At 65.6% G+C, this 48,809-nt stretch carries 57 protein-coding genes and 1 pseudogene; 40 read left to right on the forward strand and 18 right to left on the reverse strand.

Going from position 1 to position 48,809, the window contains the following annotated elements:
* The 7 genes and pseudogenes from rpsN to rplO all read left to right on the forward strand — a co-directional run.
* Nucleotides 1–107, forward strand: a pseudogene (gene rpsN, locus ACLQI9_RS22825) (type Z 30S ribosomal protein S14); the annotation flags it as partial.
* Between the two features lie 90 nt (nt 108–197).
* A complete protein-coding gene (gene rpsH, locus ACLQI9_RS22830) occupies nt 198–596 on the forward strand; it encodes a 30S ribosomal protein S8 (RefSeq protein WP_324446952.1) in 399 nt (132 codons plus the stop codon).
* Between the two features lie 10 nt (nt 597–606).
* Nucleotides 607–1,146 (forward strand): 50S ribosomal protein L6, encoded by a 540-nt coding sequence (rplF, locus tag ACLQI9_RS22835; RefSeq protein ID WP_442392242.1) that lies wholly within the window; start codon nt 607–609, stop codon nt 1,144–1,146.
* Nucleotides 1,147–1,187: 41 nt separating this feature from the next.
* Nucleotides 1,188–1,556 carry a 50S ribosomal protein L18 gene (gene rplR, locus ACLQI9_RS22840; protein ID WP_442392250.1) on the forward strand — a complete coding sequence of 123 codons (369 nt, stop codon included), beginning with the start codon at nt 1,188–1,190 and terminating at the stop codon, nt 1,554–1,556.
* A 61-nt stretch (nt 1,557–1,617) separates the two neighbouring features.
* Nucleotides 1,618–2,340, forward strand: a complete 723-nt coding sequence (rpsE, locus tag ACLQI9_RS22845) for a 30S ribosomal protein S5 (protein ID WP_442392243.1) — start codon at nt 1,618–1,620, stop codon at nt 2,338–2,340.
* A 2-nt stretch (nt 2,341–2,342) separates the two neighbouring features.
* Nucleotides 2,343–2,585 (forward strand): 50S ribosomal protein L30, encoded by a 243-nt coding sequence (gene rpmD, locus ACLQI9_RS22850; RefSeq protein WP_442378380.1) that lies wholly within the window; start codon nt 2,343–2,345, stop codon nt 2,583–2,585.
* The gene (gene rplO / locus ACLQI9_RS22855) at nt 2,582–3,022 is read left to right on the forward strand and encodes a 50S ribosomal protein L15 (RefSeq protein WP_442378381.1); all 441 of its coding nucleotides are present in this window, start codon (nt 2,582–2,584) and stop codon (nt 3,020–3,022) included. The genes rpmD and rplO overlap by 4 nt, the downstream gene beginning before the upstream one ends.
* On the opposite strand, the gene ACLQI9_RS22860 is transcribed toward rplO, so the two are convergent.
* Together ACLQI9_RS22860 and ACLQI9_RS22865 are read right to left on the reverse strand one after the other, a co-directional pair.
* Nucleotides 3,019–4,251 (reverse strand): serine hydrolase domain-containing protein, encoded by a 1,233-nt coding sequence (locus tag ACLQI9_RS22860; RefSeq protein ID WP_442378382.1) that lies wholly within the window; start codon nt 4,249–4,251, stop codon nt 3,019–3,021. The genes rplO and ACLQI9_RS22860 overlap by 4 nt on opposite strands.
* A 253-nt stretch (nt 4,252–4,504) precedes the next feature.
* Nucleotides 4,505–5,440, reverse strand: a complete 936-nt coding sequence (locus ACLQI9_RS22865; protein ID WP_442378383.1) for an LLM class flavin-dependent oxidoreductase — start codon at nt 5,438–5,440, stop codon at nt 4,505–4,507.
* Between the two features lie 65 nt (nt 5,441–5,505).
* On the opposite strand from ACLQI9_RS22865, the gene sppA reads away from it, so the two are divergent.
* A complete protein-coding gene (gene sppA, locus ACLQI9_RS22870) occupies nt 5,506–7,299 on the forward strand; it encodes a signal peptide peptidase SppA (protein ID WP_442378384.1) in 1,794 nt (597 codons plus the stop codon).
* Here sppA and ACLQI9_RS22875 read toward each other — a convergent pair.
* From ACLQI9_RS22875 to ACLQI9_RS22885, 3 genes are read right to left on the reverse strand one after another with little or no spacing between them, the layout of a single operon-like run.
* Nucleotides 7,296–8,210: a class I SAM-dependent methyltransferase gene (locus ACLQI9_RS22875; protein ID WP_442378385.1), complete on the reverse strand. Its 915-nt coding sequence runs from the start codon at nt 8,208–8,210 to the stop codon at nt 7,296–7,298. The two genes, sppA and ACLQI9_RS22875, sit on opposite strands and share 4 nt — an antisense overlap.
* A 7-nt stretch (nt 8,211–8,217) precedes the next feature.
* A complete protein-coding gene (locus tag ACLQI9_RS22880) occupies nt 8,218–9,135 on the reverse strand; it encodes a class I SAM-dependent methyltransferase (RefSeq protein ID WP_442378386.1) in 918 nt (305 codons plus the stop codon).
* A gap of 11 nt (nt 9,136–9,146) precedes the next feature.
* Nucleotides 9,147–10,085, reverse strand: a complete 939-nt coding sequence (locus ACLQI9_RS22885; protein WP_442378387.1) for a class I SAM-dependent methyltransferase — start codon at nt 10,083–10,085, stop codon at nt 9,147–9,149.
* Nucleotides 10,086–10,218: 133 nt separating this feature from the next.
* Here ACLQI9_RS22885 and ACLQI9_RS22890 point away from each other — a divergent pair, with 133 nt between their 5' ends.
* Together ACLQI9_RS22890 and ACLQI9_RS22895 are read left to right on the forward strand one after the other, a co-directional pair.
* Nucleotides 10,219–11,004 carry an SDR family NAD(P)-dependent oxidoreductase gene (locus tag ACLQI9_RS22890; RefSeq protein ID WP_442378388.1) on the forward strand — a complete coding sequence of 262 codons (786 nt, stop codon included), beginning with the start codon at nt 10,219–10,221 and terminating at the stop codon, nt 11,002–11,004.
* Entirely contained in the window at nt 11,001–12,215 is a 1,215-nt protein-coding gene (locus ACLQI9_RS22895; RefSeq protein WP_442378389.1) for a zinc-dependent alcohol dehydrogenase, read from the forward strand. Before ACLQI9_RS22890 ends, ACLQI9_RS22895 begins: the two co-directional genes overlap by 4 nt.
* Here the strand turns inward: ACLQI9_RS22895 and ACLQI9_RS22900 are convergent.
* On the reverse strand, nt 12,212–12,853 hold the full coding sequence (locus ACLQI9_RS22900; protein WP_442392244.1) for a TetR/AcrR family transcriptional regulator: 642 nt from the start codon (nt 12,851–12,853) through the stop codon (nt 12,212–12,214). The two genes, ACLQI9_RS22895 and ACLQI9_RS22900, sit on opposite strands and share 4 nt — an antisense overlap.
* Here ACLQI9_RS22900 and ACLQI9_RS22905 point away from each other — a divergent pair.
* Complete coding sequence (locus ACLQI9_RS22905) at nt 12,843–13,790, forward strand: SDR family NAD(P)-dependent oxidoreductase (RefSeq protein WP_442392245.1); 948 nt, start codon at nt 12,843–12,845, stop codon at nt 13,788–13,790. The genes ACLQI9_RS22900 and ACLQI9_RS22905 overlap by 11 nt on opposite strands.
* A gap of 71 nt (nt 13,791–13,861) precedes the next feature.
* Here ACLQI9_RS22905 and ACLQI9_RS22910 read toward each other — a convergent pair whose 3' ends face one another.
* Entirely contained in the window at nt 13,862–14,527 is a 666-nt protein-coding gene (locus ACLQI9_RS22910; protein ID WP_442378392.1) for an L-fuculose-phosphate aldolase, read from the reverse strand.
* Nucleotides 14,524–15,504 carry an NAD(P)-dependent oxidoreductase gene (locus tag ACLQI9_RS22915; protein WP_442378393.1) on the reverse strand — a complete coding sequence of 327 codons (981 nt, stop codon included), beginning with the start codon at nt 15,502–15,504 and terminating at the stop codon, nt 14,524–14,526. Before ACLQI9_RS22915 ends, ACLQI9_RS22910 begins: the two co-directional genes overlap by 4 nt.
* Before the next feature lie 21 nt (nt 15,505–15,525).
* On the opposite strand from ACLQI9_RS22915, the gene ACLQI9_RS22920 reads away from it, so the two are divergent.
* Nucleotides 15,526–16,881, forward strand: a complete 1,356-nt coding sequence (locus ACLQI9_RS22920) for a xylulokinase (protein ID WP_442378432.1) — start codon at nt 15,526–15,528, stop codon at nt 16,879–16,881.
* Between the two features lie 11 nt (nt 16,882–16,892).
* On the opposite strand, the gene ACLQI9_RS22925 is transcribed toward ACLQI9_RS22920, so the two are convergent.
* Together ACLQI9_RS22925 and ACLQI9_RS22930 are read right to left on the reverse strand one after the other, a co-directional pair.
* Nucleotides 16,893–17,813 (reverse strand): class I SAM-dependent methyltransferase, encoded by a 921-nt coding sequence (locus ACLQI9_RS22925; protein WP_442378394.1) that lies wholly within the window; start codon nt 17,811–17,813, stop codon nt 16,893–16,895.
* 2 nt (nt 17,814–17,815) lie between these two features.
* Nucleotides 17,816–18,748, reverse strand: a complete 933-nt coding sequence (locus ACLQI9_RS22930; protein ID WP_442378395.1) for a class I SAM-dependent methyltransferase — start codon at nt 18,746–18,748, stop codon at nt 17,816–17,818.
* Nucleotides 18,749–19,125: 377 nt separating this feature from the next.
* On the opposite strand from ACLQI9_RS22930, the gene secY reads away from it, so the two are divergent.
* From secY to ACLQI9_RS22965, 7 genes are all read left to right on the forward strand, one after another.
* Nucleotides 19,126–20,451, forward strand: a complete 1,326-nt coding sequence (secY, locus tag ACLQI9_RS22935) for a preprotein translocase subunit SecY (protein ID WP_442378396.1) — start codon at nt 19,126–19,128, stop codon at nt 20,449–20,451.
* On the forward strand, nt 20,448–20,993 hold the full coding sequence (locus tag ACLQI9_RS22940; protein WP_442378397.1) for an adenylate kinase: 546 nt from the start codon (nt 20,448–20,450) through the stop codon (nt 20,991–20,993). The genes secY and ACLQI9_RS22940 overlap by 4 nt, the downstream gene beginning before the upstream one ends.
* Before the next feature lie 2 nt (nt 20,994–20,995).
* Nucleotides 20,996–21,796 carry a type I methionyl aminopeptidase gene (map, locus tag ACLQI9_RS22945; protein ID WP_442378398.1) on the forward strand — a complete coding sequence of 267 codons (801 nt, stop codon included), beginning with the start codon at nt 20,996–20,998 and terminating at the stop codon, nt 21,794–21,796.
* 89 nt (nt 21,797–21,885) lie between these two features.
* Nucleotides 21,886–22,410 carry a sigma-70 family RNA polymerase sigma factor gene (locus ACLQI9_RS22950; protein WP_442378399.1) on the forward strand — a complete coding sequence of 175 codons (525 nt, stop codon included), beginning with the start codon at nt 21,886–21,888 and terminating at the stop codon, nt 22,408–22,410.
* Nucleotides 22,407–24,107 carry a carotenoid oxygenase family protein gene (locus ACLQI9_RS22955; protein ID WP_442378400.1) on the forward strand — a complete coding sequence of 567 codons (1,701 nt, stop codon included), beginning with the start codon at nt 22,407–22,409 and terminating at the stop codon, nt 24,105–24,107. The genes ACLQI9_RS22950 and ACLQI9_RS22955 overlap by 4 nt, the downstream gene beginning before the upstream one ends.
* Before the next feature lie 75 nt (nt 24,108–24,182).
* On the forward strand, nt 24,183–24,716 hold the full coding sequence (locus tag ACLQI9_RS22960; RefSeq protein WP_442378401.1) for a sigma-70 family RNA polymerase sigma factor: 534 nt from the start codon (nt 24,183–24,185) through the stop codon (nt 24,714–24,716).
* Nucleotides 24,717–24,828: 112 nt separating this feature from the next.
* Nucleotides 24,829–25,569, forward strand: coding sequence for an anti-sigma factor family protein (locus tag ACLQI9_RS22965; protein ID WP_442378402.1), 741 nt, complete (start codon nt 24,829–24,831; stop codon nt 25,567–25,569).
* 50 nt (nt 25,570–25,619) lie between these two features.
* Here ACLQI9_RS22965 and ACLQI9_RS22970 read toward each other — a convergent pair whose 3' ends face one another.
* Together ACLQI9_RS22970 and ACLQI9_RS22975 are read right to left on the reverse strand one after the other, a co-directional pair.
* Complete coding sequence (locus tag ACLQI9_RS22970) at nt 25,620–26,960, reverse strand: FAD-binding oxidoreductase (protein ID WP_442392246.1); 1,341 nt, start codon at nt 26,958–26,960, stop codon at nt 25,620–25,622.
* 32 nt (nt 26,961–26,992) lie between these two features.
* Nucleotides 26,993–28,177 carry a flavin-containing monooxygenase gene (locus ACLQI9_RS22975; protein WP_442392247.1) on the reverse strand — a complete coding sequence of 395 codons (1,185 nt, stop codon included), beginning with the start codon at nt 28,175–28,177 and terminating at the stop codon, nt 26,993–26,995.
* A gap of 111 nt (nt 28,178–28,288) precedes the next feature.
* Between ACLQI9_RS22975 and ACLQI9_RS22980 the strand changes: the two genes are divergently transcribed.
* From ACLQI9_RS22980 to ACLQI9_RS22995, 4 genes are read left to right on the forward strand one after another with little or no spacing between them, the layout of a single operon-like run.
* Nucleotides 28,289–30,043, forward strand: coding sequence for a thiamine pyrophosphate-binding protein (locus tag ACLQI9_RS22980; protein ID WP_442378405.1), 1,755 nt, complete (start codon nt 28,289–28,291; stop codon nt 30,041–30,043).
* On the forward strand, nt 30,024–30,689 hold the full coding sequence (locus ACLQI9_RS22985; RefSeq protein ID WP_442378406.1) for an SRPBCC family protein: 666 nt from the start codon (nt 30,024–30,026) through the stop codon (nt 30,687–30,689). The genes ACLQI9_RS22980 and ACLQI9_RS22985 overlap by 20 nt, the downstream gene beginning before the upstream one ends.
* Nucleotides 30,690–30,696: 7 nt before the next feature.
* Nucleotides 30,697–31,716, forward strand: coding sequence for a 3-oxoacyl-ACP synthase III family protein (locus ACLQI9_RS22990; RefSeq protein WP_442378407.1), 1,020 nt, complete (start codon nt 30,697–30,699; stop codon nt 31,714–31,716).
* Between the two features lie 26 nt (nt 31,717–31,742).
* Nucleotides 31,743–32,762, forward strand: coding sequence for an aminotransferase class I/II-fold pyridoxal phosphate-dependent enzyme (locus tag ACLQI9_RS22995; protein WP_442378408.1), 1,020 nt, complete (start codon nt 31,743–31,745; stop codon nt 32,760–32,762).
* Between the two features lie 19 nt (nt 32,763–32,781).
* Here the strand turns inward: ACLQI9_RS22995 and ACLQI9_RS23000 are convergent, their stop codons facing one another.
* Nucleotides 32,782–32,895 (reverse strand): hypothetical protein, encoded by a 114-nt coding sequence (locus ACLQI9_RS23000; protein WP_442378409.1) that lies wholly within the window; start codon nt 32,893–32,895, stop codon nt 32,782–32,784.
* Between ACLQI9_RS23000 and ACLQI9_RS23005 the strand changes: the two genes are divergently transcribed.
* Both ACLQI9_RS23005 and ACLQI9_RS23010 read left to right on the forward strand, forming a co-directional pair.
* Nucleotides 32,884–33,147 (forward strand): lipoprotein LpqH, encoded by a 264-nt coding sequence (locus tag ACLQI9_RS23005; protein WP_442378410.1) that lies wholly within the window; start codon nt 32,884–32,886, stop codon nt 33,145–33,147. The genes ACLQI9_RS23000 and ACLQI9_RS23005 overlap by 12 nt on opposite strands.
* 57 nt (nt 33,148–33,204) lie before the next feature.
* Nucleotides 33,205–33,711, forward strand: coding sequence for a MarR family transcriptional regulator (locus tag ACLQI9_RS23010; protein WP_442378411.1), 507 nt, complete (start codon nt 33,205–33,207; stop codon nt 33,709–33,711).
* Between the two features lie 119 nt (nt 33,712–33,830).
* Here ACLQI9_RS23010 and ACLQI9_RS23015 read toward each other — a convergent pair whose 3' ends face one another.
* Together ACLQI9_RS23015 and ACLQI9_RS23020 are read right to left on the reverse strand one after the other, a co-directional pair.
* Nucleotides 33,831–35,075: a GAF domain-containing sensor histidine kinase gene (locus ACLQI9_RS23015; protein WP_442392248.1), complete on the reverse strand. Its 1,245-nt coding sequence runs from the start codon at nt 35,073–35,075 to the stop codon at nt 33,831–33,833.
* Complete coding sequence (locus tag ACLQI9_RS23020; protein ID WP_442378413.1) at nt 35,072–35,722, reverse strand: response regulator; 651 nt, start codon at nt 35,720–35,722, stop codon at nt 35,072–35,074. The genes ACLQI9_RS23015 and ACLQI9_RS23020 overlap by 4 nt, the downstream gene beginning before the upstream one ends.
* A gap of 125 nt (nt 35,723–35,847) precedes the next feature.
* Here ACLQI9_RS23020 and ACLQI9_RS23025 point away from each other — a divergent pair, with 125 nt between their 5' ends.
* On the forward strand, nt 35,848–36,426 hold the full coding sequence (locus tag ACLQI9_RS23025) for an HAD family hydrolase (protein ID WP_442378414.1): 579 nt from the start codon (nt 35,848–35,850) through the stop codon (nt 36,424–36,426).
* Here ACLQI9_RS23025 and ACLQI9_RS23030 read toward each other — a convergent pair.
* Nucleotides 36,423–36,977, reverse strand: coding sequence for an NAD-binding protein (locus ACLQI9_RS23030; RefSeq protein ID WP_442378415.1), 555 nt, complete (start codon nt 36,975–36,977; stop codon nt 36,423–36,425). The two genes, ACLQI9_RS23025 and ACLQI9_RS23030, sit on opposite strands and share 4 nt — an antisense overlap.
* 97 nt (nt 36,978–37,074) lie before the next feature.
* Here ACLQI9_RS23030 and ACLQI9_RS23035 point away from each other — a divergent pair, with 97 nt between their 5' ends.
* The 11 genes from ACLQI9_RS23035 (at nt 37,075) to ACLQI9_RS23085 (ending at nt 43,898) form a co-directional block, all read left to right on the forward strand.
* Entirely contained in the window at nt 37,075–37,434 is a 360-nt protein-coding gene (locus ACLQI9_RS23035) for a hypothetical protein (protein WP_442378416.1), read from the forward strand.
* A 70-nt stretch (nt 37,435–37,504) separates the two neighbouring features.
* Nucleotides 37,505–37,693, forward strand: a complete 189-nt coding sequence (locus ACLQI9_RS23040) for a hypothetical protein (RefSeq protein WP_442378417.1) — start codon at nt 37,505–37,507, stop codon at nt 37,691–37,693.
* A 57-nt stretch (nt 37,694–37,750) separates the two neighbouring features.
* The gene (locus ACLQI9_RS23045) at nt 37,751–38,551 is read left to right on the forward strand and encodes a DUF732 domain-containing protein (RefSeq protein ID WP_442378418.1); all 801 of its coding nucleotides are present in this window, start codon (nt 37,751–37,753) and stop codon (nt 38,549–38,551) included.
* A gap of 83 nt (nt 38,552–38,634) precedes the next feature.
* Complete coding sequence (locus ACLQI9_RS23050) at nt 38,635–39,486, forward strand: helix-turn-helix domain-containing protein (protein WP_442378433.1); 852 nt, start codon at nt 38,635–38,637, stop codon at nt 39,484–39,486.
* 7 nt (nt 39,487–39,493) lie between these two features.
* Nucleotides 39,494–40,318 (forward strand): SAM-dependent methyltransferase, encoded by an 825-nt coding sequence (locus tag ACLQI9_RS23055; RefSeq protein WP_442378419.1) that lies wholly within the window; start codon nt 39,494–39,496, stop codon nt 40,316–40,318.
* An 86-nt stretch (nt 40,319–40,404) separates the two neighbouring features.
* On the forward strand, nt 40,405–40,944 hold the full coding sequence (locus tag ACLQI9_RS23060; RefSeq protein WP_442378420.1) for an RNA polymerase sigma factor: 540 nt from the start codon (nt 40,405–40,407) through the stop codon (nt 40,942–40,944).
* Nucleotides 40,941–41,645: a Rieske (2Fe-2S) protein gene (locus ACLQI9_RS23065; RefSeq protein WP_442392249.1), complete on the forward strand. Its 705-nt coding sequence runs from the start codon at nt 40,941–40,943 to the stop codon at nt 41,643–41,645. The genes ACLQI9_RS23060 and ACLQI9_RS23065 overlap by 4 nt, the downstream gene beginning before the upstream one ends.
* 67 nt (nt 41,646–41,712) lie before the next feature.
* Complete coding sequence (locus tag ACLQI9_RS23070; protein WP_442378422.1) at nt 41,713–42,171, forward strand: cupredoxin domain-containing protein; 459 nt, start codon at nt 41,713–41,715, stop codon at nt 42,169–42,171.
* Nucleotides 42,168–43,097: a metallophosphoesterase family protein gene (locus ACLQI9_RS23075; RefSeq protein ID WP_442378423.1), complete on the forward strand. Its 930-nt coding sequence runs from the start codon at nt 42,168–42,170 to the stop codon at nt 43,095–43,097. The genes ACLQI9_RS23070 and ACLQI9_RS23075 overlap by 4 nt, the downstream gene beginning before the upstream one ends.
* Nucleotides 43,094–43,474 (forward strand): hypothetical protein, encoded by a 381-nt coding sequence (locus ACLQI9_RS23080; RefSeq protein WP_442378424.1) that lies wholly within the window; start codon nt 43,094–43,096, stop codon nt 43,472–43,474. Before ACLQI9_RS23075 ends, ACLQI9_RS23080 begins: the two co-directional genes overlap by 4 nt.
* A gap of 88 nt (nt 43,475–43,562) precedes the next feature.
* Entirely contained in the window at nt 43,563–43,898 is a 336-nt protein-coding gene (locus ACLQI9_RS23085; protein ID WP_442378425.1) for a hypothetical protein, read from the forward strand.
* Here ACLQI9_RS23085 and ACLQI9_RS23090 read toward each other — a convergent pair.
* Together ACLQI9_RS23090 and ACLQI9_RS23095 are read right to left on the reverse strand one after the other, a co-directional pair.
* On the reverse strand, nt 43,895–45,196 hold the full coding sequence (locus ACLQI9_RS23090; protein WP_442378434.1) for an adenylate/guanylate cyclase domain-containing protein: 1,302 nt from the start codon (nt 45,194–45,196) through the stop codon (nt 43,895–43,897). The genes ACLQI9_RS23085 and ACLQI9_RS23090 overlap by 4 nt on opposite strands.
* Nucleotides 45,186–45,803 (reverse strand): TetR/AcrR family transcriptional regulator, encoded by a 618-nt coding sequence (locus tag ACLQI9_RS23095; protein WP_442378426.1) that lies wholly within the window; start codon nt 45,801–45,803, stop codon nt 45,186–45,188. Before ACLQI9_RS23095 ends, ACLQI9_RS23090 begins: the two co-directional genes overlap by 11 nt.
* Before the next feature lie 36 nt (nt 45,804–45,839).
* Between ACLQI9_RS23095 and ACLQI9_RS23100 the strand changes: the two genes are divergently transcribed.
* From ACLQI9_RS23100 to ACLQI9_RS23110, 3 genes are all read left to right on the forward strand, one after another.
* Nucleotides 45,840–46,409: a peroxiredoxin-like family protein gene (locus ACLQI9_RS23100; RefSeq protein ID WP_442378427.1), complete on the forward strand. Its 570-nt coding sequence runs from the start codon at nt 45,840–45,842 to the stop codon at nt 46,407–46,409.
* Between the two features lie 5 nt (nt 46,410–46,414).
* A complete protein-coding gene (locus ACLQI9_RS23105) occupies nt 46,415–47,284 on the forward strand; it encodes an alpha/beta fold hydrolase (RefSeq protein WP_442378428.1) in 870 nt (289 codons plus the stop codon).
* Between the two features lie 118 nt (nt 47,285–47,402).
* Nucleotides 47,403–48,806, forward strand: coding sequence for an HNH endonuclease signature motif containing protein (locus ACLQI9_RS23110; RefSeq protein ID WP_442378429.1), 1,404 nt, complete (start codon nt 47,403–47,405; stop codon nt 48,804–48,806).
* The last annotated feature ends 3 nt before the right edge of the window (nt 48,807–48,809 follow it).

Below are 48,809 nucleotides of genomic sequence, written 5' to 3' on the forward strand. Positions count from 1 at the left end.
GCGGCCGCCCGCGCGCGGTGCTCCGCAAGTTCGGGCTGTGCAGGATTTGCCTGCGAGAGATGGCGCACGCCGGCGAGCTGCCCGGCGTGCAGAAGAGCAGCTGGTAACACCGGCTACGACCCGACGAGACCAAACCGAAAACAGGTGCGCAGCAGGCCCGGATCGGGAACCACTGCGAGGAAGGCAACACCGCTGTCATGACGATGACGGATCCGATCGCAGACTTTTTGACACGTCTGCGCAACGCCAATTCGGCGTTTCACGACGAGGTGACGCTGCCGCATTCGAAGATCAAGGCGAACATCGCCGAGATCCTCAAGCGGGAGGGTTACATCACCGACTACCGCACCGAAGACGCACGCGTCGGCAAGGCGTTGGTCGTTCAGCTCAAGTACGGGCCCAGCCGGGAGCGCAGCATCGCCGGTCTGCGGCGGGTGTCCAAGCCGGGGTTGCGGGTGTACGCCAAGTCCACCAACCTGCCGCGGGTGCTCGGCGGCCTTGGGGTAGCGATCATCTCGACCTCTTCGGGCCTGCTCACCGACCGTCAGGCAGCCAGACAGGGCGTGGGCGGCGAAGTCCTCGCGTACGTGTGGTGAGGGGGTAACCATGTCGCGCATTGGTAAGCAGCCGATTCCGATCCCCACCGGGGTCGATGTGGCGATCGACGGCCAGAACGTCTCGGTGAAGGGGCCCAAGGGCACCTTGGACCTGAAGGTCGCCGAACCGATCACCGTGGCACGCAATGAGGACGGCGCCATCGTGGTCACCCGTCCCGATGACGAGCGGCACAACCGCTCGTTGCACGGGTTGTCGCGCACCCTGGTCTCCAACCTGGTGACCGGGGTGACACAGGGTTACACCATCAAGATGGAGATCTTCGGCGTCGGCTATCGCGTGCAGCTGAGGGGTTCCACCCTCGAGTTCGCGCTGGGTTACAGCCATCCCGTGCTCATTGAAGCGCCGGAAGGCGTCACCTTCGCGGTCGAGTCACCGACAAAGTTCTCGATCTCCGGGATTGATAAGCAGAAGGTCGGCCAGATCGCGGCGAACATCCGTCGCCTGCGCCGCTCAGACCCGTACAAGGGCAAGGGCGTGCGCTACGAGGGCGAACAGATCCGCCGCAAGGTCGGAAAGACAGGTAAGTAGTCATGGCGCAATCAAAAACTGATACCGCCGCGCCAGGGCCGGTGGGCCAGAGCGTATCCGCCGCGCGGCGGAAGGGCCGGCTGCGACGGCACGCGCGGCTGCGCAAGAAGATCTCGGGCACGCCGGAGCGTCCGCGGCTGGTCGTGCACCGGTCGTCGCGGCACATCCACGTACAGCTGGTCAACGATCTCAATGGCACCACGCTGGCGGCCGCCTCGTCGATCGAGGCCGACGTGCGAGGCGTGGACGGTGACAAGAAGGCACACAGTGTGCGGGTCGGCCAGCTGATCGCTGAGCGGGCCAAGGCCGCCGGTATCGAAACGGTGGTGTTCGACCGAGGGGGCTACACCTACGGTGGGCGGATCGCGGCACTGGCCGACGCCGCGCGCGAGAGTGGGTTGAAGTTCTGATGGCAAGCATTGATTTCGACTTCTCAAACGACTTCTCAAACGAGATTGGAAGGACCGCATAATGGCGGAGCAACCGGCTCGAACAGCCGGCCAGGCGACCGGGACCGCTGCGCGCAGCGGTGATACTCGGGGCGAGGGCCGTGACACACGCGGCGAAGGCCGTGACACACGCGAGAGCCGAGGCCGTCGGGATGGTGGCGGCCGCGGTGGTCGCGACCGCGACGGCGACAAGAGCAACTACCTGGAACGGGTCGTCACCATCAACCGTGTTTCGAAGGTGGTCAAGGGTGGTCGGCGATTCAGCTTCACCGCTTTGGTCATCGTCGGTGATGGCAACGGGATGGTCGGCGTCGGCTACGGCAAGGCCAAGGAAGTCCCGGCCGCGATCGCCAAAGGTGTCGAGGAGGCGCGTAAGAGCTTCTTTCGGGTGCCGCTGCTCGGCGGCACCATCACCCATCCGGTGCAGGGTGAGGCCGCCGCGGGCGTTGTCCTGTTGCGTCCGGCCAGCCCCGGTACCGGCGTGATTGCCGGCGGTGCTGTCCGAGCGGTGCTGGAGTGCGCTGGCGTGCGCGACATTCTGGCCAAGTCGTTGGGCAGCGACAACGCTATCAATGTGGTGCACGCCACGGTGGCTGCGCTCAAGCTTCTGCAGCGGCCCGAGGAGGTGGCCGCCCGCCGTGGACTGCCGATCGAGGATGTCGCCCCGGCCGGCATGCTGCGTGCCCGGCGGGAAAGCGAACGGCTGGCCGCCAGCGCCAACACCGCACGTGAAGGAACGGCATAACCATGGCCTTAGAAAAAGGCGGAGCAAAAGCAGCATCACAGACTCAGCTGAAGATCACCCAGGTGCGCAGCACGATCGGCGCCCGCTGGAAGCAGCGAGAGAGTTTGCGCACCTTGGGACTTCGACGGATTCGCCATTCGGTCATCCGCGAGGACAACGCGCAGACCCGCGGGCTGATTGCGGCCGTGCGCCACCTCGTTGAGGTGGAGCCGGCCGACTCGGCGACTGGAGGTAACACCAAATGACGATCAAACTGCACGACCTGGCGCCTGCGCCCGGTTCGAAAACCAAGCGCACCCGCGTCGGTCGCGGTGAGGGCTCCAAGGGTAAGACCGCCGGCCGCGGCACCAAGGGCACCAAGGCACGCAAGAACGTGCCAGTGACCTTCGAGGGTGGGCAGATGCCGATTCACATGCGGCTGCCCAAGCTCAAGGGCTTCCGCAACCGGTTCCGCACCGAATACGAGATCGTCAACGTCGGGGACATCAATCGGTTGTTCCCCAAGGGCGGCTCTGTCGGTGTCGACGAGCTGGTGGCCAAGGGCGCGGTGCGCAAGAACTCGCTCGTCAAGGTCCTCGGCGACGGCAAGCTGACCGCCAAGGTGGACGTCACCGCTCACAATTTCAGCGGCAGCGCACGCGAGAAGATCACCGCCGCAGGCGGCTCGGCTACCGAGCTCTAGGCTTGCGGGCGCGCACCCAGCACATCGCGGAACAGTGCTTGGCGCACCGCGAGTTCTCGGGGATCGCTGCACAGGTGAAAACCCAGCCGGTTCATCACGTAGGCGAACCCGGTTCCGGTGTCGGGGTCGGCGAAGCCAAACGAGCCGCCGAAACCTGGTGTGCCGAAAGCTTTGTCGGACGACCCGAACAGACACAGTGGCACCGGCTTTGACAATCCCAGCGAATAGACGACGTCGACGTGCAGCACCCGGTCCCGCAGCCCGCGGCTCGGCGAGGTGGGCACGGCCATGAGCTCGTCGAGCACGGTTGGCGTCAGGCCCAACGCAGCATCTCCGATCGCGGCGGCACCGTAGAGCTGCGCGACGGCGCCGGCTGTCCCGATCCCGTTGGCCGACGGGATCTCGATGGCGCGCACCTCGTCGCGGTTGTAGTCGCCGGCCCAGGGGTTCACGTCGCTCGGAAGGCGACCAGCACGGGCGAGCAGTCCGACCGGGTTGAGCGACGTGGCGACGAGGGTGGCCGGTAGGGCGTTGAGGTGCAGTAGGGATTCTGCGCGTGACCAGTGGTGCAGGTGCGCTAGCCGGTCGCGCCGCACCGAATCCGGCAGTCCGATATGCAGGTCGAGCCCCATCGGCCCGGCAATCTCGTCGGTGAAGAAGCGGCCCAGTGTACGGCCGGCCGGGTCGGTCCGGCGGATGAGCTCGGATTCGTACCAACCGAGCGTGACCGCTTGGTACCCGTGCCGGGTGCCCGGTGTCCACGCCGGCTTCTGAGCCGCGAGCATCGCCGAAAGACTCGCCGGGTCGGCGACATCCCGCACGGTCGGCGCTGGTTTCAGCACGCACAGTCCGGCCTGATGGCCCAGCAGTTGCCGGATGGTCACATCGGCCTTGCCAGCCTGTGCGAACTCTGGCCAGTGGTCGACTACCTTGTCGTCGTAGCCGAACAATCCGCGCGACACAGCCGACGCAACCGCAAGGGCGGCAATACCTTTGGTCGTTGAGAACATGTTGACCATGGTGTCGCGCTGCCACGGCGCCTTGGTGATGCCGTTGCGGTAGCCGCCCCACAGGTCGACCACTTTGACGCCGTTGCGATAGACAGCGATCGCGGCGCCGACCTCGTGGCCGGACGCGAAGTTGGCGCGAAATGCATCGGCGACCTTGCCATAACCCTCGTCGACGTCTCCGCCGAGCAGGTCCGGCGACACGGTGACTTTGAGAACCATTGATTGGTTATATCGCGACCGCCGCTACGCGGCGTGCGATTGCCGACGTTAAGCGTGCGGCGGCGCCGGGCACGCTGGGCAGTCACATCTGCCACATAAGTCTCCGCGCGGCAGGCACGATGATTTGCCCGCCTTCGAGCGAATTCGCCGACTGCCGTGCCTGACGCCCTGGTCGAATCCCATTAGGCGGGCAAATATTGCATCCGCCCTGTGCGGATACTCCTGTGGTGCATGTGGTGGCTCAGCTCGGCGTTTACCGGAGCTGCGGAATCACTTCTGCGGCAAGGCGTTCCATCTGCTCGCGATCCTCTGCGAGGTCGCGGCCGACCGGGTTGAGCAGGATCATTTCGGCGCCGGCGTCGATGACTTCGCGCAATCCGGCTGCGACGTCGTCGGACGTGCCGGACACTGGCACCGCCTCGATGCCGGGCATCGCGCCGTAGATGCGGTGTAACCCGGTCAGAACGCGTTCGTGCGCCCTGGCCGGGTCGTCATCGATCATCAGATAAACGCGCTTGCCGATCCGGTAGTGCGCGAGATCTCTGCCCTGTTCGACCAGCTCCTGACGCACCGTTTTCACGGCCTCGCCGAACTTGGCGGTGCTCGACGAACCCGCACCCAGGAACGCGTCGCCGTGGCGCACCGCGCGGGCGAGCGCCTTGGGGGCCTGACCGCCGAACCAGATCGGCGGATGCGGCCGCTGCACGGGTTTCGGCTGGATCGGCAGGTCGTCAACCTGTCGGAATCGGCCCTGAAACGTCACCCGCGGCTCGTCAGACCACGCCGCCTTCATCAACTCCAGACCCTCGGTGAAGCTGCTGATGTAGGTAGCTTTGTCCACCCCGAACGCGGCGAACTGGCGGAAGCCGCCGCCAGGTGCCACACCGACGTCCAGCCTGCCGTGGCTGAGCCGATCCACCGCGGTCACCGAGGAGGCCAGCTGGAGCGGGTCATGCAGCGACGAGACCAGCACGGCCACGCCCAGCCGCAGCCGCTCGGTGCAGGCCGCTGCGTACGCCAGCAGCTCCAGCGGCGCCAACAGCGGCGCTTCCCCGACGGTCTGTTCGAGCGCCCAACCGCCCTCGAAACCGAGCTCCTCGGCCCGAGTCAGGTAGTCGCGCAGGCCGGCCGCGGCTAGCCCTCCAGCACCGGCCGGGTCAAGTTGGTGGATGGAGATGGAGAATCGCACCCCACCACCGTACGGTCCGCACGCCGTCGCCGCGGGGCGCCGCCGCTCATCGGTAGGCTCAACATATGTTTGCCTTCCTGCCCGACCCGCCGGGTGTCGACGAGGTACGCGCCTTGGCTCGCCGCGTCGACACCGCCCGCCACCACGGCGTGCCCAAGGGCTGCGTGCTCGAACTCGACCTGCGCGCCACGCCGCCGGAAGCCGGCGGCTTGGACCCGCTGGCGATCGTCAGCGGCGGCGGCCGGCCATTGCTGCTGCGCGAAGCCGTGTCCGCGCTGCACCGGGCCGCCGACGATCCGCGGGTTGCCGGCCTGATCGCGCGTGTGCAGCTTCCCGCGGCCGCGGCGGGGCCGGTCCAGGAGCTACGGGAAGCCGTCGCCGCATTCACCGCGCTCAAGCCGTCGCTGGCGTGGGCCGAAACGTATCCGGGAACGCTGTCCTACTACCTGGCGTCGGCGTTCGGCGAAGTGTGGATGCAGCCGTCGGGAACCGTCGGGTTGATCGGTTTCGCCACCAATGCCCTGTTCTTGCGCGACGCGCTGGAGAAGGCCGGCATCGAAGCGCAGTTCATCGCGCGCGGTGAATACAAGTCGGCGGCAAACCTTTTCACCGAAGACCGTTACACCGACGCCCACCGAGAAGCCGACACCCGCCGGCTGGAGAGCTTGCGCGCCCAGGTATGGCAGGCGGTCGCTGACTCGCGCAAGATCGGCCACGACTCCCTCGATGCGCTGGCCGACCGCGCGCCGCTGCTGCGCGAAGACGCCGTGACCGCGGGGCTCATCGATCACATCGGCTTCCGCGACGAGGCATATGCGCGGATCGCAGAACTTGTTGGCGCCGAGAAGATTTCGCCTGAAACCGGCGACGCCGACGGCGACAACGCGCCGCCGCGGCTATACCTGAGCCGCTATGCCCGCGCGACCGGGCCGAGCGGATCAGTGCTGCCATCGGTGCCGGGCCGCAAACCCAGGTCAACAATCGCCGTCGTCACCGTTGCCGGTCCCATCGTCAGCGGCCGTGGCGGGCGAGGAGTATTGCCGTTCGGCAACTCCAGTGCCGGCGGCGATACCATCGCGGCGGGGCTGCGGGAGGCAGCCGCCGACGACTCGGTCTCCGCGATCGTGCTGCGCGTCGACTCCCCGGGCGGTTCGGTCACCGCGTCGGAAACCATCTGGCGGGAGGTGAAGAAGGCACGCGACCGCGGTAAGCCGGTGGTGGCTTCGATGGGCGCGGTCGCCGCCTCCGGCGGCTACTACGTTTCGATGGGCGCCGACGCGATAGTGGCCAACCCCGGCACGATTACCGGTTCGATCGGCGTGGTGACCGGGAAGCTGGTCGCCCGGGACCTGAAGGGCCGACTGGGCGTCGGGTCGGATGCGGTGCGCACCAACGCCAACGCCGACGCCTGGTCGATCAACGCACCGTTCACCCCCGAGCAGCACGCCCAGGTCGAGGCCGAAGCGGACCTGTTCTACACCGACTTCGTGCAGCGGGTCGCCGAGGGCCGCAACCTGAGTACTGAGGCGGTAGAGGCGGTTGCCCGGGGACGCGTCTGGACCGGTGCCGACGCCTTCGAGCACGGCTTGGTCGACGAACTCGGCGGCGTGCGAACTGCGGTGCGTCGTGCGAAGGTGTTGGCGGGCTTGGACGAAGACGCCAAAGTCCGCATTGTCGGCTATCCGGGCTCGTCGCTGTGGGACTTCCTGCGGCCACGCCCGTCTTCACAGCCGACGGCCGCATCGTTCCCGGATGCATTGGGCGCGTTGATCGGCCAGTCGGTGGCCGGAATCATCGAACAGGCCGAGCGGACGTTGAGCGGTGCCAGCGTACTGTGGCTGGGAGAGTCCCGTTTCTAACCGGCGAGTGTGCCGCTGACGTAGATGATCTCGCCGAGCGGTTCGTCATCCTCGGGGGCGGGAAGTTCAAATCCGTTGCGGTTGAACAACTCGGCACGAGGGGTGTCAACGATGTCCCATGCCTTGGCGCGCAGGTAGTCGATGACATGACTGCGCTCGCCAGCGTAAACCAGTGACGGCATATCGATGTCGACACCTTGCTCGCGAAACAGCGCGGATATCTCGCGAACACGGTTGGCGTCCAAATCCTTGAGGCCTGGCACGTATTCGGTGGCGATCGTGCTGCCCGGCACGCTGATAGCGGTGATGTTGTCGAACAACCGGTCCTGGGCTTCGGACGGCAGGTAGATCAGCAGACCTTCGGCCAGCCACGCCGTCGGTGCTGCCGCGTCCAGGCCGGCGGCCTGCAGTGCCGCCGGCCAGTCCGAGCGCAGGTCGATGGGGATGGTGCGTCGCGTGGCGGTTGGCTGGGCGCCCAGATCTGCCAGCGTGGTCGTCTTGAACTCGATCACCTGCGGTTGATCGATCTCGTAGACCACAGTTTCGGTCGGCCAGTTCAACCGGTAGGCCCTGGAGTCCAGGCCGGAGGCCAGGATGACCACTTGACGCACACCCGCGTCCATAGCCGCCAGCATGCAATCGTCAAAGTACTTGGTGCGCACCGCGACTCCGTTGATGATTGCTTCCCTGCGTGCCGACGATGCATTTTCGGTCGTCGAGAAGTCGACCGAACCGTCGATCATCTTCACGAAAAAGTCCAACCCGACAGCGCGGACCAGCGGATCGGCGAACGGATCGTTGATCAGTGGATGCTCGGTCTTGCTCGCCATCGCGCGGCCGGCGGCGATCATCGTCGCGGTCGCGCCCACACTGGAGGCCAAATCCCAGCTGTCGTCATCCGTGCGCGTCACGGCAACCCTATCCTAGGGTGGCAGCGACGTAGCTCATGTTCCGGAACCACGCCATCGACTCGTCTTCCGGGAAGGTAAATCCGTTGCGCTGGTAGAGCTCCGGGGCCGGATGGGCGACCACCTGCCAGCCGTGGCCGGTGAGGTAGTCGATCACGACACTGCGCTCGCCTTGATAGAACAGGTCGGCCGCGTTGAGGTCGAAACCGGCGCGCTGCCATCGCTCGCTGATGCGCTGCACGCTTTCCGCGGAGAAGGCGTCTGGGTTGGAGATGTGCTCGGTGGCGAGTTGACTTCCCGGCGCGCTGAGCGCAGTGATGTTATCGAACAATCGGTCCTGGGCCTCCGGGGGCAAGTAGGGCAATAACCCTTCGGCGCTCCACGCAGCCGGCTGGTTCACGTCGAAACCCTGTTGCCGCAATGCCGTTGGCCAATCTTCACGGAGATCGATGCTGACCGTGCGGCGCTCGGCGGTCGGGTTGGCGCCGAGATCTGCCAAGGTGTTGGTCTTGAAGTCGATTACCAGCGGTTGGTCGATCTCGTAGACCACCGTCGCCGCCGGCCACGGTAGGCGGTAGGCCCTGGTGTCCAGGCCAGAAGCCAGGATCACCGCCTGCCGAATGCCGGACTCGGTGGCGGTGATGAAGAAGTTATCGAAAAACCTTGTCCGCACAGCCATTTGCTCAATCCGCGTTCTGCGGTTCAGAGCCGGGTCGTCATCCAGGCTGACCTCTCCGTCGATAAGGCGAACGAACGGAGGCAAGCCCACCGCACGGACCAGCGGATCGGCCAGCGGATCTTCGAGCAGCGGGTCGGGCCCCTGCGAGGCAATTGCGCGCGAGGCGGCAACCATTGTCGCCGTCGCTCCCACGCTGGATGCCGGGTCCCAGCTGTCGCCTTCGAATCTTCCGGAGCGGGCGTGCGTCATGCTGGTGCCTCCTACTTCTTGTCGGTCAGTGTGCCGCTGACGTAGAGACGGTCGGCAAACGGCAAGTCGTCCCGCTCGATGGGCGGTAAACCATTGGCCGCGAACAGTTCCCGGATGCTGGTGCCGGCCATCTGCCACCCGTGGTCGAACAGGTAGACCGCCGCCTCGTTGCGGTCGCCGAAGTAGACGAGCTCGGTCATGTCGAGATCGAGTCCGTGCTTACGCCAGCGCTCGGACACGGTCCGCATGCGTTCTTTGATCCGCTTTTCGTGTCCGGGTTCACGGGTGGGCCCGCTTTCGGTTGCGATCCGGCTGCCCGGCGCGCTGAGCGCGGTGATGGTGTCCAGCAGACGGTCTTGTGCTTCGGGCGGCAGGTAGCCCAGCAGGCCTTCGGCGCTCCACGCGCTGGGCTGATCAGTTTCGAAACCTGCTGCGCGCAGCGCAACCGGCCAGTCGTCGCGTAGATCGATGGCAACTGCGCGCCGGAAGGCGGTGGGTTGGGCGCCCAGCTCGGCGAGGGTGCGGGATTTGAATTCGATGACTTGCGGCTGGTCGATTTCGTACACCGTGGTGCCGTTGGGCCAGGGGAGTCGGTAGGCGCGAGCATCCAGTCCGGACGCCAGGATCACCGCCTGCCTGATGCCGCGTTGGGTCGCGTCGATGAAAAACTCGTCGAAGAATTTGGTGCGGACCGCCATGTTGTCGGTCATCCGCTGCACGCCCCCGGTAGCACCGTCGCTGTCGTCCTCGAGGTCGGCCGGGGTCAACTCGCCGGTGGCCAGTCGGGTGAACAAGTCCAGGCCCACGGCCCGAACCAGTGGCTCGGCGAACGGGTCGTTGATCAGTGGGTGTTCGGTCTTGCTCGCCATCGCGCGAGCCGCCGCGACCATCGTGGCGGTCGCGCCGACGCTCGATGCCAGGTCCCAGGTGTCGTCATCGGTGCGTGCCATCGCTGCCCCTCTGCAAGAAGCCGGGTTGTTACTTAGCCAATATAACGAGCCTACCACGCCGCCGAATGGCCAGTTATGCAGGCATATTGGCGAAACCCGTGTCATAACTGGCCATTAGCGCCACGCTTTGGCCATGGCGTACTCGGCAGCAGGAAAGCGGGTGGTGATCACCGGCGCGTCGTCGGGGATAGGTGCCGCCCTGGCCCGGCGGCTGGCGGGCCAGGGCGCGGTGGTGGGACTGATTGCCCGCCGCTCGGAGCGTCTTGCCGAGGTCTTGGCGGACTGCCGCAGAACCTCGGCGGACTCGACGATGTGGGTAGCTGACCTGGCCCAAACCGCGACGGTGGGTCAGTTGGGGTCACGGGCATGGGACGACCTCGGCGGTATCGACGTGCTCGTCAACAACGCCGCAATGCCGAAACGCCGGGCCGCCGACGCGCTGGATCCGGCCGAGGTCGAGACCGTCATGCACGTCAACTTCCTCGCGGCGATGCGGCTGACGCTGGCCGTCTTGCCGCGGATGCTGGAACGCGGGCACGGCGTCATCGTCAACGTGTCCAGCGTGGGTGGCCGGCTGGGCATCATCCACGAGGCCGCCTACTGCGCCAGCAAGTTCGCGCTCTGCGGCTGGAGCGAAGCGCTGGCCGTCGACCTGCATGGCAGCGGTGTCTGCGTGAAGCTGATCGAGCCGGGGCCGGTCGACACCGAGATCTGGGATCAGCCGGGTAGCGAGGAACCCCTCTACCAGGGACCCAAGGTGCCGGCCGCCGAGGTGGCCGACGGGATTGTCGCGGCGCTGGGCAGCGACCGGTTCGAGCACTATCTGCCGGTAATGATGGCCCTAAAAGGCATAGTCGACGCGAAAAACGCCGACCTGGACGCCTACATCGCCGGCGCGGCCGCCATGGCAACGCGATGAAGGCGCTGGTGTTCGGGGTACCGCCGGAGACGTTCGAGGGGCCCGACGACGTACTTACTCACAGCCCGGTTGCGCTGCAGCAAGTGGCGGATCCTCTACTGCTGCATGACGATTGGGTGATCACCCGTCCCCGGCTGACCGGTATCTGCGGCTCGGATTCCAAGCAGATCTTGCTGGACTTCGGCGAAGGTGACACCGACAACGCCATGGCGGCCTTCTGCTCGTTTCCTCAAGTCATGGGCCACGAGGTGGTCGCCGACGTGGTGGAGGTAGGGCCGAAGGCTCGCGGGCTCGAGGTGGGTCAGCGCGTCGTGCTCAACCCGTGGCTGTCCTGCGGGCCGCGGGGCGTCGTGCCGCCCTGCCCGGCCTGCCAAAGCGGCGATTTCAGCCTGTGCTGGAGCTTTTGCGACGGCGACATCAAACCCGGGATCCACACCGGCGTGTCGGCCGATGTGACCGGTGGCTACGCCGAGTTGATGCCGGCCCACGACAGCATGTTGTTCGCGGTGCCCGGATCGGTGCCGGACGAGTTGGCCATGTTCGCCGACCCGTTTTCGGTGTCGCTGCACGCCATCACCCGCCACCCGCCGCCGCGATCGGGCCGGGTCCTGGTGTACGGCGCCGGCTCTCTGGGATTGTGCGCGGTGGCGATCCTGCGGGCCCTCTATCCGGACGTGGCGGTCGCAGTGGTAGCCCGTTTTGCTGCCCAGGCGCAGCTGGCCCGCCGGTTCGGCGCCGCCGTCGTGCTGGCCCACGAGCCCCGGCTGGCCGTCATCGAAGAGCTGGTGAGCTGGGGCGGCGGCCGGCTGTGGCAGCCACTGCAAGGTTTGCCGATGGCACACCCCGGTGCCGTCGACGTCGTCTATGACACCGTCGGGAAACCGGAAACGTTCGAAGTCGGGGTGCGGGTGCTCGCTTCGCGGGGGACGCTGGTCAAGGCCGGTGTGCACGCGCCCGGCCGGTGGGAGTGGAGTCCGTTGTACTTCAAGGAGATCAGCTGGGTCGGCAGCAACGCGTTCGGGGTCGAGGAGGTTGACGGCCAGCGCAAGCACGCTATCGCGCACTACCTGGACCTGGTTGTCGACGGCCGAATTGATCTGCGTCCCATGCTGACTCACATTTTCCGGCTCGAGCAGTGGCGCGACGCCTTCCTGGCCATCGCCAACCAGGGCGAAAGCGGCGCGGTGAAGGTGGCCTTTGACCAGCGCTAGCCGCCGGCGCGCCGGGACGGTGTGTTGTTCACGTTGCGCACTCCCCGGATCGCGATGTCTACGGCGTGCTCCACGGCGACTCGCAGCTGGTCGGTGGTATCGCCTTCTTGCAGGCAAACGAGTGCAGCGGCAATCGCTGCGCCCATGACTGCGCCGATGACAGCCGCAGCGGCTGCCGGTTCGATTGCGTCCTGGTAGGCGTGGTGCAGAGCTTCTGCAAGTTGTTTTTCGGCCAGAAAGTAGCGGTGCAGGGTAGCCGCTTGGACCGCGGGCACGGACAGGATCATCGGGAGCCGCACCGCGGCCAGGCCGCCGTCGACTTCCTCGGTGAGGGCGTCGGCCAGCATGTGCTGCATCGCCGCCACTACGACGTCAGGTATCTGTTCATCGGGGCGGCGCTGCTCGATGAGTGCGACTGCTGCCTCGATCCGGCGGGATAGGTGAGGGAAAAGAACCTCATCCTTCGTCGCGAAGTAGTTGAAGAATGTTTTGGTGGAAACCCCTGCGGCGACAGCGATCTCGGCGACGGTGGTCTGCTCGTAGCCCTTCTCCTCGAACAGCCGCATGGCTGCGCTGATCATCGCCTGCCTGGTCTGCCGGCGCTTGCGTTCTCGCAGGCCTATCTCGTTGGCCAGCATCGCTCCCCTTACAGTATACAGTTGGTATAAGATTACATCGAATGTAAATAAGCTCGTCGGCAGAGGATCACTCATGCAGCGGTTTGAGGACGCGGTGGCGATCGTCACCGGTGGCGGAATGGGCCTGGGCGAGGCGCTGTGTGAGGAGTTGGCGCGTCGAGGCGCGACGGTCGTGGTTGCCGATATCGACGGCGACGCCGCACGTCAGGTAGCGGCGTGTCTGGCGGAAAGCGGCGCGACGGCAGTTGCGATGCGAGTCGATGTGGCCAACGAAACCGACGTGGCGCAGCTGATCGAAAGCACCGTCGCCGAATATGGGCGCGTCGACTACATGATCAACAACGCCGGCATTGCGATCGGCGGGGATTCTCGTGACCTTTCGATGCAGCAGTGGCGTCGAGTGCTCGATGTCGACTTGCTGGGCGTTGTATATGGCACGGTGTACGCCTATCAGCTGATGACCCGCCAAGGACACGGGCACATCGTCAACATTTCCTCGCTCAGCGGGCTGGTTCCGCAGCCTGGCAATGCTCCGTACTGCACCAGCAAGCATGGGATCGTGGGGCTTTCGCTTTCACTGCGGGCTGAAGCCGCCGACCTCGGCGTGAAAGTCAGCGCGGCATGTCCCGGTGACATGAAAACGAAGATCTACGACAACATGGTGGTGGTCAATATGCCGCGCGAACAGGTGGCGGCGTTGAGTCGGCGCACCCACTACCTGATGCCTCAGATGAGCGCCCAGGCCGCTGCCCGCGCGATCCTGCGCGGCGTGGACCGCAATCGGCCGCTGGTCGTATTTCCCACTGCGGTTCAAGTCATCTGGCAGTTGTACCGCCGGTTTCCAGGCCTGTTTTATCGGATCAACATCCACCGCATGAGACTTTTCCGTGGCCTTCGAGGCGTCGCCGAAGAAGGCGTGACGGGCGGCACGCACTGAGCCCGACTGTGAATCACACGACGGGTTTACGGCGTGTCGCGTCGCCTCGTTCACGCTCGCGGGTTGAACTGCTACATCGGATTAGCGCGCAAGTAGCTGTAGATACCGGCGAAGCCGGCGTTGACGTCGTCGGGAATCGGGACTGGCCCACCGAGGGCCCTTGCCCCCCAGGCGATTTGAGCGGTGCGCTCGACCAGGGCGGTGACGTGCAGCACCTTGTCAGGCCGGGGACCCACCGCCACCAGGCCGTGGTTGGCGATCAGGGCCGCGGCTCGTCCTTCCAACGCCTTGACCGCGTTGCTGCCCACTTCGGGCGTGCCTGACGCGGCGTAGTCGGTGCAGCGGATGTCGCCGCCGCAATAGATGGCGAATTCGTCAATGCACGCTGGAATCGGCTGGTGCGCGATGGCGAACATGGTGGCCCACACCGGATGACTGTGGATGACGCTGCCGATGTCGTCGAATGCCTGATAACAGGCCAGGTGCAACTTCATCTCCGTCGATGGTGATCGGCCCTCGGCGGCGTGCAGCACGCCGCCATCCGGATCGACCACCACCAAGTCGTCGAGCGTCATGTCGGAGTAATCGACCGACGACGGGGTGATGACGAGGTTGCCGTCCTCTCGCCGGGCCGAGATGTTGCCCGCCGTTCCCTCGACCAGCCCGCGGCGCAGCATGTCCTTGGCCGCTGCCAGCACCGCGGCCTCCGGGTTGACCACGGATCTCACGGATGTCATGGTCCTAACACCTCCGGGTTGACGATATGGGCGGGCGTCTTGCCGGCCAGCAGGGCTTCCAGGTCGTCGGCCACCATCTGTGCCTGCCGCGCCTCAGTGTTCCACGTGGCTCCGCCGATGTGGGGCGTGAGCACCACATTGGGCATCGCAACCAACGGGTGATCGGTCGGCAGCCATTCCCCGACGAAGTGATCCAGACCCGCGGCGGACACCTTGCCGCTGCGCAGCGCCTCGACCAAGGCGTCGGTGTCGTGCAGCTGTGCCCTGGCGGTGTTGAGGAACACCACACCGTCGCGCATGGCCGCGAACTGCTTGGCGCCGATCAGCCCGGTGGTGTCGGCGGTGACGGGCGCGTGCAGTGAGACGATGTCGGCCTCGGCGAGCAGTTCGTCGAGGCTGTGCCGGGCCTCGTCGTTGTACGGGTCATAGGCGATGACTCGCATGCCGAGCCCGGCCATCCGCCACTGCACTGCCCGCCCGACGGCGCCGAGGCCGATCAGCCCTGCTGTTTGGCCGGCGACTTCCCACGCGCGGAAGCGCTGATACGGAATGCTGCCGTTGCGGAAGATCTCTCCGGCCCGCACGTCGGCGTCGGCGCCCAGCACCTGCCGGGTGGCGGCGAAAAGCAGCGCGAGCGTCATCTCGGCGACCGCGTCCGCGTTGCGGCCGGGGGTATGCAGCACCGGAATCCCGGCCGCTGTCGCACCCGCGACGTCGACATTGTTGGGGTCCCCCCGGGTGGAGGCGATGGCCCGCAATCCCAATTCGAACACCGGCCCGCTGATCGAATCGCTCTCCACGACAACGACATCGGCGGCTTCCTCGGCGATCCGTTCAGCCAGTTGCTCGGCGGTGTAAATACGCAGCGGGGTCTGCTCGATCCACGGGTCGTAGACCACGTCGGCCAGCTGTCGCAACTTCTCAAACCCCTCGCCACGCAGCGGGGCCGTCACCAAAGCACGCGTCACGACTGCCAATGCTGGCGTACGGTGACGCCCGTGTCACGCGAAGAGGTCACAATCGGCATCGACATCGGCACCACCGCCGTTAAAGCGGTGGCCGCCGACGAAGAGGGTCGGGTGGTCGCGCGGGCACGAATCCCCCACGAGTTGCGAGTGCCTACGCCGGACCGGTTGGAGCACAACGCCGACGAGGCGTGGCGGCTGGGTCCGCTGGCGGCGCTGGAGCAATTGGCGCGTCCGGATGCGCTGGCGGTGGCCGTTTCCGCGATGGTGCCATCGCTGACCGCCGTCGATTCCGGCGGCCATCCGATCACACCGGGGCTGCTGTACGGGGACAGTCGGGGCCGCGCTGCCGGCACGGACAGCCCAGGCGGCGCGGGCCCGTTCCCGGTGGGGGAGGCCAGCGAATTTCTACGCTGGACGGCAACCCATGCGCCCGATGCGGCCGGCTACTGGCCTGCACCGGCGGTGGCCAATTACGCGCTGGCCGGCGAGGCCGTCGTCGACTTTCCCACCGCCTACACCGCGTCACCGCTGTTCGACGGCAACGGCTGGAACGTCGACGCCTGCGCGGAACGCGGTGTGACGGTCGACCGGATGCCCCGGGTCGAAGCACCGGGTGTCACCGCCGGGCGGCTGCGCGCGACCGGCGCCGTGCTGGCGGTCGGTGCCATCGACGCCCTGTGCGAGCAGATGGTGGCCGGTGCCGACGACGACGGCGACGTGGTGGTGCTGTGCGGCACCACCTTGATCGTCTGGGTCACCATCCCCGAGGCGCGGCAGGTGCCGGGCCTGTGGACCATCCCGCACATGACCGGAAAGAGTCAGATCGGCGGAGCGAGCAATGCCGGCGGGCTGTTTCTCGGCTGGGTCGACCGTGTCCTGGGACCGGGCGACCCAGTGGCGGTGGATCCGCGGCGAGTGCCGGTGTGGTCGCCCTACCTACGCGGCGAACGCACGCCCTTTCACGACCCCGACCGTCGTGGGGTGCTCGACGGCCTGGATCTCACCCACGACGCGGCAACGCTGCGCCGGGCAGCCTACGAGGCGTCGGGCTTCGTCGTCCGCCAGCTCATCGAGCTGAGTGGGGCGAAAGTCTCGCGAATTGTGGCCGCCGGCGGCGGTACTCGAGTCGAGCCGTGGCTGCGGGCCATCGCCGACGCCACCGGTCGACCGGTGGAGGTGTCCGGGGTGGCCGAGGGAGCGGCGCTGGGTGCGGCTTTCCTCAGCCGTATGGCGGTAGGCCGAGAATCGTCGATCACCGACGCCGCCCGATGGGCCGCTGTCGAGCGCATCGTCCAACCCGATCCGGCCTGGACGGGCCCGATGGAGGACCGCTACCGCCGGTTTCTCCAACTTGGTGCACAGCCGTCCGGGGACCCGGTGTGTTGACGACCGACGTTCTACGGTAGCGCCGCCGACACATACTTGATGTCGCCGAACGCGACCATGGTCTGACCTTCGGGGAAGTCAAAACCATTGTCGGCGTACAGCTCTGGTGTCGTGTGGACCGTGGTCTGCCAGCCGCGCTCGGCCAGGTACTCGACGGCGTCGTTACGCTCGCCGTCGTAGACCAAATCGGCCCAGTTGAGGTCCAACCCAAGGCGGCGCCAGCGCTCGCTGATCGCTCCGCCCCGTTTGGCGATGCGGTCGCGGATATCCGGGACATAGCCGGTACCCAGTCGGCTTCCGCAGAAACTGAGCGTGGTGATGTTGTCGAACAACCGATCTTGTGCTTCCGGCGGAAGGTAGCCCAGCAACCCCTCGGCGATCCAGGCCGTCGGCCGCTGAGCATCAAATCCGTTGTCCCGCAACGCTTGCGGCCAGTCATCGCGCAGGTCGATGGCCACCGCCCTACGATCGGCGGACGGAGCCGCACCCAAATCGGCCAGCGTGCGGGTCTTGAATTCGATAACCCGGGGCTGGTCGATTTCGTACACCGTGGTCCCGGGTGGCCATGGCAGCCGGTAGGCGCGAGTGTCCAGCCCGGCGGCCAGAATGACGGCCTGACGCAGACCTGCCGCGGTGGCGTCGGCGAAGAAGCTGTCGAAGAACCGGGTCCGGACCGCCATGCCCTCGGCCAGCCGCCGCGGGGTGAACGCGGGATCGTCTTCGGCCAGCTCGATTTCGCCGTTCATCATCCTGATGAAGGCGTCGACCCCGACCGCGTTGACCAGTGGTTCGGCGAAGGGATCGTCGAGCAGGGGATTCGGGCCCTTCGACGCCATCGCGCGCCGGGCGGCTACCGCGGTGGCGGTGGCGCCCACACTGGATGCCAGATCCCAGCTGTCGCCGTCATGTCGTCCGGTGTCGCTTACGGCCATGGTTACCCTCCCTTTTTTTGCGAGCCAGTTGCGGTTGCGATGACGGAGACGATGTTGCGGAACGCGGCCAGTGCCTCGTCGGTGGGAAAGGGCCGACCGTAGGCGCCGAAGAGCTCCCGTCGTGCCCGGGCGACCACCTGCCAACCGCGGTCGCCGAGATACTCCGCGACATTGTTCCGCTCGCCCTCGTAGAACAGCCCCGACAAATCGACGTCGCAGCCCAGATTGGCCCATCGATCGTTCATCGCCTGGCCGCGTTCGGCCATCGTCGGACCGGTATCCGGGTGGTATTCGGTGGCCAGTTGACTGCCGGGGGCGCTCAACGCGGTGATGTGGTCGAAGAGCCGATCCTGCGCTTCCGGCGGCAGGTACATCAACAGCCCCTCGGCGCTCCAGGCCGCCGGTTTGGTGTCGTCGAAACCGCTTTCGCGCAACGCGGTCGGCCAGTCTTCGCGCAAGTCGATGCTGACCGTGCGCCGTTCGGTCGTCGGTTCGGCGCCCAGTCGCGCCATGGTGGCGGTTTTGAACTCGACGACCTTGGGCTGGTCGACTTCATAGACAACGGTGCCGGGCGGCCACGCCAGCCGGTATGCCCTGGCATCCAGGCCAGCGGCCAGAATCACGGCCTGACCGATCCCCGCCGCGGCCGCGTTGAGGAAGAATTCATCGAAAAAGCGGGTGCGCACCGCCAGCGAGTCCGTTTCTGTTTGCAATTCCGCATTGCCGGTTTCGCCGACGTCGGCGGGAGTGACCTGTCCGTCGACCACGCGGGTGAAGAAATCGATCCCTACCGCCCGCACCAACGCGGCGGCGAATGGGTCGTTGATGATCGGGTTGGCGTCCTCGGTGGCCACCGCCCGGGCGGCGGCGACCATGGTCGCGGTAGCGCCCACGCTGGATGCCAAGTCCCAGGTATCGCTGTCGCTACGCGCCATGTTCACTCCTCCTTCAGCTCAGAGCTGGAAGCCAAATCCCAGGTGTCGCCCTCGAACCGTGCCCTACTCATTTGCGCCCACACATGTCATGCAAAACCCTTCGACCGAACCCGCCGCCGACTTGATATTTAGCCAAGGTAAAGAGCCGGTGAAACTCTACGCCTCGTTGCTGTGTGCGGGCACGCCCGTGAACGCGTCGGGTGCCACCCTTTTGCGGGGAAGCGGTACCCGCGCTGTTAGTCTCGTAGACTGTCTGACACGCGCCCGGACAGCTCCTGGCCTGCCATTGCTCGGCGCGTGACGCAGGACCATCCGACGCTGGTCAGACCAGCCCCGTTGGCATGCCGCGACCAGAGACCGGCTGCACAGGAGGAAGAGTGCTTTCGGCTTTCATCTCATCGCTGCGAACAGTCGACCTGAGGCGGAAGATCCTGTTCACGCTGGGCATTGTCGTGCTTTACCGGGTGGGTGCGACCGTGCCGTCGCCGGGCGTGAACTACCCGAATGTGCAGAAGTGCATCGCGCAGGTCAGCGGCGGGGAAGCGGCCCAGATCTACTCGCTGATCAATCTGTTCTCCGGTGGTGCGCTACTGCAGCTGACCGTGTTCGCGGTCGGGGTGATGCCCTACATCACCGCGAGCATCATCGTGCAGCTGCTCACCGTGGTCATCCCGAGGTTCGAGGAACTGCGCAAAGAAGGCCAATCCGGCCAGGTCAAGATGACGCAGTACACCCGTTATCTGGCGATCGCGCTGGCCATCCTGCAAGCCACCAGCATCGTGGCGCTGGCCGCCAACGGCGGTCTGCTGCAGGGCTGCAGCCTGGACATCATCGCCAACCAGAGCATCTTCACCTTGGTCGTCATCGTGCTGGTGATGACCGCGGGCGCAGCACTGGTGATGTGGATGGGCGAGCTGATCACCGAGCGCGGCATCGGCAACGGTATGTCGCTGCTGATTTTCGCCGGCATCGCCGCCCGTATTCCTGGCGAAGGCAAAAGCATCCTGGACAGCCGCGGCGGGGTGACGTTCGCCTTGGTCTGTGTGGCAGCGCTGATCATCGTCGTCGGCGTGGTGTTCGTCGAGCAGGGCCAGCGCCGGATCCCGGTGCAGTACGCCAAACGCATGGTGGGCCGGCGCATGTACGGCGGCACCTCGACGTATCTGCCGCTGAAGGTCAACCAGGCCGGTGTTATCCCGGTCATTTTCGCCTCGTCGCTGATCTACATTCCGCATCTGATCACCCAGCTGATCCGCAGCGGCACCGGCGGCTCGGGCAACAGCTGGTGGGACAAATTCGTTGCCAACTACCTGTCAAACCCGGCCAGCCCGGTGTACATCGGCATCTATTTCGGTCTGATCATCTTCTTCACGTATTTCTACGTCTCGATCACGTTCAACCCCGACGAACGTGCCGACGAAATGAAGAAGTTCGGTGGATTTATCCCCGGCATCCGGCCGGGCAAGCCCACCGCCGACTACCTGCGTTATGTGCTCGGCAGGATCACGCTGCCGGGTTCGATTTACCTCGGCGTCATCGCGGTGCTGCCTAATCTGTTCCTCAAGATCGGCAGCACGGGAACGGTGCAGAACCTACCGTTCGGCGGCACCGCGGTGCTGATCGCGATCGGCGTCGGCTTGGATACGGTCAAACAGATTGAGAGTCAGCTCATGCAGCGCAACTACGAAGGGTTCCTTAAATGAGAGTTGTGTTGCTCGGCGCCCCCGGGGCGGGTAAAGGCACGCAGGCCGACAAGTTGGCGGAGAAACTCCAGATACCGCACCTGTCCACTGGCGAGCTCTTCAGGCACAACATCAGCAGCGGCACCAAGCTGGGTCTGGAGGCCAAGCGCTACCTGGACGCCGGTGATCTGGTGCCCTCTGAACTGACCAACGAACTCGTCGACGACCGTCTGACCGAGCCAGATACCGGCGACGGGTTCATTCTGGACGGATACCCACGCTCGGTGCCGCAGGCCCAAGCGCTGCACGACATGCTCGAGCGACGAGGGACCCAGCTGGATGCGGTGGTGGAGTTTCGCGTTCCCGAAGACGAGTTGCTCGAGCGGCTCAGGGCCCGCGGCCGCGCCGACGATACCGACGAGGTCATCCTCAATCGGATGAACGTCTACCGTGACGAAACCGCGCCGTTGCTGGAGTACTACCGCAACGAGCTGAAAACCGTCGACGCGGTCGGCACGGTCGACGAAGTTTTCGCCCGCGCGCTGCGAGCCCTGGGAAAGTAACTGTGATCGCCCTTGGGGGGCTGCGCAGTCGCAAGGTCGTGCCGCAGCGCAGCGCCGCCGAACTCGACGCGATGGCAGCTGCGGGCGCCGTAGTCGCCGCCGCGCTGGCGGCAGTGCGTGCGGCCGCAGTTCCCGGGGCGTCGACGCACCATCTCGACGAGATCGCCGAATCGGTGATCCGCGAAGCGGGTGCGACGCCGTCATTCCTCGGCTACCACGGCTACCCGGCGTCCATCTGCGCATCGGTCAACGACCGCGTCGTGCATGGCATCCCCTCTGGCGGCGAGACACTCGCCTCCGGTGACTTGGTGTCCGTCGACTGTGGCGCAATCCTGGACGGTTGGCACGGAGACGCCGCGATCACCTTCGGCGTCGGCCGGCTCATCCCCGCCGACGAAGTGCTGTCCCAGGCGACCAGGGAGTCGATGGAGGCCGGAATCGCCGCCATGGTTCCCGGAAACCGCTTGACCGACGTATCGCACGCCATCGAAACCGCCACCCACGCGGCCGAGGCCCGCTACGGGCGGGCGTTCGGCATTGTCGAGGGCTACGGCGGACACGGCATCGGCAGGCAGATGCACATGGATCCGTTTCTGCCCAACGAGGGCGCTCCCGGACGCGGTCCGCTGCTGGCCCACGGATCGGTGCTGGCCATCGAGCCGATGCTGACGTTGGGAACCGGCAAGACGGTCGTGCTCGAGGACCAGTGGACAGTCACTACCGCCGACGGTTCGCGTGCTGCACACTGGGAGCACACCGTCGCGGCCACCGATGACGGGCCACGGATTCTGACCCTCGGCTAGCTTCGTAGCCTCAGCGGCCGACCGGGACGCACTGAGAACCGAGTGAACCAAACGGACATCTGAACCGTGTCATCACCGAGAGGCTGGTGATGGACATACCGGGCACCGGCGCGGATGCGAACGCCATGCAGCGGCTGTGGGACCAACACGCCGCTGCTTTGTGGCGGTATGCGTGGCGGTTGACCGGGGATTCTGCGCATGCCGAGGACGTGGTGCAGGAGACTTTGCTGCGGGCATGGCAGCATCCGCACGTCCTCAATAACGGGCAGTCTCCACGCGGTTGGCTTTTTACCGTTGCCAGGAACATGGTCATCGACGACCGGCGCAGCGCCCGGTTCCGCAACGAGATGATGTCGTTGGACGGCTCTGGCCCGCCGGAACCGGCGGGTCCTGATGAGCAGACTGGGGTGCTGAACCGGGCGTTGATCGGCGATGCGATGGCGCAGCTGTCCGCCGAGCACCGCGCGGTGGTCGGGCGCTCGTACTACCTGGGCTGGACCATAGCGCAGATCGCCGCCGATCTCGGGATTGCGGAGGGCACGGTGAAGTCGCGGCTGCATTACGCGCTGCGAGGCCTGCGCCAAGCACTATTGGAAATGGGGGTGACGCGATGACGGAGTCTCGAGACTCAAAGTTCCCCCGCGACGGTGAACCCGACATGCTCGACGGCGAGCACGACTACGCGATGTGGGACGCGGCGTATGTGTTGGGCGCACTAGCCGATGCCGACCGGCTCGAATTCGAGACGCACCTGGTCGGCTGCGCCTCGTGTCGCCAGGCCGTCACCGAGCTGACCGCCGTCTCACCGCTGCTGTCGCTGCTCGACTACGACCACGTTGTTGCGCCCGACTTCGCCGACGAGTCGACCGCCGCGCCGCCGTGCCCTGACCTGATGACGTCGCTGCTGGCGAGGGCGGACCAGCGGTCCGCCGCCGCGTCAGATCGCTCCGAGCCCCCACCGTCGCTGATTCCGGCGGCGGTGGTGGACGCCCAGACCGTCTTCCCGGTCTTTCGCACCGGCAACTACGCTCCCGTCCACGACGAACTGACCGCCTTCGATCTACCGGTGCAAGGCAGCATCCCCGCCGAACTCAACGGCTGGTACCTGCGCAACGGCCCAAACCCGCGCTCAGGCGCGGGCCACTGGTGCGTCGGTGACGGAATGGTCCACGGAGTTCGGTTGGAGAACGGCCGCGCCGCGTGGTACCGCAACCGCTGGGTGCGCACCGAAAGCTTCGAGCGTCCCTTCCCGAACTACAACGACGACGGCACCCGAAATTTGCACGCCAGCATCGCCAATACCCATGTCGTCCGTCACGCCGGCAAAACCCTTGCGCTGATGGAATTCTCGCTGCCCTATGAAATCAGCAACGACCTGGAAACATTGGGCGCCTACGACTTCGGCGGCAAGTTGATGGACTCGATGACCGCGCACCCGAAGATCTGCCCGGCTACCGGCGAAATGCATTTCTTCGGGAGTGGCAACATCTTCGAACCCCATGTGATCTACCACCGCGCGGACGCCGACGGCCAGTTGACAATCGATCGTCCCATCGACGTCCCCGCGCTGACGTTGATGCACGACTTCGCGCTGACCGCAGACCATGTGGTGTTCATGGACCTGCCGCTGCTGTTCAACCTGAGCCTTGCGTTCACGCAACAAAACGAGCGGGATTTACCGTACCGGTGGCAGGACCAGTACGGTGCTCGCCTGGGGGTGCTGCGCCGCGACGATCCCTATGGTCCGGTGCGCTGGTTCGACATCGACCCGTGCTTCGTCTTCCACGTCGCCAACTCCTATGACAATGGGAACTCAGTTGTGCTGGAAGTCCTCCGCTACCCGGAGATGTGGCGCGACAGAAGCGAGTTCGGGACCGATGCCGAGTTGTGGCGTTGGAGCATCAACCTGGACACCGGAATGGTGGAGGAGAGCCAACTCGACGACCGCGGTGTGGAGTTCCCGCGCGTCGACGACCGGCTGGCCGGCGCGGCCGCCCGTTATTCCGTGGCCGTCGGTAGCGGCGCGCTGGTCCGCTATGACCTGCAGCGTGATACCGCGTCCGAGCACCGGTTCGGCGCCGACGGCAGCCATGGAGCGCCGAGTGCGCCAGGCGAGGCGGTGTTCGCACCGGCCGTCGGGGAGTCCGACGAGCTCGCCGGCTGGTACCTGACTTACGTCTACGACCCGGTAACCGACGGCAGTGAGCTGGTCATCATCGATGCTTCGGACTTCGAGGGTGACCCGGTGGCTCGCGTCCGCCTGCCCCGCCGGGTCCCGCACGGATTCCACGGCAACTGGATCCCGGACTAACTGCCAGACCCTGGGAGTGCTGCCGCGATGAACCGGAAGGGTGGGCAACTCGTATCTCTATCAGGAGGTAATCGAGTGAGCCGAGTCGCCAGCGCAGCAAACGCCGAAGAGGCGTTGATGAAGGCGCTCTACGACGAGCACGCCGGCGCTTTGTGGCGTTATGCGATGCGGTTGACCGGCGACGCGAGCCGTGCCGAAGACGTGGTCCAGGAGACGCTGTTGCGGGCATGGCAGCATCCAGAGGTCATCGGCGACACCGAACGTCCGGCGCGTGCGTGGCTGTTCACCGTTGCCCGCAACATGATCATCGACGAACGGCGCAGCCCAAAGTTCCGCAATATTGTTGGCTCGCTGGACGAAGCAGGGGCACCCGAGCAAGCGGCTCCCGACGAAGTGGACTCGGCGCTGGACCGGTTGCTGATCGCGGACGCGATGGCCCAGATGTCGCCTGAACATCGTGCCGTTGTCGAGCGGTCTTACTACCGAGGCTGGAGCACCGCTCAGATCGCGGCTGATCTCGACATCGCCGAAGGCACCGTGAAATCGCGGCTACACTATGCCGTGCGGGCATTGCGACTCACTCTGCAAGAGATGGGCGTGACCCGATGATGGTGCGACGGACTATGCCGACGGCCGTGGGTCTTGGGCGCCTGATCGCCACAACCATCCGGGCCGCCGTCGGCTCCGAATACTTGATCATGAGGGCACATGGGGTAAGACGATGAGACTGATCCAGGGCTTCGGTCCGCCGGGCGATAGCAGCGTGCCCGCGGGCGACAGCCACGAGTACGCGACGTGGGATGCCGCCTACGTGCTCGGATCGCTGTCACCGGCCGACCGACGTGAGTTCGAGGCGCACCTGAGCGGGTGTCCTTTGTGCACCCAGGCCGTCGCCGAGCTCAGCGGTATGCCGGCCCTACTGTCGAAGCTCGACAGCGACACGGTGGCCGCGATCGAGGCCGACCAGACCGCCGAGCCCCCGGCGGCTCCGAACCTGCTGCCGTCGTTGCTGTTCGCAGTGCGCCGGCGGCGGCACCGCTCGCGCGTGATGACGTGGTCAGCGTCGGCCGCCGCTGCCGCTGTGCTGGCGATCGGTGTGTTCGTCGGCGTTGCGAACCATTCTCCGACGTCTGCGCCGCCGCAGGCGAGCGTGTCGGCAATGCCGATGGCCCAGATTGGAACGAAGGCGCTGGCCTCCACGGTGTCGCTCAGCAGCCAAAACTGGGGCACCGTCATCGACCTGCGGTGCGTCTGCCTGGCGCCGGTGTACGCCCACCACGACAAGCTGGCGATGGTGGTCGTGAACCGCGATGGCACCCACACCCAGCTGGCGACCTGGGTAGCCGACCCCGGCCATACCGCGACGCCCGCCGGCAGCATCTCGACACCGGTCGGCCAGATTGCAGCGGTGCAAGTGGTTTCCGCCGACAACGGCCACGTACTGCTCGAGCGCTCGCTGTAAATTCTGTAAATTACAGTCGGGCAATAGGATTCGACTCGGCGGACTACCCGCTACCCGCGGGCCATCCAACTGTGGAACAGTCCATCGGGGTCGTAGGCAGCGCGCACCTCATCCAGGCGCGCCATGTTCGGATCGGTGATGAACTTTGCCGGACGTCGGGCCAGATTCTCGTCGGCCAGCGAGATGCCGGTCGCGAGATGCGACATCGCCGCCATATTCGACGCGGCCCAATCGGAATAGCGTTCATCGTCAGCCGGATCGTGCCAGGAAGTGTAGAGCGCCATATAGATCTCGTCCTCCAGCCCGTAGACCATGTCCGTGCGGTCCGCGGACGGCTTCCACCCTGCGAAAACGAGGTGGGAGGGGTGCGGTGGCATCGTCTCGATGATCTTGCGGATTCCCGGCAGCAGCTCTTCGGCCGAGGCCGACGTGAACATGTTGTCAACGATGTACCGGTGTCCTTCGGGGTATTTGGTCATCACCGCCGCGTACCAATTGGCCAATGTGGTCGGCATGTAGGGAAGGCTGGCGGTCGCCTGGTCGATGACCGGGCAGGTGCCCAGAGCCGCAAGCGCTTTCGTGGCCTCATCTTCTGAGTCGGCGAAGACCGGCGAGGCAATAGTGATGCTGGGCCCGTCGGATCCTGTTTCCGGGGCGCCGCGCGAGGTCAGGATTTGCAGTTCAACCCGATCGTCGAGTTCGCTGCTGATTGAGCGCCCCCAGCTGAATACCTCGTCGGCGACCTCGATCGGGTACATGTACAAACACGTGCCCAAGACGGCCGGGCGTGGGTGAAGCCGCAATGTGAACGAGGTGACCACGCCGAAGAAGCCCGGTCCGGAGCCGCGAGCGGCCCAGTACAGGTCGGGGTGATTTTCGGGATCGCAGTAGACCTTTTCACCGTCGGCGGTGACGACCTCCAGTCCGAGCACGCTCTCACAGGCTGGTCCGACGACCCTGCTGTTCCAGCCGTATCCGCCCTGCAGCAGGTAGCCGCCGAGGCGAATGCCTTCGCAGTGGCCGGCGGGGAAGAAAAGGCCTTGTGCGTCGAGCTCGGTGGCAAAGACGCTGGCGATCTTGCCGGGCCCGACGCGTGCGATCATCCGATCTGTGTCGACGCTGCAGTGATCGAGGCGGCTGACATCGAGCAGCATGCCACCGTCGCGCAGATGGCTGGCGTTCCAGCTGTGCCCACCCGAACGGACGCCGACGCGATAGCCCTGCGCCCGAGCGAAGCGCAGCGCCGCGACGACGTCTTTGGCCTCACACGCCTGCATGATCACATCGGGAAATCGGTCAGGCAGAATGTTATTCCACACCGTTTCGCGGCGGGCTGCTTCGTATCCGTTCGCACCGCGGTAGAAAAACCTTTTTTTGGAGTGCAAAGCCATTCGATTCCCCTTGATGTTCGGGTGGCGGCCGGTCAGCCGGCGATGGTTAGCGATGGTGCCGTGCCGAACGACCTCGCCGTCACGTATGCCGCGACCTGACGGGCCAACGGCGTTGCGGCCAGCCGGATCGCCCGCAGCGGGCCGCTGGGCGGAATACCGTAGCCGATCGCGAACATCCCGTCGCCGAGGTCCGAGGCAAAACCGCCATGCGGGTCGCCGTGCTCGTCAAGCACACCGAGGTGTCCGACCAGACCGTCTAGATCGGTGCTGAATCCTGTTGCGGCGACCATCACCTCAGGCCTGACCGCTGTGCCGTCATCGAGGATCACCCGGCCGGACTCAACCGCCGCCACCGCGGCTACCACCTCGACGCGGCCGGCGCGGACGGCGTCGACAAGCTCATCGGCCAGCGTCGGGATCCGGCCTCGCTGTTCCACGGTCGCCTTCAGTCCGAGCGGCGGCCGGTGGAATCCGTAGACCGAAAGATTACCGAACAGTAGACGATTGAGTCGCGCGATCAGCGGATCGACGATGCGCGCAGGCACCCGCGCGAACAATTCGAGAAAGACGTCCGACGGAATCGGGCCCATGGCACGCCGCACCAGATGTGGTGGTGTGCGCACCGCCAGCCAGACCTTGCGGGCGCCGTTGTCGGCCAGCTGGACGGCGATGTCGGCGGCCGAATTGCCTGCGCCGACAACGAGAACGTCGCGGCCTTGATAGGGCCAAGCGTTGCGAAAGTCGCCGGAATGCACCAGCTCGCCGCTGAAATGATCGAGGCCAGGCCAGGCCGGGACGGCGGGCGTGTGGTACTTGCCGGTGGCCAGCACGACGGCAGATGTCCGGATTTCCCCCGCCGAGGTGTCGACCAGCCAGTCCCCGGCTGCGCGGTCGATGCGGTTGACCTCACATCCGAGCGCAAGCGTGATGTTCTGAAGCCGCACGTAACGGTCGAAGTAGCGGACCATGTCCTCCTTGGTCGGCCAACGGCCGGCCGTCAGAGGAATCCGTTGCCCCGGAAGATGTGACAAGAACCCGTTCGTGTTCAGGCGGAAGTTGTCATAGCGATTCCGCCACGAAACCGCAGGTGCTGCTGCCTTCTCGACGACGAGAGCCGAAATCCGATGGCGATGGTCGAGTTCGCGCGCGACAGCGAGACCGGAAGGCCCGGCTCCAATGACGACGACGTCAGGTCTGCTCTGGCGGTCATTGAACACAGGCGGCATGGCTCCTTAGTCACGGGTCCCGCCCGTAACACGGTTGACGTCGCTGTGTGGTTCATCGCGACTCCGTGTGAACCCAAGTCCCCCGCGAGTCGTGTACCTGGTATGCCGAGGAATCACCGAGTGGTCGACCACATTGTCGGGCATCTCGCGGGAATCGGAGTCGAGTACATATTCGGGGTCGACGGGGCCAACATCGAGGATCTCTACGACGCCGCATATTTCCGGTCCGATATCACCGCCGTGCTGGCCAAGCACGAGTTCTCCGCCGCCACGATGGCCGATGGATACAGCCGCAGCGGCGCGGGCTTAGGTGTGGTGGCGGCGACGTCCGGTGGGGGAGCGCTGAATCTGCTTCCCGGCCTGGGTGAATCGTTCACCAGCCGGATACCGGTGTTGGCTTTGGTGGGCCAACCAGCGACAACCATGGATGGTCGCGGCAGCTTTCAAGACACCAGCGGCCGCAACGGTTCACTGAACGCCGAGGCATTGTTTTCGCAAGCGTCGGTGTTTTGCCGACGGATCATGACGCCCGCCGACATCGTGTCGGCGTTACCGGCCGCCGTTGCCGCGGCAAAAGCGGGCGGCCCGGCAGTGTTGTTGCTGCCCAAGGACATTCAACAGTCGGACCTGCACATCAACGGCCGCAATGGTGGACGCCATGCGGAAGTCGAGCGGCCACGATCCATCGGTGACCCGCATCCGATCGTGCGCGCTTTGCGGCGAGTGACCGGACCGGTCACGATCATCGCCGGCGAACAGGTGGCTCGCGACGATGCCCGAGCCGAGCTGTCGGCGCTGCGCGCGGTATTGCGCGCCCGGGTGGCATGCGTGCCGGACGCCAAAGATGCCGCCGGAACACCGGGCTTTGGTTCGTCGTCGGCCCTGGGGGTTACCGGTGTCATGGGTCACCCCGGGGTGGCCGATGCGGTGGCCGGCAGTGGGCTGTGCCTGGTGGTGGGTACCCGGCTATCGGTGACCGCGCGCGCCGGTCTCGACGACGCACTGACGACGGTGCGAACGATTTCCATCGGGTCGGCGCCGCCGTATCTCGCTTGCACCCATGTCCACACCGACGATCTGCGTGCGTCGTTGCGGATGCTGACCCTTGCGCTTTCCGGCGCGGGGCGGCCCACCGGGGTTCGGGTGCCCGATGTAGTGGCGCACACGGAGCTGACCCCGCCAGCTTTCGACGGCCCGGGTGTGCGCTACCGCGACGCCATGACCGAGCTCGATCACACATTGCCCGACGAAGTGGACATCGTCGTTGATGCCGGCAACACCGGCGCAGCGGCCATTCACTACCTGCCGGTGCGGCGAAAGGGCCGGTTCGCGGTCGCGCTGGGTATGGGCGGCATGGGCTACAGCTTCGGAGCCGGTATCGGGATGGCGTTCGGCCGCGCGAAAGCTCAGGCGCCGGGCCGGCGGGTGGTGGTGATCGCCGGAGACGGCGCGTTCTTCATGCATGGCATGGAGGTGCACACCGCGCTGCATTACCGGCTTCCAGTGACCTTCGTGTTGCTCAACAACAACGCCCATGCCATGTGCGTGACCCGTGAGCAGCTCTACTACGACGACCTCTACAGCTACAACCGATTCGCTCCCAGCCGGCTCGGGGCCGGTCTGGCCGCGATGTTCCCGGGACTGACATCGGTCGACGTCAGCGACGCCGAAGGATTGGCCGCGGCGGTGCACGGCTCACTCGCCGTCGACGGCCCGTCGGTGGTCAGCGTCGAGTGCGCCGCCGACGAAATCCCGCCCTTTGCACCCTTTCTCGACGTGCCATTAGCCAACAAGTCTGTCAATCAACAGATTCCACACACACAGGAGGACCACATAAATGTCGCTGCCAGCGCTTGACGATATCGTCACCCATACCGGCACCACCGTCCCGATCGACGGGGTGGTGCGCATCGAGACCACGCCGCTGGAGCAGACCGCCGGAACCTTCCTCTCGAAGATGCGGTCGGTGTACCCGCACCAAGAGGTTTTCGGCCAGTACTGCACGGTCAACGACTACGTCGACTGCCCGCCCGACGAACTCTTCGCGTACCTGTCGGACACCCGAAGCCTCGAGGAGTGGACCTACACCCTGCGGGGCTTCACCCCTACCGAGGAACCCGGACTCTGGCTGGCCTACGACAAGCTGCTTCCGGACACCGAGATCTACACTCGCACGGTTGCCAACGCCGAGGCGCGTACCGTCGACTACCACTGCGCATGGGACCAGGGCAAGCACCTGTGGATGATCTACCTGATGCGGGTACTCGATGCGCAGGTGGTGTTGGACAAGCCCGGTTCTGTTGTGCTGTGGACCAATTGCCGTCATCCGTTCTACGACAAGAACCCGTACCCCGACGCCGGGCCGCCCGAGCGCACCGGCTGGGTCGGCGACTTCTGGGACTTGTTCGGTGCAGGCCACGGGCTGGAGCTGAACAACCTCAAGACCATCGCCGAATACCGCCACCGCAACGGTCTGCCGGTCACCCCGGCCTGGATGAGATGAGAGTGTCGTGACTGAGCCCGCTGTCAGCCTCATCGACGTCTCGACGTATCTTCCCGGCGAGCCGATCGGTGCCGACTACTATGCACAATTCGCCGGATCCGATGAGTTGCGTGAGAACCTCATGTTCCGGGCGCCCACGTTCCGCCATCACGTCGGACCCGACGAGACCGCGATCGACATGGTCGAGCGCGCTGCGCAAGGGCTGATCGAGCGGCACGGCCGCGACGTGATCGAAAATGTCGACGTGCTGATCACCCACACCCAGTTGCCGGACATGCCGTTCTATGGCGGGGGCGGCGGGATGGCGCATCGGCTCGGCATGCGCCCGAACTGGGTGCTTGATCTGCACAACGGCGGGTGTGCGGCGTTCGTGTTGGCGCTCAAGGTGGCCCGTCGATTGTTGGCATCAGGCGAGGGGCGCACCGCGCTGATCGCGATCGCACAGAATACGGCGGGGCAGGTCTTCGACCAGCCGGGAGTGCGGCGCAAGGCGCAGTCATCGGTTCCGGGCGACGGCGCCGCGGTGGGCCTGGTGACGCTGTCGGACGACTCACCGATTCTCGATATCGAATGCCGCACCTACGGTGAATACGCGGGCGATATGACGATCGCCATCGACCCGCCCCGCAAGTACTGGGAGCCCGGGCCCGGTGAGGGTTGCATCGGCTTCACCGAAACCAAGATCGCCAAGGTACTGGCCCGCGGCAACCGTCAGGTTCCCGAGGTAGCGCTGGCAGTGTGTGACCGAATCGGGCTGAGTGCCAAAGATATTGACTTGCTGGTCACCAACCAGCCTAATCGGGTGTTCCTGCGCAATTGGCGCGAGGCGCTCGAGGTGCCCGAGGAACGTCACCGCGACACCTTTGACGATTGCGGCAACCTGTTCGGTGCCGGCATCCCGGTCAACCTTGATCGAGCCATCTCCGAGGGTCAGCTCGCGGCCGGCGACGTGGTCATGATGGCCGCGTTCGCTCATGCCGGCGACTTCGCCGGCGCGGCGGCAATCCGCTGGGGCGGCCGAGACTGATGACTGAGCTGGCGTACGGAAGCTCGATGACCGCCGAGGTCCTCTCTGCCCTGCCGCAGGCGGTTGATCCACTCGCGTTGTCGCTCAACGAGAGCCCTTTTCCGCCGCTGCCGGCGGTCCGCTCGGCGCTGGTGCACTCGATCGATGCGGCCAACCGCTATCCGGAGTTTCTGCCCGGGCAGCTGCGGCGGTTGATCGCGGACCGAGTCGGAGTTGGTGAGGAGCAGGTCGTGCTCGGAGCGGGGGCCTCGGGCGTGGCGATGCAGGTTCTGCATGCCGTTACCCGACCCGGTGAGCGGATTGTGCTGAGCCAGCCCACTTTCGACGGGTACCCGATCTTCGCGCAAATGGCCCGTCTGACTCCGGTGAACGTCCCGCTCAATCAGTATGGCCATCACGACCTGGCGGCGATGGCTGAGGCCGCCGCGGACGCGAGTGTGGTGGTGTTGTGCCGACCGCATAATCCGACCGGAACTTTGGAGCCCGTCTCGGCTGTCGAATGGTTCCTTAGGCAGATCCCGACCGACGCGGTTGTGCTGCTCGACGAGGCCTATATCGAGTTCGTTGCCGACAGGCACCGAATCGACGCGCCGAACCTGATCCGGCGCTTTCCGAATGTCGTTGTGCTGCGCACCTTTTCCAAAGCCTACGGCCTCGCCGGGCTGCGGATCGGCTATGGGTTCGCCGCTCCTGAGCTCGCGAGCACGCTGTGGACCATGCAATTGCCGTTCGGCATGAGCAATGTCAGTGCGGCGGCGGTAGCTGCCTCGTATGACGCCGAAGCCCAGCTTGCACACCGCATTCGTCGGATAACCGCCGAGCGCAACCATCTGCGCCTGCGGCTGATGGCGATGGGGATCTACAGCACCGATTCACACGCCAACTTCGTCTACCTGCCGCCCAGGCGTCGGGGTCGCCCGTGGCGCGATGTGTTCGCTGAGGGCGGGGTGCAGGTCCGCTCCTACCCCGATGGCGGTGCACGGATTACTGTCGGCGACCTTACGTCGACTCAGGCAGTGCTGTCCGCGGCGGAAAAGTCGCTATAGAACGTTCGCATCGTTTACCTCACGCGCGGTCTTCGGTCGCGGTGACGGTACGGGGTTTGAGCGCGTAGCTGGCGGCCTGGGTGCGGTTGTCGACGCGGAGTTTGGCCAGTATCGAGCTGACGTGGGTGCCCACGGTGCCGGTTCACCGACAGCCGTCGCCGTGCAGGCCACCGACACCAATCCGCCAACCATCCGCCAAATCGCTCTGGGCACCGTCGACAACGTCGCCCTGGCGTACCAGCAAGGTAGCCCCGGCGCCAGCGCGAATGCCACCCAAGACGGCGACGGTTACAAATTCACCGGCACCGCTACCGGCGTGGACAAAACCAACGTCACGGCGGGCCTCGTCAGCAAGCCCTTCGAAATAGACGTCACCTGCCCGTAGCCCGCATCCTCGCCGAGCCGCTCCGGTCGTCACCGAAAGTGCGGTAAGAAAAGGGGCGTGGCCGCCTCGAACTCCGACAACCGGGATCCGATCGCTGTCGCGCGGGCCAATTGGGAACGCGCCGGATGGGGTGAAGTCGCGGCGGGGATGGTCGCGGTGACGTCGGTGATGCGGGCTCACCAGATACTGCTCGCACGCGTCGAAACCGCTTTGCGTCCTTATGATCTCAGCTTTTCTCGGTTTGAATTGCTGCGCTTGCTGGCGTTCAGCCGCAGCGGCGCGTTGCCGATCACCAAGGCGTCCGACCGGCTGCAGGTCCACGTCACCAGCGTCACCCATGCCATCCGCCGGCTGGAAGCCAACGACCTGGTGCAACGCGTCCCGCACCCTACCGACGGGCGGACCACGCTGGTGCAGATCACCGACCGGGGCCGCTCGACCGTCGAGGACGCCACGGTCACGCTCAACGAGCAGGTGTTCTGCGATATCGGGATGTCGGAAAGCGAATCGCAGGCGCTGGTGTCATCTATCGAAACCTTGCGGCACAATGCCGGGGACTTCTGAGCGCTCACTTAATTGCTCGGCTCTCCCCCGCAAGCGGGTGGGGGTACCCCCAGCCGCGCAGCGGCGAGGGGGCGTGCCCCCACCTCGGGCCATCCTGGCCCGCATCGTCGCCGCGCGCCCTATTCGATGATCGAGGGCACCGGAATCGTCGCGGTGACCGCTGTCCCGGCGCCCGGCCGCGACCGGATGTTCAACGTTCCGCCCACCAGCTCGGCGCGCTCGGCCATCGATAGCACACCGTAGCCGCCCATCTCGTCGCCACCGAGCGGATTCTCGAAAGTGTCGAAACCTATTCCGTTGTCGACGATTTCCAGCCGCGCGGTGTCGTCGTCCACTCGGAAACGCAGCCGAGCCACCGATGCATCGGCATGTTTGACGATGTTCTGCAGGCCCTCCTGCGCGATGCGGTAGAGCGCGATCTCAATGTGCTCGGGCAGCCGGACATCGGCCAGCTCGAGCTCCATGTCCAGCTGCGGTATCGACCGGGCCAGGCTGGCCAGCCCGCCGGCCAAGCCAAGATCGTCGAGAACCGGTGGGCGCAGCCCGCCGATCGCCGCCCGTGCTTCCTGCAACGTCAACCCGGCGAGTTCTCTGGCCGCATCGAGTTGTTCGGAGGCTTCCGCCGGATCGTCGCTGACGGCTCGTGCGGCGGCGTCGAGCCGGTACGACAACGTGATGAGGCGCTGGGAGATACCGTCGTGGATATCACCGGCGAGCCGGCGCCGTTCGATCTCTTGGGCCTCGATGACCTGCTCGACGAACAGCTCGTGTGCCCGCTCCCTGGCCACCAGCTGCCGGTGCACCCGGGCCTGGTGCATGGCACCGGCGATCAGCCGGCCGATGACCCGCAACAGTTCGACGTCACCCTCGGTGAACTCGCGGCGTGCAACCGTGTGCACGTTGAGCACGCCGACCAGTCCGCCCGGGTCGGTTTCCATCGGCACGGACACCATCGAGGTGAAATCGCGTCCGCGCAGCGATTCGATCGGCAAGTAGCGTGGATCGGCTTCCTTGTCGTGGATGATGACGACGGGTTTACGGTGCCTGGCCACCCAGCCGGAAATGCCGGACCCCAGCGGCAGCCGAATCTTTCCCACCTGGCCGTCGAAAGGCGGTGTCGCGCCGGCGAGGGTCAGCGAGCGATCGGTGTCGTCGAGCACATGCACGAAGCAGACGTCGGTTCCGGTTGCCGCGGTGATCATCCGCGCTGCGGCGGCGGCCAGCGGTTCCACACCGGGCCCGCTGGACGCGGCCTGGATGAGTTCCCGCAGCAGCGCCAGCTCGCGGTCGCTGTCGACGAGATCGCGTACCGCATTCGAGCCGCGGGCGCCGTCGTCGGGTGCCGCCGGTCGCGGCGCGGTCATCGGTAGATACCTTCGCGCAGTGCAGTGGCCACCGCGCCGGTACGGTCGCTGACCCCGAGCTTGCGGTAGATCGCTCGCAGGTGGCTCTTGACCGTTTCCTCGCCGATGACGAGTTTGTTGGCGATGCCGCGGTTGGACAATCCGTTGACCATGTAGGACAGGATTTCGCTCTCGCGTTGGGTCAACCCCTGCCGGGCGCCCGGCCAGAATTCGTCACGCTGCATGCGTGCCGCGGTGTCCACCGCCCGGGCTGCCATCCCCGGGTCGATCACGGTTTCGCCGCTGTGCACTAATTCCAGCTGGCGCACCAGTTCGTCGCTGTTGATGCTTTTCAGCAGATAGCCGCTCGCGCCCACCCGCAACGCCTGGAACAGGTACTGCTCGTCGTCGTAAACCGACAACATCACGACTTTGCGGTCCGGCTCGTGCTCACGTAGCATCTTGCACAGGTCTAATCCGCTGACGCCCTGCATGCGCACATCGCACAGCACGATGTCGGGTTGCAGGTCATCGACGACACCGACCGCCCGGTCGGCACCCACCGCCTGCCCGACCACCTGCACCCGGTCCTTGAACGCCGCCAGCATCGCCTTGAGCCCCTCGATGACCATCTCGTGGTCATCGACCAGGACAAGACGCACCGGCATGGCAACACCCTAAGGCCCGCATCTGTGCGGCGAATCAAGACCGGCGGCGAAGTTGGCCATGCCAATCCCCCTAATGGGGGAGGTTGGCGACGCGGGGCATGGGGCAACCTGTGGGCGTGCGAGCCATGGGTCAGACCCGTCCAGCCCGGACCTTTTGGTGGGATCGGGAACCTTCGGCGGACGCCGATGTACTGCGCGCGGTGGTTTTCGACGCCGATTCCGCGCTGGCCGATATCGACCGCGACGGTGATACCGCGCCCCGAGCCGGTCTCGTCGACTTGGTGATGAGCTTGTTTTGCGCAGGTATCTGGGTGGGCGTGGTGAGCACTCGGCGCCGCGAGTGTGTCGAAACGCTGGTGCGACAACTGATCGGTGACGGACTCGTCGAGACGATCGTGACGGTCGACGACTTACCGGACATGGACGCCGGACCGGCTTCTGACGCCGAGCTCTACCGACTGGCGTTGTGGGAGCTGGGAGTAACGCCACGGGCCGCACTGGCAGTCGCGGGCTCGGGGCGTGGGCTGCGGGCTGCGCTCGCCGCCGAGTTGCCCGCAGTGGTCGTCACCCCCTACGCCGCCGACCTGCAGTTGGTGGGTGCCGCAGAGATTCGTGCCCGGTACGACGGGCCTGGCCCACTGCTGTCGGCCGACTGCCGGCAGGCACACCGACGCTGGTCCATCCGGCGGCAGCGTGCTGCCTAGCCCGGCGACGATGCAGTGGGGGCACCCCCAGCCGCGCAGCGGCGTGGGGGACGCGCAGCGCGATGAGGAGAAGCCGGGCAATCCCGCCTAGCCGCGGGCATCTCGATGACGGCGCTGAAGTCCAAGGCGGCGTTGGCTGCTGCGAACTTGGCGTAGATCTCGGCGGCGTGACTGCCCAGCGGCGCCGCCGAACCGGTTGAGCTAACCGCGTCCATGGCCAGGCCCAGGTCCTTGTTCATCAGCGCGGTCGCGAAGCCCGGTGTGAAGTCGTTGTTGGCTGGCGAGGTCGGGACCGGGCCCGGCACCGGGCAGTTGGTGTGCACTGCCCAGCAGTTGACGTATCGCTTGGCCATCGCGCACAGCTCGGCTTTGTCGGTGGCATCGCTATCGAGCGCAGTCGCCGCCCGCCACAACAACATTCGCGATGATTCGAGCGCGGTGGCCATATCGGCCAAGGTGGACCGGATGGTGGGTTCGTCGAGCAAAGCTGCCCTCGGAGACGCGAAAAGACGGGAGTGTGGGTTACTAGGACATCCTAGTAAATGGCCCAACGCGGTGGCGAGCGGCCCCGGTCGGGTTGCCGACGGACGTCGAAATTAGGGAAGTCTCCGGATACACCAAGCTGCCGGAGAGGACAATCCCAGGTTTATGAAGCGACTCATCGTGGGGCTGGCAACGACCGTGCTGTTCTGGGGCGGCGTCGCGGGGGTGGTGGGTGCAGGCACCGCCGAGGCCCATCCCAGTCCTGCGCCACAATCCTGGCCCGGCTGCACCGAGGACCACCCGGCAGGCCCATGTCACTGGTGCCCAGGAGATCCTCCGGTGCAGACCGGCAATCTTCGGGTGAACCCGGTCGTCTGGGACACCAACGTCTGCCACACCTACTGGTACGTCCAGCATGGGCAGGGCAATGTCGCTCAAAACATCTTTGAGGGAGATACGCCACCGCCGCCGCCTCCGCCGCCGCCGGGCCTCAATTTCTGCCCAGTCCCGCCCTGGTGTCCGTGATCTCGTAGGGGTCAGTTGCTCGACGAACGCCTGGCACACGGGCGGTGCTCAGGCATGTGAGGATTGACGGATGACTCGCGCCCATTACCTCTTCGCCCTCGGCGTGGCCCTGCTCGTCCTATCGTTATTTGTGAACGTGCCGCTGCACGGACTGCTGGGTCTGGTGGCCACTGCTGTGGTTTCGATCGCCCTATTCATCGCAGGCGTGGCGTTAGTAGCGAATCAGTGGATCGCGATTCAGCGGTTCAAGGACAAGTGAGTGCTCTTGCAGTGCTGCCACTTGTGACAACGCTCTGACACCGCAAGACTGCAATCTATGCGCGATCGCGAGACGATCGACTCCGAGCTACGGAGGCTGGCTGCCGTGCGCCGTTCAATCCGCGAGCACGGCGGCCAGCTGTCCACTCGTCAGATCGACGAACTTCTTGACGAGCGCTTAGGACACCGTCCGGAGGCGTCCGAAACCAAGGCGTCTCAGACCGAGGTTGTCACCGACACCTGGTCGCAGTTCGGCAAAACCGACGACAGCACGCCTAGCGGACCTAAGGGTGTACTGCGCCGTTTCGGCCGACTCGCGGCGTTGCCGCTATCGCTGGTAGCTGCAGCCGCCGTGTTGGTGGTGATGTTCGCGGTCCACAACCCATACCCAGCGGCGGAGCCGACCGAAGTCCCGCCGTCGGGTGCTCGACCCAACCCGGCGGAGCCGACCGTAGTCCCGCCGTCGGGTGCGCTACCCAACCTGGCTGCGCCTCAAGCGCCCGCTCCGCCGCTTGACATCGTCGACAGGGCGTTCATCGACGTCTTGAAGCGGGATGGCGTGCCAGTTCCCAGCCACGAATACGTGACGAGCCAGGCGCACGCAGTCTGTGATTTCCTCGCGCACCAACCCAACTTCGCAGAGGCCGTCCGCTTCGTGCAGCGATCGTCGATATGGGATGCCAGTCAAAGCTCCAACGTCGCGGCTGGCGCCGTCGTCTCGTACTGCCCTCAGTACGAGATTGCAGGCGCGGACGAGACGCAGCACGCATTCCAGAATGCTCTCTCTGATCTGCAAGCCATCCAAGGCGATCTGCAAGGCATTCGAGATGATCTGCCAGCGATCCCAGGCCAGCATTAATCCGGATCATCGCGGCGGCGCACCTCGGGCGCTGCGCTATCGTCGTGCGGATGGGACCGGACTCAGCGGTGGAGCGGGAGCCAATGGCCGGCCCCCGGTTGTATCAACCGATGTCCCCGCTAGCCGATTACGTCGAATTCATCGGACACTGGCGCCGCCGCGGGTCCGACTACCGGAGCCGAGCGCTACCGCGTGGCGCGGTGACGATCATTTTCGACGTCGGACATCGACAGCGGCTGGACTTCTACGGCGCTGACGGCAAGACGAGATTGAGCGTTCCGCCCGCGTTCATCACCGGATCGCACACCGTCTCCTACGTGTCGGACATTACGGCTGACGAGCCAGTCATGGCGGTTCATTTCCGACCAGGCGGCGCGTATCCATTTTTCGGAAAACCGTTGTGCGATCTGGAGAATACCTACGTCGGCGTCGAGCAGGTTTGGGGACGCGATGGGCGTGAGCTGCACGAGCGACTGATCGACGCGTCCACGGTGGCCACCCGCTTTCACATCCTCGAGGAATTCTTCTTGTCGCGACCATGGTCGTCGGTGCACCGACACCCCGGCGTGACTGCAGCGATGGCCGCGATCGAAGACAACCCCTCCATCCCGGTGGCCGAGATCCGCGATTTGGTGGGCATGTCCACCAAACAGTTGATTGCGGTGTTTCGCGCCGAGGTGGGCTTGTCTCCCAAGGCATATGCGCGTGTCCGTCGCTTGCAGATGGCGCTGGGGCTACTCAGCGCGGGCGCGGTGGGCGGTGCTCGCGTTGCGGCCGACGTCGACTACTTCGACCAGGCGCATTTTGTTCGAGAATTCCGTTCGTTCACCGGGATGACGCCGACGCAGTACCGCCAACGGCGGATTGTGTTGCCCAGTCATGTCCCGGTCGAGCGGCACAAATGTCCAAGACTGCCGGCGTCGGCATCGGCATGATCGGGGTATGGACAACACCAAACGAGCGATAGCGGCCACGGGATTGCTGGTCGCGGCGATGCGCGCCGAGGAATCCGCCCGTGATGACGCGCTTTTCACCGATCCGTTCGCCCAACGGCTGGCCGGCGAAGAGGGCCGAGAGTTGCTTGTGGAGGCCGCGGCGAAGACCGAGCAACCGTCGGCGCCGATCGTCGTTCGCACCAGGTTCTTCGACGAGGCGCTGCTGCGCGCCCAGGCCGACGGTGTGGCGCAGGTGGTCATCCTCGCCGCGGGCATGGACGCGCGCGCCTTTCGATTGCCATGGCATAGCGACACCACTGTTTACGAAGTTGACCAACCCCACGTGATCGAGATCAAGGACGAACGACTTGGCGACGAGCGTCCCCGCTGCCGACGCGTACATGTCGGCGTCGACTTGGCCGACGACTGGCCGAAAGTGGTTCAGTCACAGGCATTTACGCCGTCATCAAGAACGGTGTGGTTGATCGAGGGGCTGCTGCAGTACCTCGACGCATCGGATGTCGACAGGTTGTTCGCGTGCGTCGACGCGCTGTCGGCCCCGGGTTCTCGGCTATTGTACGACGTCGTCGGCAAGACGTTGTTGGAGGCACCGTTCTTGCAGCCGACCTTGGAGTTCATGGAAAGGCTCGGGGCGCCGTGGACGTTCGGCAGCGATACCCCGGCTGCCCTCGTCGAGGACCGGGGCTGGACCGCCACGGTCACCGATGCCGCCGAGCCTGGAAACCGATGGAATCGATGGGGGCATCCGGTCGTTCCCGCCGACGTGCCCGGCGTGCCGCGCGGCTACTTCGTCGAAGCGATCAAGGCCTGACCCGCCGCGTGTAACCCGAGCCGCTATGGACCCTGTGACAAGGCACTATTCTCAGCGGAGCCACGCTCACTACAGGCAGGCGATATGTGACCGCACACGGCGAACCCGTCGACCCGCGTCCCTTGCGCGTGGTGCCCGACGGCGGCTACCCGAACTGGGAGGCGGTCTACCAGGACAACGCCACCTGGGTATATCGCACCATCTTCGCCCGGGTGGGCCACCGCGCCGACGCCGAGGACCTCACCGCCGAAGTCTTTCTGGCCGCGCTACGACCCCTGCGGTTGACAGCGAGCGTCGGTGAGATTCGCAGTTACCTACGGGCCACCGCGCGAACGGTGCTGGCCGCGCACTGGCGCGAGACACTGGGACGCGAGATCACCTCGATCGACGACATCGAGCAACCGCCCGAGAGTGAAGAGGCGATCAGCACCGCTCCCCAGCGGGTGGCCGATGTTCTCGAACGGTTGCCGGACAACTATCGTCGGATCTTGGAACTGCGGTTCCTGCAAGGCCGTTCGATCAAGGAGTCGGCCGCCGAACTCGGAGTCAGCGTCGCCAACGCCAAGGTGCTTCAGCATCGGGCATTGCGACTGGCCGCACAGGTCAACGAGAAGGGCGAATCATGAACGCGCGTGGGTTGCGCCGGTACGTCGACGACCTGTTGCGGGGTCGTCGCCCTAAGCCGTTCCGCCCCGACGACTTCGAAGCCGCGCAAATCCGCACGGCCATCGATCTACAGGCGGCGCGACTGGGCAGTGATGCTCCGCGAGAGGAATTCCTCGCGGATCTGCGCCACCGTCTTGCCGCACAACTGGATGGCACGTCGCCGCCGGTGCGCAAACCCGGTACGACCCGCAGGCACGTCATCGTCGGCACGTCGGCCGCGGCGGCCGCCGCGGTGGCGGCGGTGTCGATCGATCGAGCGGTGATCGACAGTGGGCAGGTCGCCGACGGCGACAACAACAGCGACTCGGGCGAACTCACCCCTAACACCGGGCGCTGGCTGCGGGTTGCGGCCAGCGCAGACGTGCCCGAGGGGGCTATGCGTCCGTTCGATCTCGGCTCGGTGATCGGATTCGTTCGCCGCGTCGACGGCAAGCCCGAAGCCGTGTCGGGGGTGTGCACACATCAGGGCTGCCGCTTGTGGTTCGACGCGCCCGATGACCGGCTGCGCTGCCCGTGCCATTCGACATCGTTTTCGCCCGCCGGCCAAGTGCTGACCCATCAATTGCCGATCGCACCCAAGCCGTTGCCCACGTTGATGGTTCGCGAACAGGGCGGCGTAATCGAGGTGTTCGTTCCGCCGCGCCCGAACGAGCCGGCCTGACGACCTGTAACCCACCGCCCTATCTGTTGGCGACGGACTCTCTTCCCAACGATGGAGGTGCTTCGCTGTGTCCGGACGTGTGGTTCTGCTGGCCGCTGCGCTGACCGTTGTCGTGCTGGCCGGATGCTCGTCGCCGTCATCGCAGACGTCTCCATCGGTGACCTTCGGGTCGGGCGGGGCGACGCCGGGAATGCCCGGTATGAGCGGCAAGCCGCCGATGTCGGGCCCTCCGGCCGGCCCTACGACCTCGGCGACCGGATCGGCGGCGCCGGTGGCTGGCGACGCGGTCAGCATCGACAACTTCGCCTTCGTGCCCGCGACGCTGACGGTTCGCCTGGGAAGTACGGTCACCTGGACCAACCACGATGAAGAACCCCACACGATCGCTGCGAGTGATGGGTCGTTTCACTCACCCGGAATGGGCTCGCAGGCGACGTACTCCCACACTTTCCCGACCGCGGGCAAGTTCGACTACATCTGCTCGATCCACCCGTTCATGCACGCCACCGTGGTTGTGACGCAATGACCGACGCCCCGCACACGATGAGCCGCCGCCAGCTCATCCGGCACAGCGCATGGTTCGGCGCCGCCGTCGGCCTGGCGGTGGTCGGCGGTGAAGTCATCTCCCACGTTGCCGGCACCGCCGAAGCGGCGAGGGTTCAAGGTCGGCCCACCCTGCGATTCGCGCAAGTCAGCGACAGCCACATCGGCTTCTCCGGCAAGGCCAATCCAAATGTCGCCGGCTCGTTCGACCAGGCGATCGATCGGATCAACAGCCTTGGCTACGTACCCGACTTTGTCATTCACACCGGTGACCTCACCCACCTGTCCACCCCCGAGCAGTTCGATCAGGTGAAGCAAATGATGACCGGACTGCGCACGGCACACATCTTCACCGTGCCCGGCGAGCACGACTCCGTCGACGACGCGGGCCAGAAATACCGAAGCGTGTTCGGCGCCGGAACCCGCGGCGACGGCTGGTACAGCTTCGACATCGCCGGCGTGCATGTTATCGCGCTGGTGAACACGCTCAATTTGAAGAAACTTGGCCACCTGGGCACCGAGCAGCTGGACTTTATTGCCAAAGATGTCGCGCCGCTGCCCAGTGACACACCGATCATCGTGTTCAGTCACATCCCGCTGTTCGCCATGTATCCGGATTGGGGCTGGGGCACCGAGGATGCCGCCCAGGCGCTGAGTCATTTACGCCGCTTCTCATCGGTGACCTGCCTCAACGGCCATGTCCACCAAGTGTTTTCCAAGACCGAAGGCAACGTGACGTTCTACAGCGCAACCACGACCGCATATCCGCTGCCACACCCAGGTGATGGCCCGGCGCCCAAGCCGGTCACCCTGCCGGCCGGTAAATTGCACGACGCGCTCGGCGTCCGCGAGGTCAGTTACACCCGAGGCCAAAGCGCTCTTGCATTGAAAGAGCGGACACTGCAATGACATTCGCCGGGGTTATCACCAGAATCGGTATCGCAGCGGCGCTGGCCGTTAGCGGAATCAGCCATGCCTATCTCTATATCCATGGCTACCGGCACATTCCTATGATCGGCACTGCCTTCCTGCTGCAGGCCAGCGTCTCGCTCGCAGTCGCGGTGCTGATCCTGGTCGGCGGGCCGGCGTGGCTTCGGTGGGCCGGAGCTATGCTGGCCGGCGGCTCAGTGGTCGCGTTCGTCTTGTCACGCACCGTGGGGCTTTTCGGGTTTTCGGAGCGAGGATGGCAGCCGTCGCCGCACGCGGTAGTCGACCTGGTCGCTGAGCTGCTGATCGTCGGCCTGTGGGCGGCTTACCTGGTCAAAGGTCGGCGCGCTCGCGGGTGAAACCCGATTCTTTCTGGGGAATTGCGGCTACGCGTTGACGCCGGTGCATACTCATTGCACAGAAGTGTCAAACAAGGGAGTTGGGCGCATGCTCTTCCGTGCGGCTCTCGTCGCGGCAAGTATCGTCACGGCTGCGCTCAGCTCGGCGTCACTGGCTAGCGCGGGACCGGAGTGCACCGCCGGCCACTGCGCTCTGGCCCCTGTCGCCCATAGCCCGTCATATCAGGACGGCTACAAGAGCGAACACGATTTTTACTCGATTCCAAAGAATGGCACCTTCCTGAAGAACGAGATGCAACAGGACGGCTATGACACCGGCACGGTCTGCCGACTCGAGATGGATGGAGGGCCGCAACCCCCCAATCCGGCCGACTGGATGAGCGGCTGCATAGACGCCTTGCACGATCTGGGGTTCAAGCCCTAAGCACCCTTCCAGGCGGCGGCGCTTTGTTGACCCGCGGCGTCCAGCTCGCGCTGACCGTTTCGGCCGACCAAGTACCAGGTGTGCATGACGCCTTTTCCTTTGACGTCGACATCACCGCGTTCCTCGAACACGAAGCGATTGCTGAGTCGCTGGTAAACCGGCTGTGGCACTTGAATACGTTCGACAGCAGCCGTCGATTCCATCCGGGATGCGACGTTGACGGCGTCGCCCCACACGTCGTAGAAGAAACGCTGTGATCCGACCACACCCGCTACCACTGGTCCGCTCGCCAGACCGATCCGCAGCGGCACCGCGCGCCCTCGCGAATCGGTCAGTCCGGCAACGGCTTCGGCGATGTCGAGGGCGAGGTCGGCCAGCGCTTCGAGATGGTCCGGACGAAGCTGTGGGACGCCGCTGACCACGATGTATGCGTCGCCGCTGGTTTTGATCTTCTCCAAACCGTGCCGGGTTACCAGCGCGTCCAGGCTGGTGTAGAGGGTATCGAGGAAGGCGACCAACTCTTCCGGTGCGGTGTCGCTGGCCCGCTCGGTGTAGCCGGCGATGTCTGCGAAAAGGATGGACGCGTCGTCATACTTGTCGGCGATGACCAAGCCGGAGCGGTCTTTGAGGCGTTCGGCAATCGTGGCCGGCAGGATGTTGGCCAGCAGCGCTTCAGATCGCGCGTACTCCTGTTCCATCGCCGCCTCGGCGCTAGCGATCTGGCGCAGCCCATACCAGACGATCGCGACTGCCAGCACACCGGCCGCGATGGTGTTGACGATGAATCCGACGGTCATGAACCATGGGGGCTCAGCGCCGGTGTCACGCGGGACGGTGAATTGGAGTGCGATAAAAAGGCTTACACCGATGGCAGCAGCTGCGATGGCCAGCCCGACGCGCTCGATGCCGACCACCATGACAGCCGCTACGGCTGCGATCAGAAAGTAGAACTGAACGCCCGTGCCGGTGCCTAAGTGCCAGCACACGAAGGTCATCGACAGATAGGCCACCATGGTCAATGCGAGCGGCGCGACAAGCTCACCAAATCGATACAACGATGGGATGGCCGCGTAGAGCGCGGCGGTGCCAAGGTTGACAAATCCGATGTACCCGAAGCTCTGACTGAAGATCAACTGCATGACGCCGAAGCCCGCCGTGACAGCGCCCCCAATCACAGCCGCCACGCTGAGCAACCGCTGGCGTTGCACATTGGCCCCGTGGTAATGCCGATTGCGGGCTACCTCGCAACCGACTCCGCGGCGTGAGTTTGCCAGCACCGCCTGCGCCTTAATGCCCACCGTCACCCAGCAATCCCCGCAGCCCGTCGAGCAGCGTGATCGCGTCGGCGGTGTCGCCGGCGCGCCCGCGTGCCTGGACGCCCAGCACACCGGCGCGCAGGGCGTGGGCAAGATATGTCGGCGCCGACGGCGGCAGTTCCCCGGCGTCGGCGGCGCGCTGCAGCGCCGCGGTCAGGCCTCGGCGCAGCCGCTGCATGTGCCGTTCGGTGAGGGTCTTGATGCGCGGGTCGCCGTTGATCGGATTCTGCATCGTGTTCCACACCAGACATCCGGCGTTGCACATCGGGCCCTCGAACTGCGCTTGAAGGTAGTCGAAAAACGCGTGCACGTCCGCCACCCCCCGGCACCCATGCTCCAGCGGGGAGAACATTTCGTCGAGATATGCCAGATATTGCGCCAATGCCGCCTCCAGGATGTCGGCTTTGGTCCCAAAAGATCGGTACAGCGTCGACGACGACAGCCCGGTCGCGGCGAGCATCTCTTCCTGGGTGGCCGCGTCATAGCCCTTGCTCCACAGCAGCCAGAGCAGCGCGGCGAGCGCGCTGTCACGGTCGAACTGCGCGGGGCGTCCAGGGCGGCGGGTGCCGGCGACGGGGGTGCTTGACATTTGAAGTGATTCTACTCAATACTCCAGATTCAGGGTATGGAGTTGCTCGACTCAATAACGGAGGGTGCTGTGCTGAACACGGGTGACAAGGTCAAGGCGCGGACGCTGACAACGATCGAGGGCGGCGATGTTGCGCTGCCAGCCGCCGATGGACTCGTCCACCTTCAATTTCGACGGTTCGCCGGCTGCCCGATCTGCAGCCTGCACATGCACGAGGTGGCTGCTCGGCACGACGAAATCAGCAAGGCCGGCGTCGCCGAGGTCGTGGTTTTTCATTCGTCTGCCGACCGGCTTCGCCGCTACGTGGCCGACCTGCCGTTCGCCGTGGTGGCCGATCCCAATCGCAAGCTTTACGACGAGTTCGGCGTGCACAACTCGATACGCGGGATGCTGAACCGAAACGTGGCCCGTGCCGTCGGCCGAGGCATTCGGCAGACGCGATCAGCGCGATCGCTCGCCGGCGGCCTGGGACCCACCGAGAACCACCTGGGCATGCCCGCCGATTTCCTCATCGCACCCGACGGCGCCGTCGTTGCACGCAAGTACGGCGAGCACGCCGACGATCAGTGGTCGGTGGACGAACTGCTCCGGTTGGCGACTGCGTGACGGCCATGACGTCGCGGCTGCTGGAGCGTCACCGCGCATCGGGGCAGGTGTTCACCGCCGGCGGCATCGGTTCATTCGTGCTCGACGAGGGCCCCCGCGATGGCGAGGCCGTGGTGTGCGTGCACGGGGTGCCCGCCTCGGCCTATCTCTACCGCAAAGTGGTGCCCGCGCTGGCGACTCGGGGACTGCGCGGCATCGCTGTCGATCTTCCCGGGCTGGGTCTTGCCGAGCGGCCCGCGGACGCCGACTACTCCTGGACCGGTCTGGGCCGCTGGCTTGGATCCGCGATCGACGCGTTGGAGCTGGACCGCTTCCACTTGGTGGTGCACGATATCGGTGGTCCGATCGGCCTTGAGGTCGCCGCCGCCGATCCACACCGTGTTCGGTCCCTGACGATCCTCAACACGACCATTGCCGTCGAGTCCTTTCACCGGCCATGGGTGATGGAGCCCTTCGCGCATCCAATCGCGGGTGAGGCATGGCTGAGTTGCGTAAGGCTGCCGGGTATGTTCGTGGGATTGATGCGTGCTCTGGGTGTGACTCCACGGGTGCCGACCGCCGAAATCGCTTGTTATGTACCGTTGTTGCTCGGTGATGACGGCGGCCGCGCTTTCTTGCAGATCATGCGCGGCTTCGAGGCGACCGCCGACAAACAACGCCACTATCTACCCGCGTTGCGCAGCAGGCCGTATCCCGCGCAGGTCGTGTGGGGGGTGCGCGACCGCATGCTGACGTGGCGCCGCTACGGCGTACAAGCGCAACTTGCGGCCGGGCTCGATGACGCGGTGCTGCTGGCGGGCAAGCACTTCGTCCAGGAGGATTGCCCCGAAGAGATCGCCGACGCCGTTCACCAGCTCGCGAGGGCAGCGCGCTGATGTTGGTGACCGGGGCCGGCGGGTTCCTGGGCAAGGTGGTGTGTGCCGAATTGCTCGCGCGGGGGTTGAGGGATGCGCCCGCCATATCTCGTCGGACCCCTGTGGCATAGTCGAATGCATGTTCGAACATGCCTCGCCAGTGGTGGCGCGGTTGCGTGCGGCATCGCGGGCGGAGAGCCAAGCGGCCGGACAGCGGCTGGCTGCGATCGGCGAGCTGGACCTGTTGTGGCTGCGTCGGTTCGGCGAGCGGGAGACCTGGTGCACCGACAGCCAGGACGCGATCACCGCCGAGGTTGCCGCGGCGTTGGGCATCACGCAAGCGCGTGCAGCCAGCTATTTGGATTACGCGCGGGCGATGCGGTTGCGGCTGCCGCGGGTAGGTGCGCTGCTTGTCGCCGGTGACATCGACTATCGGATGTTTCAGACCATCGTGTATCGCACCGATTTGATCACAGACCCCGAGGTGATGGCCGCCGTCGATGCAGAGCTGGCCGTCAAGGCGCCGCGGTGGCCGGCGTTGACGCAGGGTCGGCTGGGCGCCCAGGTGGATCGGATCGTGGCGCGCGCCGACCGTGACGCGGTGCGCCGCCGCCGGGAACACCAGGCCGATCGGGAGCTGTCGATCTTCGACAACAGTGATGGGTTGACCGAAGTGTTCGGCCGGCTTTTTTCCACCGACGCCCAGGCGGTAGATCAGCGGCTGGATGCGTTGGCCGCCACCGTGTGTGCCGATGATCCGCGCACGCGCAACCAGCGCCGCGCCGATGCCATGGGAGCGTTAGCCGTGGGTGCCGATCGGCTTGCCTGTCGCTGCGCACGGCCCGACTGCCCGGGCGGCACGACGCCGGTCCCCAGTCCGGTGGTGATTCATGTGGTCGCCAGCCTAGATGGCAGTGCGCCGGCGCCGGGTTCGATGATCGGCGCCGATGCGCTCATCCCCGCCGAACTCGTCGCCGATCTGGCGAAGTCGGCCACGCTGGCCCCGCTGGTACATCCGGCCGATGTGGCGCCCGAAGCCGGCTACACGCCCTCGCAGGCTCTGGCGGACTTTGTCCGCTGCCGGGATTTGACGTGCCGGTTCCCCGGCTGTGATCGACCGGCAATCGACTGCGATATCGACCACGCCGTCCCGTACGCCGACGGCGGGCCGACGCATGCCTCTAACCTCAAATGCCTTTGCCGGCTGCATCATTTGATCAAGACATTCTGGGACTGGTCCGATCAACAACTGCCCGACGGCACATTGATCTGGAGGTCGCCGTCCGGGCAGACCTACATCACCACCCCCGGCAGTGCGCTGTTGTTCCCCAACCTCTGCAGACCGACTGGCACACTCGAGCCGGTCCCCAACCGGCCGCGCTGTGCTGAGCGCTCCGCGAAGATGCCCCAACGGCGACGCACCCGCGCCCAAAACCGGGCCAACTACATCACCAGCCAACGCCGACACAACCGCCAAGCACGCCAAGCCGCATCCTGCGGCCCCGCACCCCCCGCCGCCGACGACGAGCCGCCGCCCTTCTGATAT

It is taken from the genome of Mycobacterium sp., from assembly GCF_052143115.1.
Lineage (GTDB): Bacteria > Actinomycetota > Actinomycetes > Mycobacteriales > Mycobacteriaceae > Mycobacterium.

Coding starts and splice junctions, on each gene's coding strand:
- rpsH (WP_324446952.1), top strand. CDS start 198: ATGACGATGACGGATCCGATCGCAGACTTTTTGACACGTCTGCGCAAC.
- rplF (WP_442392242.1), top strand. CDS start 607: ATGTCGCGCATTGGTAAGCAGCCGATTCCGATCCCCACCGGGGTCGAT.
- rpsE (WP_442392243.1), top strand. CDS start 1,618: ATGGCGGAGCAACCGGCTCGAACAGCCGGCCAGGCGACCGGGACCGCT.
- rpmD (WP_442378380.1), top strand. CDS start 2,343: ATGGCCTTAGAAAAAGGCGGAGCAAAAGCAGCATCACAGACTCAGCTG.
- rplO (WP_442378381.1), top strand. CDS start 2,582: ATGACGATCAAACTGCACGACCTGGCGCCTGCGCCCGGTTCGAAAACC.
- ACLQI9_RS22860 (WP_442378382.1), bottom strand. CDS start 4,251: ATGGTTCTCAAAGTCACCGTGTCGCCGGACCTGCTCGGCGGAGACGTC.
- sppA (WP_442378384.1), top strand. CDS start 5,506: ATGTTTGCCTTCCTGCCCGACCCGCCGGGTGTCGACGAGGTACGCGCC.
- ACLQI9_RS22880 (WP_442378386.1), bottom strand. CDS start 9,135: ATGACGCACGCCCGCTCCGGAAGATTCGAAGGCGACAGCTGGGACCCG.
- ACLQI9_RS22885 (WP_442378387.1), bottom strand. CDS start 10,085: ATGGCACGCACCGATGACGACACCTGGGACCTGGCATCGAGCGTCGGC.
- ACLQI9_RS22890 (WP_442378388.1), top strand. CDS start 10,219: ATGGCGTACTCGGCAGCAGGAAAGCGGGTGGTGATCACCGGCGCGTCG.
- ACLQI9_RS22895 (WP_442378389.1), top strand. CDS start 11,001: ATGAAGGCGCTGGTGTTCGGGGTACCGCCGGAGACGTTCGAGGGGCCC.
- ACLQI9_RS22900 (WP_442392244.1), bottom strand. CDS start 12,853: ATGCTGGCCAACGAGATAGGCCTGCGAGAACGCAAGCGCCGGCAGACC.
- ACLQI9_RS22910 (WP_442378392.1), bottom strand. CDS start 14,527: ATGACATCCGTGAGATCCGTGGTCAACCCGGAGGCCGCGGTGCTGGCA.
- ACLQI9_RS22925 (WP_442378394.1), bottom strand. CDS start 17,813: ATGGCCGTAAGCGACACCGGACGACATGACGGCGACAGCTGGGATCTG.
- ACLQI9_RS22930 (WP_442378395.1), bottom strand. CDS start 18,748: ATGGCGCGTAGCGACAGCGATACCTGGGACTTGGCATCCAGCGTGGGC.
- ACLQI9_RS22940 (WP_442378397.1), top strand. CDS start 20,448: ATGAGAGTTGTGTTGCTCGGCGCCCCCGGGGCGGGTAAAGGCACGCAG.
- ACLQI9_RS22950 (WP_442378399.1), top strand. CDS start 21,886: ATGGACATACCGGGCACCGGCGCGGATGCGAACGCCATGCAGCGGCTG.
- ACLQI9_RS22955 (WP_442378400.1), top strand. CDS start 22,407: ATGACGGAGTCTCGAGACTCAAAGTTCCCCCGCGACGGTGAACCCGAC.
- ACLQI9_RS22965 (WP_442378402.1), top strand. CDS start 24,829: ATGAGACTGATCCAGGGCTTCGGTCCGCCGGGCGATAGCAGCGTGCCC.
- ACLQI9_RS22970 (WP_442392246.1), bottom strand. CDS start 26,960: ATGGCTTTGCACTCCAAAAAAAGGTTTTTCTACCGCGGTGCGAACGGA.
- ACLQI9_RS22980 (WP_442378405.1), top strand. CDS start 28,289: ATGCCGAGGAATCACCGAGTGGTCGACCACATTGTCGGGCATCTCGCG.
- ACLQI9_RS22985 (WP_442378406.1), top strand. CDS start 30,024: ATGTCGCTGCCAGCGCTTGACGATATCGTCACCCATACCGGCACCACC.
- ACLQI9_RS22995 (WP_442378408.1), top strand. CDS start 31,743: ATGACCGCCGAGGTCCTCTCTGCCCTGCCGCAGGCGGTTGATCCACTC.
- ACLQI9_RS23015 (WP_442392248.1), bottom strand. CDS start 35,075: ATGACCGCGCCGCGACCGGCGGCACCCGACGACGGCGCCCGCGGCTCG.
- ACLQI9_RS23020 (WP_442378413.1), bottom strand. CDS start 35,722: ATGCCGGTGCGTCTTGTCCTGGTCGATGACCACGAGATGGTCATCGAG.
- ACLQI9_RS23025 (WP_442378414.1), top strand. CDS start 35,848: ATGGGTCAGACCCGTCCAGCCCGGACCTTTTGGTGGGATCGGGAACCT.
- ACLQI9_RS23035 (WP_442378416.1), top strand. CDS start 37,075: ATGAAGCGACTCATCGTGGGGCTGGCAACGACCGTGCTGTTCTGGGGC.
- ACLQI9_RS23040 (WP_442378417.1), top strand. CDS start 37,505: ATGACTCGCGCCCATTACCTCTTCGCCCTCGGCGTGGCCCTGCTCGTC.
- ACLQI9_RS23045 (WP_442378418.1), top strand. CDS start 37,751: ATGCGCGATCGCGAGACGATCGACTCCGAGCTACGGAGGCTGGCTGCC.
- ACLQI9_RS23050 (WP_442378433.1), top strand. CDS start 38,635: ATGGCCGGCCCCCGGTTGTATCAACCGATGTCCCCGCTAGCCGATTAC.
- ACLQI9_RS23055 (WP_442378419.1), top strand. CDS start 39,494: ATGGACAACACCAAACGAGCGATAGCGGCCACGGGATTGCTGGTCGCG.
- ACLQI9_RS23065 (WP_442392249.1), top strand. CDS start 40,941: ATGAACGCGCGTGGGTTGCGCCGGTACGTCGACGACCTGTTGCGGGGT.
- ACLQI9_RS23075 (WP_442378423.1), top strand. CDS start 42,168: ATGACCGACGCCCCGCACACGATGAGCCGCCGCCAGCTCATCCGGCAC.
- ACLQI9_RS23080 (WP_442378424.1), top strand. CDS start 43,094: ATGACATTCGCCGGGGTTATCACCAGAATCGGTATCGCAGCGGCGCTG.
- ACLQI9_RS23085 (WP_442378425.1), top strand. CDS start 43,563: ATGCTCTTCCGTGCGGCTCTCGTCGCGGCAAGTATCGTCACGGCTGCG.
- ACLQI9_RS23095 (WP_442378426.1), bottom strand. CDS start 45,803: ATGTCAAGCACCCCCGTCGCCGGCACCCGCCGCCCTGGACGCCCCGCG.
- ACLQI9_RS23100 (WP_442378427.1), top strand. CDS start 45,840: ATGGAGTTGCTCGACTCAATAACGGAGGGTGCTGTGCTGAACACGGGT.
- ACLQI9_RS23105 (WP_442378428.1), top strand. CDS start 46,415: ATGACGTCGCGGCTGCTGGAGCGTCACCGCGCATCGGGGCAGGTGTTC.
- ACLQI9_RS23110 (WP_442378429.1), top strand. CDS start 47,403: ATGTTCGAACATGCCTCGCCAGTGGTGGCGCGGTTGCGTGCGGCATCG.